49 protein-coding genes (1 of these 49 running past the window's edge) are annotated in these 57,671 nt (G+C 68.8%); 20 read left to right on the forward strand and 29 right to left on the reverse strand.

From position 1 onward, the window contains the following. On the forward strand, positions 1–814 hold an 814-nt coding region (locus VFK57_00935), incomplete at its 5' end, for a hypothetical protein (protein ID HET7694242.1). A 7-nt stretch (positions 815–821) separates the two neighbouring features. Continuing rightward, positions 822–1,790 (forward strand): glycerophosphodiester phosphodiesterase, encoded by a 969-nt coding sequence (locus tag VFK57_00940; protein HET7694243.1) that lies wholly within the window; start codon positions 822–824, stop codon positions 1,788–1,790. A 76-nt stretch (positions 1,791–1,866) separates the two neighbouring features. On the opposite strand, the gene VFK57_00945 is transcribed toward VFK57_00940, so the two are convergent. From VFK57_00945 to VFK57_00965, 5 genes are all read right to left on the reverse strand, one after another. Further along, positions 1,867–2,562, reverse strand: a complete 696-nt coding sequence (locus VFK57_00945; GenBank protein ID HET7694244.1) for a response regulator transcription factor — start codon at positions 2,560–2,562, stop codon at positions 1,867–1,869. A 69-nt stretch (positions 2,563–2,631) separates the two neighbouring features. After that, the gene (gene pstA / locus VFK57_00950) at positions 2,632–3,480 is read right to left on the reverse strand and encodes a phosphate ABC transporter permease PstA (protein ID HET7694245.1); all 849 of its coding nucleotides are present in this window, start codon (positions 3,478–3,480) and stop codon (positions 2,632–2,634) included. Then, positions 3,480–4,409, reverse strand: a complete 930-nt coding sequence (gene pstC, locus VFK57_00955) for a phosphate ABC transporter permease subunit PstC (protein ID HET7694246.1) — start codon at positions 4,407–4,409, stop codon at positions 3,480–3,482. The genes pstA and pstC overlap by 1 nt, the downstream gene beginning before the upstream one ends. After that, the gene (pstS, locus tag VFK57_00960) at positions 4,410–5,432 is read right to left on the reverse strand and encodes a phosphate ABC transporter substrate-binding protein PstS (GenBank protein HET7694247.1); all 1,023 of its coding nucleotides are present in this window, start codon (positions 5,430–5,432) and stop codon (positions 4,410–4,412) included. A 15-nt stretch (positions 5,433–5,447) separates the two neighbouring features. Further along, complete coding sequence (locus VFK57_00965) at positions 5,448–6,560, reverse strand: hypothetical protein (protein HET7694248.1); 1,113 nt, start codon at positions 6,558–6,560, stop codon at positions 5,448–5,450. Between the two features lie 88 nt (positions 6,561–6,648). On the opposite strand from VFK57_00965, the gene VFK57_00970 reads away from it, so the two are divergent. Both VFK57_00970 and VFK57_00975 read left to right on the forward strand, forming a co-directional pair. Beyond that, positions 6,649–7,308 (forward strand): DUF47 family protein, encoded by a 660-nt coding sequence (locus VFK57_00970; protein ID HET7694249.1) that lies wholly within the window; start codon positions 6,649–6,651, stop codon positions 7,306–7,308. Between the two features lie 4 nt (positions 7,309–7,312). Continuing rightward, positions 7,313–8,314 carry an inorganic phosphate transporter gene (locus VFK57_00975; GenBank protein ID HET7694250.1) on the forward strand — a complete coding sequence of 334 codons (1,002 nt, stop codon included), beginning with the start codon at positions 7,313–7,315 and terminating at the stop codon, positions 8,312–8,314. A gap of 12 nt (positions 8,315–8,326) precedes the next feature. Here the strand turns inward: VFK57_00975 and VFK57_00980 are convergent, their stop codons facing one another. Further along, entirely contained in the window at positions 8,327–10,084 is a 1,758-nt protein-coding gene (locus VFK57_00980) for an ATP-binding protein (protein HET7694251.1), read from the reverse strand. Next, entirely contained in the window at positions 10,081–10,764 is a 684-nt protein-coding gene (locus VFK57_00985; GenBank protein ID HET7694252.1) for a response regulator transcription factor, read from the reverse strand. Before VFK57_00985 ends, VFK57_00980 begins: the two co-directional genes overlap by 4 nt. Before the next feature lie 148 nt (positions 10,765–10,912). On the opposite strand from VFK57_00985, the gene VFK57_00990 reads away from it, so the two are divergent. The 3 genes from VFK57_00990 (at position 10,913) to VFK57_01000 (ending at position 15,529) form a co-directional block, all read left to right on the forward strand. Next, entirely contained in the window at positions 10,913–11,503 is a 591-nt protein-coding gene (locus VFK57_00990; GenBank protein HET7694253.1) for a hypothetical protein, read from the forward strand. A gap of 313 nt (positions 11,504–11,816) precedes the next feature. Further along, complete coding sequence (locus tag VFK57_00995) at positions 11,817–14,993, forward strand: TonB-dependent receptor (GenBank protein HET7694254.1); 3,177 nt, start codon at positions 11,817–11,819, stop codon at positions 14,991–14,993. 68 nt (positions 14,994–15,061) lie between these two features. Then, positions 15,062–15,529: a protein-disulfide reductase DsbD domain-containing protein gene (locus tag VFK57_01000; GenBank protein ID HET7694255.1), complete on the forward strand. Its 468-nt coding sequence runs from the start codon at positions 15,062–15,064 to the stop codon at positions 15,527–15,529. 35 nt (positions 15,530–15,564) lie between these two features. Here VFK57_01000 and VFK57_01005 read toward each other — a convergent pair whose 3' ends face one another. Together VFK57_01005 and VFK57_01010 are read right to left on the reverse strand one after the other, a co-directional pair. Beyond that, complete coding sequence (locus tag VFK57_01005) at positions 15,565–16,215, reverse strand: hypothetical protein (protein HET7694256.1); 651 nt, start codon at positions 16,213–16,215, stop codon at positions 15,565–15,567. A 59-nt stretch (positions 16,216–16,274) separates the two neighbouring features. Then, the gene (locus VFK57_01010) at positions 16,275–17,492 is read right to left on the reverse strand and encodes an MFS transporter (GenBank protein HET7694257.1); all 1,218 of its coding nucleotides are present in this window, start codon (positions 17,490–17,492) and stop codon (positions 16,275–16,277) included. Between the two features lie 88 nt (positions 17,493–17,580). Between VFK57_01010 and VFK57_01015 the strand changes: the two genes are divergently transcribed. From VFK57_01015 to VFK57_01040, 6 genes are all read left to right on the forward strand, one after another. Then, the gene (locus VFK57_01015) at positions 17,581–18,264 is read left to right on the forward strand and encodes a hypothetical protein (protein HET7694258.1); all 684 of its coding nucleotides are present in this window, start codon (positions 17,581–17,583) and stop codon (positions 18,262–18,264) included. Next, the gene (locus tag VFK57_01020) at positions 18,261–19,961 is read left to right on the forward strand and encodes a hypothetical protein (protein HET7694259.1); all 1,701 of its coding nucleotides are present in this window, start codon (positions 18,261–18,263) and stop codon (positions 19,959–19,961) included. The genes VFK57_01015 and VFK57_01020 overlap by 4 nt, the downstream gene beginning before the upstream one ends. A 76-nt stretch (positions 19,962–20,037) precedes the next feature. Beyond that, positions 20,038–23,490 carry an error-prone DNA polymerase gene (locus VFK57_01025; protein HET7694260.1) on the forward strand — a complete coding sequence of 1,151 codons (3,453 nt, stop codon included), beginning with the start codon at positions 20,038–20,040 and terminating at the stop codon, positions 23,488–23,490. 127 nt (positions 23,491–23,617) lie between these two features. Beyond that, positions 23,618–24,556 carry a hypothetical protein gene (locus VFK57_01030; GenBank protein HET7694261.1) on the forward strand — a complete coding sequence of 313 codons (939 nt, stop codon included), beginning with the start codon at positions 23,618–23,620 and terminating at the stop codon, positions 24,554–24,556. An 11-nt stretch (positions 24,557–24,567) separates the two neighbouring features. Then, entirely contained in the window at positions 24,568–25,341 is a 774-nt protein-coding gene (locus tag VFK57_01035) for an MgtC/SapB family protein (GenBank protein ID HET7694262.1), read from the forward strand. Next, positions 25,338–26,192: a phospholipase D-like domain-containing protein gene (locus VFK57_01040; GenBank protein HET7694263.1), complete on the forward strand. Its 855-nt coding sequence runs from the start codon at positions 25,338–25,340 to the stop codon at positions 26,190–26,192. Before VFK57_01035 ends, VFK57_01040 begins: the two co-directional genes overlap by 4 nt. Positions 26,193–26,280: 88 nt before the next feature. Here VFK57_01040 and VFK57_01045 read toward each other — a convergent pair whose 3' ends face one another. From VFK57_01045 to VFK57_01065, 5 genes are read right to left on the reverse strand one after another with little or no spacing between them, the layout of a single operon-like run. After that, positions 26,281–27,216 carry a metallophosphoesterase gene (locus tag VFK57_01045; protein HET7694264.1) on the reverse strand — a complete coding sequence of 312 codons (936 nt, stop codon included), beginning with the start codon at positions 27,214–27,216 and terminating at the stop codon, positions 26,281–26,283. 23 nt (positions 27,217–27,239) lie between these two features. Next, complete coding sequence (locus VFK57_01050; GenBank protein HET7694265.1) at positions 27,240–27,815, reverse strand: hypothetical protein; 576 nt, start codon at positions 27,813–27,815, stop codon at positions 27,240–27,242. 30 nt (positions 27,816–27,845) lie between these two features. Beyond that, positions 27,846–28,349: a YajQ family cyclic di-GMP-binding protein gene (locus VFK57_01055; GenBank protein ID HET7694266.1), complete on the reverse strand. Its 504-nt coding sequence runs from the start codon at positions 28,347–28,349 to the stop codon at positions 27,846–27,848. Next, positions 28,349–29,323, reverse strand: coding sequence for a radical SAM protein (locus tag VFK57_01060; GenBank protein HET7694267.1), 975 nt, complete (start codon positions 29,321–29,323; stop codon positions 28,349–28,351). The genes VFK57_01055 and VFK57_01060 overlap by 1 nt, the downstream gene beginning before the upstream one ends. Positions 29,324–29,371: 48 nt before the next feature. Next, complete coding sequence (locus VFK57_01065; GenBank protein ID HET7694268.1) at positions 29,372–30,163, reverse strand: DUF4097 family beta strand repeat-containing protein; 792 nt, start codon at positions 30,161–30,163, stop codon at positions 29,372–29,374. Between the two features lie 110 nt (positions 30,164–30,273). Here VFK57_01065 and VFK57_01070 point away from each other — a divergent pair, with 110 nt between their 5' ends. Together VFK57_01070 and VFK57_01075 are read left to right on the forward strand one after the other, a co-directional pair. Then, positions 30,274–30,666, forward strand: a complete 393-nt coding sequence (locus tag VFK57_01070) for an SET domain-containing protein-lysine N-methyltransferase (GenBank protein HET7694269.1) — start codon at positions 30,274–30,276, stop codon at positions 30,664–30,666. 116 nt (positions 30,667–30,782) lie between these two features. Continuing rightward, positions 30,783–31,418 (forward strand): YqiA/YcfP family alpha/beta fold hydrolase, encoded by a 636-nt coding sequence (locus VFK57_01075; protein HET7694270.1) that lies wholly within the window; start codon positions 30,783–30,785, stop codon positions 31,416–31,418. Here the strand turns inward: VFK57_01075 and VFK57_01080 are convergent. From VFK57_01080 to VFK57_01120, 9 genes are all read right to left on the reverse strand, one after another. Next, positions 31,397–32,713 carry a UDP-glucose/GDP-mannose dehydrogenase family protein gene (locus VFK57_01080; GenBank protein HET7694271.1) on the reverse strand — a complete coding sequence of 439 codons (1,317 nt, stop codon included), beginning with the start codon at positions 32,711–32,713 and terminating at the stop codon, positions 31,397–31,399. The genes VFK57_01075 and VFK57_01080 overlap by 22 nt on opposite strands. Positions 32,714–32,725: 12 nt before the next feature. Further along, on the reverse strand, positions 32,726–33,961 hold the full coding sequence (locus VFK57_01085; protein ID HET7694272.1) for a glycosyltransferase: 1,236 nt from the start codon (positions 33,959–33,961) through the stop codon (positions 32,726–32,728). Next, a complete protein-coding gene (asnB, locus tag VFK57_01090) occupies positions 33,958–35,919 on the reverse strand; it encodes an asparagine synthase (glutamine-hydrolyzing) (protein HET7694273.1) in 1,962 nt (653 codons plus the stop codon). Before asnB (VFK57_01090) ends, VFK57_01085 begins: the two co-directional genes overlap by 4 nt. Beyond that, positions 35,920–37,830, reverse strand: coding sequence for an asparagine synthase (glutamine-hydrolyzing) (gene asnB, locus VFK57_01095; GenBank protein HET7694274.1), 1,911 nt, complete (start codon positions 37,828–37,830; stop codon positions 35,920–35,922). It lies immediately after the preceding gene. A gap of 2 nt (positions 37,831–37,832) precedes the next feature. Next, positions 37,833–38,984 carry a glycosyltransferase gene (locus VFK57_01100; protein ID HET7694275.1) on the reverse strand — a complete coding sequence of 384 codons (1,152 nt, stop codon included), beginning with the start codon at positions 38,982–38,984 and terminating at the stop codon, positions 37,833–37,835. Positions 38,985–39,023: 39 nt separating this feature from the next. Further along, positions 39,024–40,943, reverse strand: coding sequence for an asparagine synthase (glutamine-hydrolyzing) (gene asnB / locus VFK57_01105; protein ID HET7694276.1), 1,920 nt, complete (start codon positions 40,941–40,943; stop codon positions 39,024–39,026). Beyond that, a complete protein-coding gene (locus tag VFK57_01110; GenBank protein HET7694277.1) occupies positions 40,931–43,168 on the reverse strand; it encodes an alginate lyase family protein in 2,238 nt (745 codons plus the stop codon). Before VFK57_01110 ends, asnB (VFK57_01105) begins: the two co-directional genes overlap by 13 nt. After that, on the reverse strand, positions 43,165–44,271 hold the full coding sequence (locus VFK57_01115) for a glycosyltransferase family 4 protein (protein HET7694278.1): 1,107 nt from the start codon (positions 44,269–44,271) through the stop codon (positions 43,165–43,167). The genes VFK57_01110 and VFK57_01115 overlap by 4 nt, the downstream gene beginning before the upstream one ends. Positions 44,272–44,608: 337 nt before the next feature. Then, positions 44,609–44,812: a hypothetical protein gene (locus VFK57_01120; protein HET7694279.1), complete on the reverse strand. Its 204-nt coding sequence runs from the start codon at positions 44,810–44,812 to the stop codon at positions 44,609–44,611. A 4-nt stretch (positions 44,813–44,816) separates the two neighbouring features. On the opposite strand from VFK57_01120, the gene VFK57_01125 reads away from it, so the two are divergent. The 4 genes from VFK57_01125 (at position 44,817) to VFK57_01140 (ending at position 51,196) form a co-directional block, all read left to right on the forward strand. Further along, positions 44,817–47,297: an endonuclease/exonuclease/phosphatase family protein gene (locus tag VFK57_01125; GenBank protein HET7694280.1), complete on the forward strand. Its 2,481-nt coding sequence runs from the start codon at positions 44,817–44,819 to the stop codon at positions 47,295–47,297. Positions 47,298–47,657: 360 nt separating this feature from the next. After that, a complete protein-coding gene (locus VFK57_01130) occupies positions 47,658–48,707 on the forward strand; it encodes a polysaccharide deacetylase family protein (GenBank protein HET7694281.1) in 1,050 nt (349 codons plus the stop codon). Positions 48,708–48,720: 13 nt separating this feature from the next. Continuing rightward, a complete protein-coding gene (locus VFK57_01135) occupies positions 48,721–49,353 on the forward strand; it encodes a class I SAM-dependent methyltransferase (GenBank protein ID HET7694282.1) in 633 nt (210 codons plus the stop codon). A gap of 13 nt (positions 49,354–49,366) precedes the next feature. Next, a complete protein-coding gene (locus VFK57_01140; GenBank protein ID HET7694283.1) occupies positions 49,367–51,196 on the forward strand; it encodes a GNAT family N-acetyltransferase in 1,830 nt (609 codons plus the stop codon). Here the strand turns inward: VFK57_01140 and VFK57_01145 are convergent. From VFK57_01145 to VFK57_01155, 3 genes are read right to left on the reverse strand one after another with little or no spacing between them, the layout of a single operon-like run. After that, positions 51,120–52,652, reverse strand: a complete 1,533-nt coding sequence (locus tag VFK57_01145; GenBank protein ID HET7694284.1) for an oligosaccharide flippase family protein — start codon at positions 52,650–52,652, stop codon at positions 51,120–51,122. The two genes, VFK57_01140 and VFK57_01145, sit on opposite strands and share 77 nt — an antisense overlap. After that, on the reverse strand, positions 52,649–53,635 hold the full coding sequence (locus VFK57_01150; GenBank protein ID HET7694285.1) for a glycosyltransferase: 987 nt from the start codon (positions 53,633–53,635) through the stop codon (positions 52,649–52,651). The genes VFK57_01145 and VFK57_01150 overlap by 4 nt, the downstream gene beginning before the upstream one ends. Next, entirely contained in the window at positions 53,632–54,807 is a 1,176-nt protein-coding gene (locus VFK57_01155) for a CDP-glycerol glycerophosphotransferase family protein (GenBank protein HET7694286.1), read from the reverse strand. The genes VFK57_01150 and VFK57_01155 overlap by 4 nt, the downstream gene beginning before the upstream one ends. Before the next feature lie 97 nt (positions 54,808–54,904). Between VFK57_01155 and VFK57_01160 the strand changes: the two genes are divergently transcribed. Continuing rightward, positions 54,905–55,582 carry a PEP-CTERM sorting domain-containing protein gene (locus tag VFK57_01160; GenBank protein ID HET7694287.1) on the forward strand — a complete coding sequence of 226 codons (678 nt, stop codon included), beginning with the start codon at positions 54,905–54,907 and terminating at the stop codon, positions 55,580–55,582. Here VFK57_01160 and VFK57_01165 read toward each other — a convergent pair. The 3 genes in view from VFK57_01165 to VFK57_01175 are tightly spaced (each overlapping or abutting the next) and all read right to left on the reverse strand, a layout consistent with a single transcriptional unit that may run on beyond the window. Continuing rightward, on the reverse strand, positions 55,579–56,577 hold the full coding sequence (locus VFK57_01165; protein HET7694288.1) for a glycosyltransferase family A protein: 999 nt from the start codon (positions 56,575–56,577) through the stop codon (positions 55,579–55,581). The two genes, VFK57_01160 and VFK57_01165, sit on opposite strands and share 4 nt — an antisense overlap. Beyond that, positions 56,574–57,545 carry a glycosyltransferase gene (locus VFK57_01170; protein HET7694289.1) on the reverse strand — a complete coding sequence of 324 codons (972 nt, stop codon included), beginning with the start codon at positions 57,543–57,545 and terminating at the stop codon, positions 56,574–56,576. Before VFK57_01170 ends, VFK57_01165 begins: the two co-directional genes overlap by 4 nt. After that, on the reverse strand, positions 57,533–57,671 hold the end of the coding sequence (locus VFK57_01175) for a CDP-glycerol glycerophosphotransferase family protein (protein ID HET7694290.1). 1,028 nt of this gene lie beyond the right edge of the window; the window shows 139 of its 1,167 coding nt (coding positions 1,029–1,167); its start codon lies off the right edge, out of view; its stop codon occupies positions 57,533–57,535. The genes VFK57_01170 and VFK57_01175 overlap by 13 nt, the downstream gene beginning before the upstream one ends.

Consider the following 57,671-nt stretch of genomic DNA (forward strand, 5'->3'; position numbering starts at 1 on the left):
GCGTCCGATCAAAGGATTCGCCGACATCACCTACGCGTTCAACGGCGGCAAGTCGCGCTACAAGGCGTTCCAGACGAAGTTCGAATGGCGCCTGAGCCGCGACGTCACGGTCCTCAGCTCGCTGACGCTCTCGGAAACGAAGGACAACGGCGCGCAGTCGCTCGAGAACTCCAACGGGAACTTCCCGGCGCCGCAGGACTTCCGCAACCTGGACGCCGACTTCGGCCTGTCGGAGTACCACCAGCCGTACAACAGCACGACCAGCTTCGTGTGGACGCTGCCGTTCGGCCGGGGGCAGCGCTGGGGCGCCGGCGTGTCGAGCTGGATGGACGCGGTGATTGGCGGATGGCAGATCGCCGGCGTCAACCGGATCAATGCCGGCGAGCGGGTGACCCTGACCTATGCGCCCGGCGCGACCTTCCTGGTGTCCGGCATCACCCAGGACTTCCGCGGCGCGAACAACTACCGCGCCAACGTGACCTGCGATCCCTACGCGCAGGGAAGCGCGCAGACGATCACCAACTGGTTCAACCGCGACTGTGTCAGCGTGCCGGGGGATCCGAGCCAGCCGTTCGGCAACGCCGGGCGCAATACGGTGGCGGGGCCGCGGTTCTGGCAGCTCGACACCGCGCTCTCGAAGCGGTTCGCGCTCGGCGGGCCGGCGCGCTTCGAGTTCCGCTTCGAGGCGTTCAATCTGCTGAACAAGACGAACTTCCGCGCTCCCAACGGCGTGCGGAGTTCGGGCGCCTTCGGCACGATCACCGGCACCCACGACGCGCGGCAGCTCCAGCTCGGGTTCAAGTTCCTGTGGTAGGCCGCGGATGACCCGGATCTCAGTCGCGCTGCTGCTGATGCTCGCCGCTTCGGCGGCAGCCGAGCGCCCCCTGATCATCGGCCACCGCGGCGCCAGCGGCCATCGTCCCGAGCACACGCTCGCGTCGTACCGCCTCGCGGCGGAAATGGGCGCCGATTACATCGAGCCGGATCTCGTCTCCACCAGGGACGGCGTGCTGATCGCCCGCCACGAGAACGAGATCGGCGCGACCACCGACGTCGCCTCGAAGTTCCCGGATCGGCGCCGCACCAGGACCATCGACGGGCAGTCGATCGAGGGCTGGTTCTCCGAGGACTTCACGCTGGCGGAGATCAAGACGCTGCGCGCGCGCGAGCGGCTGGCGTTCCGATCGCACGACTACGACGGCCGGTTCGAGGTGCCGACGCTCGAGGAAGTGATCGCGCTGGCGAAGCAGCTGGCCAAGGAGCTGGGCCGGCCGATCGGCATTTATCCCGAGACCAAGCATCCCTCGTACTTCCGCGGCCTCGGACTGCCCCTCGAAGAACCGCTGCTCCGCACGCTGGATGCGCACGGCTGGAACGCGCGCGAGGCGCCGGTGTTCATCCAGTCGTTCGAGACCGGGAACCTGCGCGCCTTGCGGCAGAAGACGAAGGTCCGCCTGATTCAGCTCGCCGCGACGGCGGCGGTCGTCGAGGGGGATCGTCTGAAGGACATCGCCGGCTATGCGGACGGCATCGGACCGGAGAAGCGGCTGATCATTCCGGTGAAGGCGGATGGCAGCGTCGGTCCGCCGACGGATCTCGTCGCCCGCGCGCACGCGCTCGGCCTGCTGGTGCACGCCTACACGCTGCGCGTCGACACGCAGTTCCTGCCCGCCGGGTACAACGGCAACGCGGACGAGGAGTTCCGCCAGTTTCGCGCCGCGGGCGTGGACGGCCTGTTCACCGACTTTCCCGACGTCGCCGCGCGGGTCTACGGCGTCGCGCGCCGCTGAGCCGCCTCCGAACGCCGGTGCGGGCATCAGCAAGGTCAGCGAGCGGCCGCCGGTCTCGCGATGAGCCCCGGAGCCGCTACTCGTTGAAGCGGTAGCCGAGGCCGATGACCGTCTCGATCTGGGTGCCGGCGGCCCCGAGCTTGGCGCGCAGCCGGCCCACGTGGACGTCGACCGAGCGCGTTTCGATGAAGCGCTCGTAGCCCCACACCCGCTCGAGCAGGCGCTCCCGCGAGAGCACGCGGGTGCGGTTCTCGACGAGAAATCGGAGCAGCTCGAACTCGCGCCGCGTCAGCCGCACCGCCTGGCCGTCGACGCTGATCGCGACCGCGTCGAAGTCCGCCTCGAGGTGCCGGCCGCGGTAGGTCGCCGGTCTCGGCCGTTCGCCGCTGCCGGCCCGGCGGCGCAGCACGGCGCGCACCCGCGCCCCAAGCTCGCGCAGGCTGAACGGCTTGGTGACGTAGTCGTCGGCGCCGAGATCCAGCCCCGCCACGCGCTGCGACTCGGACGTCCGCGCCGTCAGCATGATGATCGGCAGCTGCGTCGTCTCGGGCCGCTGGCGGAGCATGCGGCAGACCTCGTCGCCGCTCAGCACCGGCAGGTTGAGATCCAGGATGACGAGATCGGGCCGGCGGCTGGCGATCGCGCGGATGGCGTCGTCGCCGCGGCCGACGATCTCCACCGAGCCGTCGCCGGCCCGCTCGAGCGTGTGCTTGATCAGGCCGGCGATGTCCTGTTCGTCTTCCACCACGAGGATGCGGGGCGGTATGGCCACGTCAGCGAACCTATCGAATGCCGGTGTCGGGCGTGTGACGCGGCGGTTAATTGCGGGTTACGGTCACAGTCACGTCCCTCGCTGCATGCGCTCCAGACGCGCCGTCGCGACCCGGGCGACGACCGAGGTCGCCAGCACCATCGCGACCAGCACCAGCGCGCCGGCCCACGCCTGCTCGTGCCATTCAGGATAGGGAGACGTGGCGTAGGTATAGACCTGCACGGTCAGCGTGGAGATCGGCTGGCGCGGATCGGTGGAGAAGAACCCGTTGTTCAGCGACGTGAACAGCAGCGGCGCCGTCTCACCCGCCACCCGCGCCAGCGCGAGCAGCACGCCGGTGATGATGCCGGGCAGCGCTGCCGGCAGCACCACGGTGAAGACGGCGCGCGCCCGCGTCGCGCCGAGCGCCAGCGCCCCTTCGCGCAGCGTGGAGGGCACCAGCAGCAGGAGTTCCTCGGTCGTCCGCATGACGAGCGGCAGCATCATCACGCCGAGCGCGAAGCCGCCGGCGGCGGCAGAGAAGTGGTGGAACGGCAGCACCGCCACGCCGTAGGCGAACACGCCGATCACGATCGACGGCACGCCGTTCAAGGTGTCGGCGGCAAAGCGGATCGCGCTCGAGAAGCGGCTGCCGCGGAATTCGGATGCGTAGACGCCGGCCGTGATCCCGATCGGAATCGCGAACACGGCCCCCAGGCCGGTGACGAGCAGCGAGCCGGCGATGGCGTTCGCCATCCCGCCCGGCGGTTCGCCGATGGGCGCCGGCATCCTGGTGAAGAACCCCCAGCTGATCGCCGCGAGGCCCTGCTTCACGACGTAGAACAGGATGAGCGCGAGCGGCACCAGCGCCAGCAGCACGGCGGCGACGCACAGCATCACGATCGCCTGCGACAGCGCCTTGCGGTAATACGTGCGCATCACGGCGCCTGGCGGGCCGGCTCGAGGACCGGGCGCACGCCCCGCGGACGCGACTGCCGGCCCAGCGACCAGATGAGGGCGCGCGACATGACGTTCACCACGAGGGTGATGACGAACAGGACCAGCCCGATCTCCACCAGCGCGTGCAGGTGCAGCTGCTCGGCGGCCTCGGCGAACTCGTTGGCGATCACCGCCGCCATCGTGTACTGCGGCGCGTAGAGCGACAGCGACACCTGCGGCGTGTTCCCGATCACCATGGTCACCGCCATCGTCTCGCCGAGCGCCCGGCCGAAGCCGAGCATGATCGCGCCGATGATGCCGGTGCGCGCGTAGAAGAGCGCCATGCGGATCGCTTCCCAGCGCGTCGCGCCCAGCGCATACGCGCCTTCGCGCTGCGACTGCGGGACGGCGCGCAGGACCTCCCGCGCCACCGAGGAGCTGAAGGGGACGACCATGATGGCGAGCAGCAGCGCCGCCGACAGCATCCCCAGGCCCAGCGGCGGGCCGCTGAACAGCGGCAGCGATTTCATCCACGCCGGTGTGCCCGCCTCGAGCTGCCGCACGAACGGCACGAGCACGAAGATGCCCCACAGGCCGTAGACGATCGAGGGAATGGCGGCGAGCAGCTCGGTGAGAAACACCAGCGGCCGCTGCAGCCACGCCGGGCAGAGCTCGGAGATGAAGATCGCGATGCCCAGCGCGATCGGCGCGGCGATGATCAGCGCCACGGCCGACGAATACAGCGTTCCCCAGATGAACGGCCGCGCGCCGAACTCACCGGCAATCGGATCCCAGACGTCGGTCTGCCAGAACTGCCAGCCGAACTTCGCGATCGCGAGCCAGGCGTCGGTGACGAGCACGTACGCGATCCCGGCGACGACGGCGATCAGGACGGCGCCGGCAAGCGCCGTTCCGATGCGGAAGGCCATCTACTGGACCTTGATGGTGGCGAGCGTCTTCATCTCCATGTCCACCACGTTCCGGGGCAGCGGCGCGTAGCCCATCTCGCCGGCGAACTTCTGCCCGGCGGTGAGCGCCCATTTCATGAACTCGACCATCGCCTTCGACTGCGCCTTGTCCCTGGGATCCTGATAGAGCAGCAGCCAGGTGAACGACGAGATCGGATAGACGGCGTCGCCGGGCGCGTTGGTAATCGACACGCGATAGTCCGCCGGCATCTGCTTGGCCGCGGCGGCTGCCGCCGCGGTCACCGCGTCGATCGACGCCTTGACGAACTTGCCGTTCATGTTCTGCACCGATCCGTAGGGCGTCCTGGTCTGGAGCGCGTAGATCAGCTCGACGTAGCCCAGCGCGCCCGGCGTCTGCTTGACGATCGCCGCGACGCCGTCGTTCTTCGCCGCCGCCACGCCGACCGGCCATTTCGCCGACGTGCCGACGCCGACGGTCTTCTTGAAGTCCGGGGACACCTTCGCCAGGAAGTCCAGCCAGATGTAGGTCGTGCCCGAGCCGTCGGAACGGTGCGCGACGACGATGTCGGTGTCGGGCAGCTTGACGCCCTGATTGAGCGCCGTCAGCGCCGGATCGTTCCACTTCGTGATCTTCCCCAGGAAGATGTTGGCGAGCACCGGCCCGCTGAACTTCAGCTCCTGGCTCACCCCCGGCAGGTTGTAGATCGGAACGACGGCGCCGAGCACGGTCGGCAGGTGCAGGATCCTGCCGGCCGCCGCCTGCAGCTGTTCGTTGGTCATCGGTCCATCCGTCGCGCCGAAGAATACCGTCCGCTCGGTGATCTGGCGGATGCCGGCGCCGGATCCGAGCGGCTGATAATTGATCCGGACGTTGCCGTGCTGCCGGTTGTACTCGGCGAACCACTTCTGATAAATCGGCGCCGGGAACGTCGCCCCCGCTCCGTTGATGGTGATCGTCTGCGCGGCGAGCGTCGCGCCCGCGAGGGTCACGGCGGCGGCCGCGGCATACAGGAACTGCTTCACGTATCCTCCGTTGGGTTAGAAACCGACGTACGCGTGTAGTGCGAAACGGCGCTGCGTCGGCTGCGCCGTCGAGAACCCGTCGAACGTGGCGTTGTCGACATCGAGCATCAGCGCCGTCGCCACGCTTCCCTGGTGCGGAAACCAGTAGGCGACGCCGGCGATGGTGCGCTCGCGCACCTGGCGGTCGAGCGTGGTGTCCGGCACGTTGTGATCGAAGCGGAGCAGCCCTTCCCACCCGCTCGGGTGCCTGGGATTGACGAAGACCGACCAGCCGCGCCCTTTGACGGCGGTGCGCGTCGTCGAGGGCTGGTCCGTGGTGGTCTGGTACTCGAACGCGCCGCTGACGGACGGATGCTCGTAGCTGGCGGCGACCAGCGCGCGGGTGCGGTCCGCGTTCCTGACGTAGGCGTCCTTGTTGAGGAAGCCCGTGAACCGCAGTCCGCGGAGCAGTGCATGCCTCGGCAGCGGCCGGACCGTGCCGCGGATCATGAACGCCTTCTGATCGTTGACCTCGGCGCGGTTGTAGTTCTCGCCGTTGAAGAAGCCGGTCTGGACGTCGCCGTAGCTCCCCGGCAGGCTGTAGCGGAACGCCGCGCCCACATCCGCGGACGACTGGTAGCCTTCGCGCTCCGTGAAGATCGTGCCCTGGAAGCGGTAGCGGTAGACCGACTCGAAGAAGTCGAAGTAGGGGTTCTGCTGCATCCCGAAGCGCGCGAACGAGCCGCGGGTCATGTAGTCGTCGAGGTTCCACTGCGCGTAGGCGTACTTCAGGCGGAAGGTGTAGCTGCCGTTCAGCGAGCTGCCGGCGCCGGTCTCGCGGGCGATGTCGGGCGTGAGGCGGAAGGCGATGCGGTGCGAGATGCTGCCGGTGACGTTGAGATAGCTGCGGCCGATCTGGAACTGGTTCAGCGTGACTCGGTTGCCGTCGGCGTCCGTGATCTGCGGCTGCTGCTGGATCGTGTAGTCGGCGAAGATCGTCGCGCCGACGCGGATCGACGGCGTGTCATCGGGCGGCGTGTAGCCGGCGGCGGGTGTGACCTGCGCCGACCCGGGCGCGGCAGCGGCGGTCACGCACGCGGCGAGCGCCGCGACGCGAAGACGGGAGCGGGTGCGATGGCTGAGGAACATGTTCTCCAGACGTTAGCGGCGGCGCATTTCGCCCGAATGACCGCGATGTTTCACGCGCGTTAAATGACGCGGCGCTGAAGGCAAGGCAATGACCGATCTGATAGGATCCCCGGGATCGGAGGGGGTGCGGGTGGCATTCAGGCTGATACCGAAGGAAGAGCGCTTCTACGACGACTTCACGGCGATGGCCGAGCAGATCCGCGTGGGGGCCGGCCTCCTCGACGAGATGCTCGCCCCCGAGAGACCCATCTGGGACAAGGCCGACGAGATCAAGGAGATCGAGCACAAGTGCGATTTCCTGACGCACGAGATCATCCAGCGCCTCAACCGGACGTTCGTCACCCCGCTCGATCGCGAAGACATTCACACCCTCGCCCGATCGCTGGACGACGTGATGGACGCGATCGACGCGTCGGCGACGATCCTGCGGCTGTATCACATCGACCACGTCCGGCTCGGCGCGCGCGAGCTGGCGCGGCTGGTCCGCGACTCGGCCGAGCAGGTGGTCTGCGCCATGCGCGCGCTGGAGAAGCGGCGCGGCGTCGCCGAGTGCGCCGTCGAGATCAACCGCCTCGAGAACGAAGCGGACCGCGCCCACCAGGCCGCGGTCCAGGCGCTCTTCAAGGACGAGAAGGACGCCATCGCCGTCATCAAGTGGAAGGAGATTCTGGACTTCCTCGAACAGGCCACCGACCGCTGCGAAGACGTGGCCAACGTCCTCGAAGGCGTCGTCGTGAAGCACGCCTGAGCGGATGGATTCGAATCTCCTCGCTGTCATCGCGCTGATCTTCGTCGCGCTCGCGTTCGACTACATCAACGGCTTCCACGACGCGGCGAACTCCATCGCCACCGTCGTGTCGACGCGGGTGCTCAGCCCCGGCAAGGCGGTGATCTGGGCGGCGTTCTTCAACTTCGTCGCCGCGTTCACCTTCGGCACCGCGGTGGCGAAGACCGTCGGCTCGGGACTCGTCGACCTGCGGATCGTCACCTTCTCGGTGATCTTTGCCGGGCTGATGGGGGCGATCATCTGGGATCTGATCACCTGGTATTACGGGCTGCCGACCAGCTCGTCGCACGCGCTGATCGGCGGCTACGCCGGGGCGGCGGTGGCGAAGGCGGGGATCGCCGCGATCCTGCCCGGCGGCTGGACCAAGACGCTGCTGTTCATCGTGCTCGCGCCGATGATCGGGATGGCGCTCGGGTTCCTGCTGATGGTGCTGATCCTGTGGATCTTCCACCGGACCTCGCCGGGGCGCGTCGATCACTGGTTCCGCCGGCTGCAGCTGCTGTCGGCCGCGGCCTACAGCCTCGGCCACGGCGGCAACGACGCCCAGAAGACGATGGGCATCATCGCCGGCGTGCTGTTCGCCGGCGGCTACATCCCGGCGTTCCGCATCGACGTGTGGGTCGTCCTCTCGGCGCACGCGGCCATCGCGCTCGGCACGCTCTCGGGCGGCTGGCGCATCATTCACACGATGGGATCGAAGATCACCAAGCTGCAGCCGGTGGGCGGCTTCGCCGCGGAAACCGCCGGCGCGATCTCGCTGTTCACCGCCACCCACCTCGGCGTGCCGGTCAGCACGACGCACACGATCACCGGCGCGATCATCGGCGTCGGATCGATCCGCCGCCTGTCCGCCGTCCGGTGGGGGGTCGCCGGCCGGATCGTCTGGGCCTGGGTGCTGACGATCCCGATGTCGGCGTTCATCGCCGCGCTGACCTACTACGTCGTGGCGTTCACCATCGCCCCCTGAGCGCGCGCCCGCTCACCCCGGCAGGTCGATCGTGAACACCGCGCCATGGTCGCGGCGATTCGCGGCGTACACGCGGCCGCCGTGCAGCTCGACGAGATGCCGCACGATCGACAGGCCCAGCCCGGTGCCTCCCGGATCCTTGCCGCCGCGGGTGCGCGACTTGTCGACGCGGTAGAAACGTTCGAAGACGCGCTGCAGGTCCGCCGGAGGCATCCCCGGCCCCTCGTCCGACACGCTGATCAGCATGCGGGATTGCTCGCGCCGGCTTTCCAGCACGATCCGCCCGCCTTCCGGTGAATGATTCGCGGCGTTCTCGAGCAGGTTGCGCAGCGCGTCCTGGAGCTTGGCCGGATCCCCCGCCACAGTGGACGCGTCGCCGGCGATGCGCCGCGCGACCGTCACCCGCTTCGCCGCGAGCAGTTCGGCGACATCGGTCTGGACGGCGTTGAACAGGCTGTCCACAGAACAGAGGACACGTTCGAGTCCTTCCTGTCCCGCGTCGAGCCGCGCCAGGCGCAGCAGGTCGCGGACCAGCCGTTCCATGCGCATGGTGTGGCGCGCGACGATCTCCAGAAACCGTCGCGATTCTTCCGGCGTCGAGTCGGCGAGCGCTTCGACGTAGCCGCGGATCGCGGTGAGCGGCGTACGCAGCTCGTGCGAGACGTTGGCGACGAAGTCGCGGCGGATCTGATCGGCGCGCCGCAGGTCGGTGATGTCGTGCAGCACGACGACGGCGCCGCGGCCGGGGGAGATGTCGACCGGCGCGGTGCGCGCCATGAGGATCATGTTGGCGTCGCGCAGCCCCGTCAGCTCGACGCTGTCGGCGGGACGGCCGCCAAGCGCGGCGGCGATCTGCTGCGCGACCGCCGGGTGGCGCACGATTTCCGGGTACTGCCGGCCTTCCGCGGCGGCGTCGATCTGCAGCATCCGTCTGGCGGCATCGTTGGCGAGCTGCAGCCGCCCGTGCTCGTTGACGACGAGGACCCCTTCGACCATCCCGGAGAGAATCGCCGCCATCCGCGCGCGATCGGCCTCGAGGCCGGCCAGCCGCCCGGCGAGATCGCGCGTCAGGGAATCGAGCATGCGCGCGACGGCGCCGATCTCGTCGTGGGCATAGTCTGGGACGGTCGGGGCGAAGTTGCCCGCCGCGTACCGTGTCGCGCGCTCCTCGATCGATCGGATGCGCCGGGCCAGCGGCGCCGAGAACACCCACGTGAGCAGGATCGCGGCGATGATGCCGACGCCGAAGCCGAGCGCGGCGAGCGAGCGCAGCGACGAGAGCTGGCGATCGACGCCGGTCAGCGGAAGCGCCAGGCGCACGAACGCGAGCGCCGGCATGCCCGGGTTCCGCACCGGGATGGCGACGTACATCATGTCGGTGCCGATCGTGGTGCTGTGCCGCTGCGCCGTGCCGAGGCCCCGATCCCGCGCCGTCACGATCTCGGGGCGTTCGGCATGGTTCTCGACCGATCGCAGCTGTTCCGCGGTCAGGTCCGAATCGCCGATGACGCGGCCGTCGCCGGCGATGAACGTCACCCGCGCGTCGAGGATGCGGCTGAGCGCATCGGCCTCGCCGTCCAGCTCGATGTCGGTCGCGGCGGCGTGGTGCGCCAGCATCTCCGCCGCCATCCGCGCCTGGATCGCCAGCTCGCCGGCGATCCGGTGTTCCAGGCTGCGCCGCACCGACCACGAGACGAGCGCCGTCGCGACCAGCACCGCCAGCGCCGCGGCGGCCAATGCGGTGAAGAACAGCTTGGCGCGGAAGGTCACCGGTCGTCGAGCCTGTAGCCGAACTGCTTGACGGTGACGATCGCGTCGGCCAGATACGGCAGCTTCTCGCGCAGCCGCCGGATGTGCACGTCCACCGTTCGCGTGCCGCCGGTGTACTGGTACCCCCAGACGTCGGTCAGCAGCACGTCGCGCGAGAGGACGCGGCCGCGGTGCTCGATCAGGTATTGCAGCAGGAGGAACTCCTTTGCGGTGAGCTTCACCTCCACGCCGTCGACCTGCACCGTGTGCCGGTCGAGGTCGATCGCGATCGGTCCGAACACGAGTCCGCCGGCGGCGGGCGCGGCGGCGCGCTGCACGCGGCGGAGCAGCGCCGCGACGCGCGCCGTCAGCTCGCGCGGGCTGAACGGCTTGGTCACGTAGTCGTCGGCGCCCAGCTCCAGTCCGGCGATCCGCTCCGACTCCTCGCCGCGCGCCGTCAACATGATGATCGGCACCGCCGCGGTGACCGGATCGGCGCGCAGCGCCTGACACACGAGCAGGCCGTCCATGCCCGGCAGCATGAGATCGAGCACGATCAGATCCGGCAGGGCTGTTTTCGCCGAGGCCAGCGCCGTCGACCCGGAAAAGAGCGTGTCGACCGTGTGTCCCGCGCGGGTGAGATACAGCGCGATCAACTCGGCGATGTCCCTTTCGTCCTCGACGACCAGGATCCGGCTCATGCGCGGCTGTTCTCCTCGCGGTGCACCGGTGACCCACCCGGAGGACAGTCGCGGTTCAGCTGAGTGCCCAAAGGCACGAAAACAGGCCGGAAAACGCGGGTCCACGGTGGCATCGAGGTTGATGAAAGGAGGGACAACGGAGGGGATTATGACACTGCAGAACATTCGTCAGAAGGGCGCGGCGGCGGCCGCGGTGGTCGGGCTGGGAGCGCTCCTCGTCGGATGCTCTCGTGACGGGGTCAGCGCCGCGCAGATGGCCGGGGTTTCGGCGGCTGCGCCGCCCATGTCGGTGAGCTGCGAGCCGAACCAGCGCGCCGTCGTCCGGCAGGTTCCGGTGAACGGCGCGTTCCAGTCACAGGTGCAGTGCGAGTCGGTCGTGCCGTCCGCTTTCGCACCCGCAGGGACGGCCGGCACCGTCGGCGCGATGGCGCCCGCGTACCAGCAGGTCGCGTATGCGCCGGTCGCGCCGCTCGACAACACGCAGCTCGTGCGGACCGCGTACCCGCAGCAGACGGTCGTGACGCGTGAGGTCGCCCCGCGGCGCGTCGTGACGCAGCGGGTCGAGCGGGTGTCGCGCCCGACGCGCTCGGTCAAGAAGAGCGCGATCATCATCGGGTCGTCCGCGGGCGTGGGCGCCGGCGTCGGCGCGGCTATCGGCGGCAAGAAGGGAGCCGGCATCGGCGCCCTGATCGGCGGCGGCAGCGCGGCGATCTGGGATCAGATCACCCGCCGGAAGTAGCCGGGAACCAGGGATCGGGGATCGGGAATCGGGGATCAGGGATCAGGGATCAGGGATCAGAGATCAGGGATCGGGGATCGGGGATCGGGGATCGGGGATCGGGGATTCCCGGTCCTCGAACCTCGCTCCTCGAACCTCGCTCCTCGAACCTCGAACCTCGCCCCTCGCCCCTCGAATCCTCCCAATTTCGTCACCCTCAGAAGCGTCTTCGCCCCGTCACATAGGGCTTTGATCCCGCAGCTCAACAAGCATAGAATCCCGTCACTCTTATCAAAAAAAGAGGCTTGTGCATTTCTCTGTGGAGGAGGGACGGATGAAACATTACGCCTGGTTAATAGGCGTTCTTGCGCTATGCCTGTCGGCGACGACAGGCGCCTACGCGCAGGAGCAGTCGGCGTCGATCCAGGGGGTCGTCGCGGACACCTCGGGAGCCGTGTTGCCCGGTGTCACCATCGAAGCGCGCAGTCCATCGGTGGTCGGCGTGAGCACGACGACGTCGGACGAGCGCGGCATCTACCGCTTTCCGGCGCTGCCGCCGGGACGCTACGAACTCACCGCGAGTCTGTCCGGCTTCGCGACCAAGAAGCTGAGTGACGTCGACCTGCTGCTCGGCCAGGCGCTGAAGATCGATCTGCAGCTGGCGCTGGCAAGCGTCAGCGAATCGGTGCAGGTCACGGGCGAGAGCCCGATCATCGACGTCAAGCAGAACGCCGCCACGGCGAGCATCACGCAGGATCTGATGGAACGGATCCCGCGCGGCCGCAACTTCACCACCATCCTCAACACCGCCCCCGGCACCAACGACGAAAGCCGCAACGGCGGGAACCAGATCGACGGGTCCAGCGGCTCCGAGAACCGCTTCGTCGTGGACGGCATGGATACGACGAACCTGCGGACCGGCGTCTCCGGCAAGACCGTGTTCACCGACTTCCTCGCCGAAGTCCAGGTGAAGTCCTCGGGGTACGCCGCGGAGTACGGCGGCTCGACCGGCGGCGTCGTCAATGCCATCTCGAAGAGCGGCAGCAACAGCTTCCGCGGCAGCGGCGGCGCGTACTATCGCAATGAGAAGATGCAGTCGGCGCCGCGCAAGGGCTGGCGCATCAACCCGTTCACCGACTGCACGGCCAACACCTGCAGCGGCACGCCGGAGTTCGTCGCCACGCCTGATGCGCCGTTCACGAACTGGAACCCGATCGGGGATCTCGGCGGTCCGATTTTCCAGAATCGTGCCTGGTTCTACGGCGGCATCAGCTACGACCGCACGGATACCGAACGGAGGACGACGTTCCGTAACTCGCCGGCGCCGTATGTCACGAAGACGCTGTCCACGTGGAGCGACTCGAAGTACTACAACGGCAACATCTCGACGCAGCCCACCAACAACACGCGCCTGCGTTTCAGCACGGCGTTGACGCGCTCGGCGAACCGCGGCACGTTCACGAACTTGAACGTTCAGCCGGACGGCTCGTTCTTCGCCGACGGCACGCCGACGAACGGCTTCAATACCGCGACCTGGGACGCGACCGAGGAACGGTTCAAGGATCGGTGGGAGCGGACCGGCAGCAACAGCCGCAACGATCTCTACGTCGGCGACTTCAACTGGACGATGACCTCGAGGCTGCTCCTCAACGTCAATTCCGGCTATTGGGCGACCGACACCTGGAGTCCTGAAGCGTTTGCCGGCGACCAGATCATCCACTCGTTCAACGGCACCAACTGCGATCCGCTGGGCGGCACCTGTCCGTTCCCGGAGACGCCCGAGTCGCTGCGCCGCATCCAGGGCTTCAGCGACAACAAGTCGACCTCACGGACCGTGCAGGATCTCTACGCGCGCACCCACGTGAACACCAACCTGACGTGGTTCAAGAGCGGCTGGGGCGGCGAGCACCAGTTCAAGCTCGGCGCGCGCGTCGAGCGGCTCCAGAACCGAGTCAACTCGGGGGCGCAGCAGCCGACGATCACCTTGTTCTGGAACCAGGCCTACGCCGCGCTGGACGGCCGCACGGTGCGCGGTCCCTACGGCTACTACCAGGTGAGCCGCGGCGTCGTGACCAACGGCGAGGTCAACTCGAACAACTGGGGCTTCTGGGTGCAGGACAGCTGGACGGTGCGCCGCAACCTCACCATCAACGCCGGTCTCCGCACCGAGAACGAGAACACGCCCTCGTTCCGCAATGAGTTCCCCGGCATCTCGTTCGGGTTCGCCGAGAAGCTCGCGCCGCGCGTCGGCTTCGCCTACGACATCAAGGGCGACAGCCGCTGGAAGGCATACGGCAGCTACGGCCGCTACTTCGACGTGACCAAGCTCGAGATGCCGCGCGGCTCGTTCGGCGCGGAGCACTGGATCCAGTACTTCTGGACCCTCGACACGCTCGACTGGACCGGCATCAACTGCCAGGAGGGACCGACCGGCTGCCCCGGCACCTACATCGAGCAGAACGATCGCCGTCACCCGGCCAACGAACCGGATCCGAAGCTGGCCGCCTACTTCGGCCGCGAGCAGAACACGATCGATCCGGACATCAAGCCGGTGCGCACCGGCGAGATCACGCTGGGCCTCGATCACGAGCTGAACCGGACGATGTCGGTCGGCGTGCGCTACGTGCACAAGTGGCTCGATCGCACGATCGAGGACGTCGGCATCCTCGTGCCCGGCGTCGGCGAGGTCTTCTTCATCGCCAATCCCGGCGAAGGCGTGGCGGAGCAGATCCTGCCCAAGCCCGCGCCGGTGCTCCCGGCCGCGCAGCGCGACTACGACGGCGTCGAGTTCCGTCTCACGCGCCGCCTCGCCAACCGCTGGTCGATGATCGGCAGCTACACCTGGAGCCGGCTGTTCGGCAACTACGGCGGTCTGGCCAGTTCGGACGAGAACGGCCGCACCAGCCCGAACGTCGAGCGCTACTTCGACGGCATGTACCTGCTGTTCGACAAGACCGGCACGCCGGTCTACGGCCTGCTGCCGACCGATCGCCCGCACTATTTCAAGCTGCAGGCGACCTACGATCTGCCGTGGGGCACCAATGTCGGCATGCTGGGCTATCTCGCGTCGGGCGGTCCGCTGTCCACCGCGGTCAACCTGCTCGGCTACAACCCGACCTTCGTCAACGGCCGCGGCGACCTCGGGCGGCTGCCGTGGAACTCGCAGATCGACCTGTTCCTGCAGCACGATTTCCGGTTGATGCGCGGCCACCGCGTCGCGGTCAACCTGAACATCGACAACCTGTTCGATCAGGCTGCCGTGCTGAACCAGAACACGTCGCCGTACCGCGACTCGATGAGCGTCCCCTCGTCCATCGCGTCGTCCACGACGACGCCGGGGGTGCTCTCGGCGCGTGACAACTACCTGCTGAACACGGGCTACGATCCGGCGTTCCTCGCCGCGGCCATGCGGACCGCGGGCAGCCGGATGCGCGACAACTCGCTCTACGGCAAGCCCTCGAGCTTCCAGGGCCGCCGCCAGCTGCGCCTCGGGTTCAAGTACACGTTCTGATCAGTGACCGGTAACCGGTAACCGGTAACCAGTTGCCGGTTACCGGTTACCGCGACCTACAATGTCCCATGGCCGCGTGGCTCTTCGTGGCGTGGGTCGCCGCTCAGGCGACGCTGGCGCCGAAGCCGATCGAGACGAAACACGTGACGGTGAGGACGTCAGCCGGACCGATGGGGTCGGGAAAGCTGCTCCTCCACGTCGACGTCACGCCGCGCGACAAGATGCGCGTCTACGCGCCAGGGCAGCCTGGCTACATCGCCATCGAATTGAAGCTGGATGCGGACGCACCGGTGACCGCGTCAGGAAAGCCGAAGTACCCCGCCGGCGAAAAGCTGTTCATGCCGGCGCTCAACGAAACGCAACTCGTCTACAGCACACCGTTCCGCATCACACAGGAAGTCACGCCGCGGGCCGTCCCGGATCGCGCCCCGGTCATCAGGGGCTCGCTTCGGTATCAGGCGTGCGACGATGCGATCTGCTACAAACCGGCGACGATCGCACTCAGCTGGCCGATCCCGAACTCCGAGCCGCGGTAAGCGCGCGGAGAGCGGACAGCGGCAGGCGCCTCCGCCTACGCCATCGCGAGCCACGCGACGCCGAGCACGATCGACGACACCCCGACGAGCGCGCCGGCGGCGTGGCCCACGCGCTGGAGCGCGCGCGTGGAGAGCAGTCCCGCCAGCGCCACCCCGAACAGCAGCATCGACGCCAGGATGCCGATCGCGAAGACGGCGATCATCGCGAGCAGCTGCGACAGCGGCGCGGCAGCCAGGTTGTCGCCGAACGGCGTCAGCATCGCCAGCGCGCGCAGGCTGCTGATCGCGAACGCCGCGCCAATCAGCGCCGGCACGTGCGAGGGGTGTGCGGCGTGCCCGGGATGCGCCGCGTGCGGCGGATCCGCGCCGGCTTTGCGCCGCCACAGGTGCTGCAGCGTCAGCAGCCCCATCGCAATCAGGAGGCCGCCGCCCAGCATTTCGCCGCCGCGCTCCACGTGCGGCGGAATCGACCAGCCGGCCAGGACGATGACGCCGGCGCCGAGCCCCAGGAGGAGCGCGTGGCCGGCGGCGAACCGCGCGGCGATGCCGAGCGCGGACGCGCGGCGCGCCGCGGCCGATCGATCGCCGGTGCGGCCGTCGACCGACAGCGCCGCGATCGCCATCAAATGATCGCCGCCAAGGCCGTGGAGAAACCCGAGCGCGACCGCGGAGAGCAGCAGGAACACGACGAACGATTATAGTGCGCTCGCTCCTCGATCCTCGCTCCTCGTTCCTCGGTCCTCGATCACAGCTCCCGCACGCCGTGGCTGCGGACCAGGAAGTAGAGCGCGACGCCGACAATGAGCACCCCGTTGACGGCGAGCACCGCCGGCGCCGAGGTCCAGCTCGCGGCGTAGCCCGCGGCGAGGCTGCCAAGCGGCATCCCGCCGCGGAACGCCACCATGTAGATGCTCATCACGCGGCCGCGCAGATGGTCAGGGACGATCAGCTGCACCAGCGACGCCGTCATCGAGAACGTCATCAGCAGCGTGGCGCCGGTGAGGAAGAGCAGCAGGTTGCTCAGCCACGGCACCCGCGACAGCGCGAACGCGGTGACCAGCGCGCCGAACAGCGCGAGAATCGTCAGCAGCGTCCAGCCCATGTGACGGAAGCGTCCGAGCCACGCCGTCACCAGGGCGCCGCAGACCGCGCCGGCGCCTGAATACGCCATCATGTGGCTGAAGCGGTTGATGTCGCCGCCGAACACATCCTTCGCGAACACCGGCAGGAACGTCAGCAGCGGCAGGCCGAGAAACGTCGTCAGGCCGCCGAGCGCGGTGAGCGCCACGATCGCCGGCTCCCCTCTGGCGTAGCGCAGGCCGCCGCGCAGCTCGTCGAGCAGCGGCTTCTGCCCGGCGGGCTTGACGTGCGCGTGCGCGAGGCCGAGCAGCGCGAAAATCACCACCAGAAACGACAGCCCGTTCAGGCCGAAGCAGACGGCGCTGCCCCATGCCGCCAGCGTCGCGCCGGCGAGCAGCGGCCCGATCACCCGCGCCAGGTTGAACTGGATCGAGTTGAGCGCGATCGCGTTGGGCAGATCCTTCTTCTCGACCAGCGAGGGAATCAGCGCCTGATATGCCGGGCCGCCGAACGCCTGCCCGAGACCGGCGACGAACGACAGCGCGAGGATCCAGGCGACGTGCACCGCGTCGAAGAACACCAGCGCCGCGAGCGTGAACGCGGTCGACATCTGCACGATCTGCGATCCGATCAGCACCTGGCGGCGATCGTGGCGATCGGCGACGACGCCGCCGACGAGCGTCAGCAGCAGGATTGGCAGCTGGCCGAGAAAATCGTCGAGCCCGAGGTAGAACGACGACCCGGTCAGGTCGAAGACCAGCCACGCCTGAGCCACCTTCTGCATCCAGTTGCCGACGGTGGAGGTGAAAGCGCCGAGCCAGAGAATCCGGAAGTCGCGATAGCGGAAGGCGGCGAGGGCGCGGCTGACGACGGCGTGCAACAAACCGCACTTATTCTACAACTTAGCGCGATGCTTGATCGGCGTCTGGTCCGGGCATATACTGCGCCTCGGAAGGCGAAGAAAAAGCGAAATGCGAGCCGCCCTCGAATCCCTCCTGCGCGCCCGGAAGCTCGACGTGACGTTGACGCTCCCTGACGAGGCGCCGCCGCCGGACCGGTTCGCGCCGACCGGGGATGCGCCGCTCGACGCCGCGCTCGGGGGGGGATTGCGGCGCGGCCACGTGTCGGAGATCGTCGGCGCGCCGTCGACCGGGCGCACATCGCTGATGGTGCGGGCGCTGGCGGCCGCGGCCGATCGCGGCGAGGCCGTGGCGCTGGCGGATGCCCGCGATACGTTCGATCCGGCGAGCGCGGCGGCGCACGGGCTGGCGCTGGCGCGGCTGCTCTGGGTCCGCCCCTCGCTGTCGACGGCGGCGGCGGCGGATGTCGAGGCCACGCGCGCGCTGAAGGCGTTCTCGCTGATGCTGCAGGCGGGCGGGTTCGGGCTCGTGGTGCTGGACCTGGCCGACGTCCCGCTCGCGGTGCTGCGCCGGTGTCCGTGGTACCGCACGTCCGCCACCTGGATGCGCCTCGCGCGCAGCGTCGAAGGCACCGACACGGTGGCGCTGGTCGTGGGCGGCGAGCACGTCGCGCGCAGTTCGGGCGGGGCGACGATCGCGTGCGACGCGGTGCCCGGCCGCTGGCAGGGGACCGCCGATCGCGCGCGCGTCTTCGCCGGCGTGGATCCATCCCCGCGCGTGGTATCGGCGCGATGACCGTCCCGTCGTACGACGATCTGACACCCGGAATCCCGGATGTCCTCGACGCCGATACCGCGCAGCGGCTGACCTCGGTGCTGCGCGAGCTGCCGGCTGCCGGCGGCCGGCTTCCAGCTTCCGGCGGCCGGCTTCCGGCTGCCGGCGGCCGGCTTCCGGCGGCCGGCTTCTTTGCGTGCTTACGGCTGGCAGACGTGGACGCCGGGAGCCGGCCGCTCGAGACCCTGCTCGCCATCGCGCGCGATTTTTCGCCGCGCGTCCGGCAGGTCGGCGCGCGCGACGTGCTCCTCGACGTGTCCGGGCTCGGGCGGTTGATCGGCGAGCCGGCGGAGATCGCGCGGCAGCTCACGCGCGCGCTCGACGGCGCGGGGGTGCGCGGCGGCGTGGCGCTGGCGCCGACGCAGACCGTCGCGCGGCTGCTGGCGCATGCGGCAACGGCCCACGGGCCGACGCTCCGGCACACCGATCACAACGCCCACGACGATCAACCCCAGGGGCTTTGTGGTCGTCGTGATCTTCGTGGCCTTTGTGCCGGAGCGTGTGGTCGTGGACCCTGGCTGCAACTGCCCGTCGAACTGCTGCGGGAGCTGGAAGTCCTTCCCCCGGCCATCAACCATCGCGATCGCGATCGGCCGTACGAGATCTTCGAGACGTGGGGGATTGCCACGCTCGGCGATCTCGCGGCGCTCCCGGCGGGGGAGCTGTCGTCGCGCCTGGGCCGTCGCGGCGTGGCGCTGCATCGGCTGGCGCGCGGGCTGGATCCGGCGCCGTTCGTGCCGGACGCGGAGACGCCGCGCTGGATCGGGCGGCTCGAGCTCGAATGGCCGATCGACGCGCTCGAGCCGCTGTCGTTCGTGTTCGCGCGGCTGCTCGATCCGCTGACCGCCGCGCTGGAGCGCGCCGATCGCGGCGCCGCGGCGATCCGTCTCGAGCTGCGCCTGACCGATCGCACGACGGAGACGCGGCTGCTGCAGCTCCCCGCCGCGATGCGCGACCCGCGCGTGCTGCGGACGCTGCTGCTGCTCGATCTCGAGTCGCATCCGCTGTTCGCCGCGGCCAGCGAGGTAATGGTCGACGTCGTGACGATCGAGCTCGACCCCGCGCCGGCTCGCGTCACCCAGTTCTCGCTGCTGCAGCGCGCGCTGCCGTCGCCGGAAACGCTGTCGACGCTCACCGCGCGCCTGGCGGCGCTGGTCGGCGACGCGCGCGTCGGATCGCCGGTGCTGCTGGATTCCCATCGGCCGGATGCATTCGCGATGGCCGGCTTCACACCGGACACGCCCGACCTCGAGCCCGGGCGTGCTGGTGCATCACGCCGCCCGCCGGTTCTCCGCCGGCAACGCGGTTCCATCGCGCTGCACGTGAGCGTCGAGCACGGACGTCCGGTTCACATCGCGTCATCACGGCGCGGCATTCCGTACGGCGCGATCACGCAGGCCGCCGGACCGTGGCGCACATCGGGCGGCTGGTGGCTGCCCGGAGCCGAAGTCTCGCCGAAGCCGCGCAGCGGCGCCGGGGACGCAGTCTCGCCAACGCCGCGACGCCACGCGGCGGACGGAGTCTCGCCGAAGCCGCGGAGCGGCGAAGGCGGATGGAACCGCAACGAGTGGGACGTCGCGCTGACCGGCGGCGCCGTCTGCCGCATCTATCAGGACCGCGCAACCGACCGGTGGTTTCTCGAGGGCGTCTATGACTGACGCCCCGCGCACTGACGCACTGCGCACTGACGCACTGCGCACTGCGCACCGCGCACTGCGCACCGCGCACTGATCCGTGTACATCGAACTGCATACCGCTTCGGCCTTTTCCTTTCTCGACGGCGCGTCGCTGCCCGAAGCGCTCGTCGAGCGTGCCGCCGCGCTCGGCTATCCGGCGCTCGCGCTGCTCGATCGCGACGGCGTCTACGGCGCGCCGCGTTTCCACCTTGCCGCCAGGAAAGCGGGGCTGAAAGCCATCATCGGCGCCGAACTGACCGTGGCCGTGTCCGGATCCGGTTGCGGCCGCGATCAGGGACATCTCCTGCGCCTCCCCGTCCTCGTCGAGTCGGCGCAGGGCTACAAGAATCTCTGCCGGCTGCTCACCACCATGAAGCTGCGGGCGCCGAAAGGGGAAGGGGCGCTGACGCTCGACGAGATGGACGGCCGCACGAGCGGCCTCATCGCGCTGGCGGGGCGGACGATGCTGAGCGGACCCCGGTTCGGCGTGGGCGGCCTGTTCGATCGGCTGGTCGGCGTGTTCGGCCGCGCCGGCGCCTGCGTCGAGCTGCAGCGGCACCTGCTCCGCGACGAGGAATCGGACAACCACGCGCTGCGCGATCTCGCCGCCGCGTTCCACCTGCCGATCGTCGCCACCAACGGCGTCCGCTTCGCCGAGCCGGGGGATCGGCCGCTGTACGACGTGCTCACCTGTATCCGGCACAAGACGACGCTGGCGGCGGCGGGGCGGCGGCTGACCTGCAACGCCGAGCGCTACCTGAAGACGCCGCAGCAGATGGCGCAGCTGTTCGCCGATCTGCCGGACGCGCTGCACGGCTCGGGCGAGCTCGCCGATCGGCTGTCCTACACCATGGCGGATCTCGGTTATCGCTTTCCCGAGTATCCGGTGCCGCCGGGGGAGTCGATGGCGTCGTTCCTCCGCAAGATCACGCAGGCGGGCGCGCGCGAGCGCTACCGCCCGATCGAGCCGCGGCACAGCCGCCAGATCGAGCGCGAGCTGGATCTGATCGAGAAGCTCGATCTCGCCGGCTACTTCCTCATCGTCTGGGACATCGTCAACTTCTGCCGGCAGCAGGGCATCCTGGTGCAGGGGCGCGGCTCGGCGGCGAACAGCGCGGTGTGCTACAGCCTCGGGATCACCGCCGTCGATCCGGTCGGCATGGACCTGCTGTTCGAGCGGTTCCTCTCCGAGCAGCGCGGCGAGTGGCCCGACATCGATCTCGATCTGCCGAGCGGCGATCGCCGCGAGCGCGTCATCCAGCACGTCTACGAGAAGTACGGGCAGCTGGGGGCGGCGATGACCGCCAACGTGATCACCTACCGCGGCCGCAGCGCCGCGCGCGAGGTGGGGAAGGCGTTGTCGATCGAGCCGCAGAGGATCGACCGGCTGGCGAAGGTGATGAATCATTTCGAGTTCGTCGATCCCGCGGAGACGCTCGATCGCAATCTGCGCGAGGTGGGGATCGACGGCGCCGCGCCGGACATCCGGCTGTTCGGCGCGCTGTGGCAGCAGATGCAGGATCTGCCGCGCCATCTCGGCCAGCATTCCGGCGGCATGGTGATCTGCCAGGGGCGGCTCGACGAGGTGGCGCCGCTCGAGAACGCCTCGATGCCCGGCCGCGTCGTCATCCAGTGGGACAAGGACGACTGCGCCGACATGGGCATCGTCAAAGTGGATCTGCTGGGGCTCGGGATGATGGCGGTGCTGCAGGATGCGCTGGAGGTGGTGAACGCGTCCGGGGAGCGGGAAGCGAGGAACGGGGATCGTTTCGAGGTCGTGGGCGCGCCGGAACCTCGAGCCTCGAGCCTCGATCCCCGCCCCTCGACGCTCGACCTCGCCCACCTGCCGGCGAACGATCCCGCCGTCTACCGCATGCTGCAGGAGGCCGACACGATCGGCATCTTCCAGGTCGAGTCGCGGGCGCAGATGGCGACGCTGCCGCGGCTGAAGCCGGCGACGTTCTACGACATCGTCGTCGAGGTGGCGATCATCCGGCCGGGGCCGATCGTCGGGCAGATGGTGCATCCGTATTTGAAGCGGCGGCAGGGGCAGGAGCCGGTGGAATACCCGCATCCGTCGCTGCAGCCGATTCTCGAGCGCACGCTGGGCGTGCCGCTGTTCCAGGAGCAGTTGCTGCGGATGGCGATGGTCGCGGCGGGCTTCACCGGCGGCGAAGCCGAGGAGCTGCGGCGGGCCTTCGGGTTCAAGCGCTCCGAACGGCGGATGCAGCAGATCGAGGGGAAGCTGCGCGCCGGGATGGAGCGGCAGGGCATCACCGGCGACGCCGCCGAGCAGATCATCCGATCGATCACGTCGTTCGCGCTCTACGGGTTTCCCGAGTCGCACGCGGCGAGCTTCGCGCTGCTGGTCTACGCGAGCGCCTACCTCAAGGCGCACTTCCCGGCGGCGTTCTATGCGGCGATGTTGAACAACCAGTCGATGGGGTTCTATCACCCGTCGACGCTGGTGAAGGATGCGCAGCGCCACGGCGTGCGCTTTGCGCCGATCGACGTGCAGGTCTCGGACTGGGCCTGCCGCGTCGAGCCGGACGGGCGGGTCAGGCTGGGGCTGATGTATGTGAACGGGTTACGGCGGGAGGCCGGCGATGCAATCGCGGCCGCCGCCGACACGCAAGGGGCGAGGGACGAGGCGCGAGGAGCGAGGGTCGAGGAGCGAGGACCGGGGCGGTGTCCCAAGTGCGGCTGTGATGATCCCTCCATGCTCGAAACGCTGCATACGCATGAGGGGTTCTGCAACGTCTGCTCGCACCTCTGGACCCTCCCAATCGCCAATCCCCAATCCGTCAATCGCCAATCCCCCAATCGGCAACCGTCGATCGCCACTCGCCCATCGCCACTCGCCAATCGTTTCGAGTCGCTCGATCAGTTGATTCGCCGCTGCGGGCTGCGGCGCGACGAAGTGGCGACGCTCGCCCAGATCGGCGCGTTGAACGCGTTCGGCCTCGACCGGCGCACGGCGCTCTGGCAGATCGAACAAGCGGTACGGCCGGCCGGCGAGCTGTTCGCTGCCGCCGGCGGCGATAACGCCGAACCCCGATCCCGGATCCCCGATCCCCGATCCCCATTGCAGCCGATGACCGTTCCCGAGCGGCTGCTCGCCGACTATGCGGGAACGAGCCTGACGATCGGGCCGCATCCGATGTCGTTGCGGCGGCCGGAGCTGGCGCTGCGCGGCGTGCTGCGCGCGAGCGATCTGCCGTCGGGACGGCACGGCCGGCGGGTGCGGGTCGCCGGCGCGGTGATCACGCGGCAGCGTCCGGGAACCGCGAAAGGGTTCGTCTTTCTCACCCTGGAAGACGAGACGGGGATTGCCAATATCATCGTCCGCCCCGACCTGTTCTCGGCGCAGAAGGCCGTCGTCGTGGGCGAGCCGTACCTGCTGGTGGAAGGCACGCTGCAGATTCAGGAAGGAGTGACATCGGTGAAGGCGGAACGATTACACTCTCTCGGTGGCCGAACGCCTGAGGTCGATTCCCACGACTTTCGCTAGCCCGTTCCGACCCCGTCGTTCGATCAGACAGGCGCGCGGCAGCGGCGCCGCCCACCGGACCGGGTCGCTCCACAGCCCCGACGGTCGGTCAGCTCAGCTGGCCCCGCGCTTGCACTCCAGACGGCCGATGAGGTTGTTCCTGCTGCTGCCGGCTGTCACCGTGGCGGCGCTGCTGCCCGGCTGCCACGCCACCATCCGTTCCACGCAGGCCGCGCCACCCACAGCGGACCAGATGGCGGAGCTGTGGGTCGAGCCGGAGCGCACGCGGGATCTCTACTGGGGCGTCGGGGGGCAGCGGCTCGCGCCGGATCCGGCGGCGATCTATAAAGTGCTCGAAGTGAAGCGCACCGGCTTCAGCATGGGCCTCACCGTCGAAGGCCCGGGCAAGCGGAAGTGGAGCGCCAAGATGCCGCCGGAGGCGCCCACCGAAGTGGTGGCGTCCCGGCTCCTCTGGGGCCTCGGATATCACCAGCCGCCCATCTACTACATGGGCAAGTGGAACGCGGAAGGCGCGCCCGATCCCAACCCGCAGCTCCCGTCGCGGTTCCGCGAGTCGAAGCCGGATCTCCACGGACTCGACGACGAGGGCATCTGGTCTTACTATCGCAACCCGTTCGTCGGCACGCGGCAACTGAACGGCCTGCTCATCATGCAGGTGATGCTGGGCAATTCGGATCTCAAGGACGAGCAGAACGCGCTCTATGTGCTCACGGAGAAGTTCGAAGGGGCATCGCGGTGGTACGTGGCGCGCGATCTCGGTCAGTCGTTCGGGCGCACCGGGGTGATCGACGCGCCGCGAGGCGATCCGAAGGTGTTCGAAGAGACGCCGTTCATCAAGGGCATGGCGGGGCAGTACGTCCGGTTCGACTACCGCGGCCGCCACGGGGCGCTGGTGGATCGGATGACCGCGGCGGACGTGCGCTGGATCTGCGAGCGGCTGCAGCGGCTGACCGACAAGCAGTGGACCGACGCCTTCCGCGCCGGCGGCTACGCGCCGCAGGTCGCGGATCGTTTCATCCGCCGGTTCAAACAGAAGGTCCAGGAAGGTCTGGCACTCGGACGATGAGGACGGCGATGGTGCATTCACGGCTCTGGCCGCGGCTGATGCTGTTTCTCCTGCTGGCGCTCGCCGGGGCGGCGCCGTCGGCCGCGCAGCCGCCGGCCGGCGGCGACACGGCGCAGGCGCAGGCGCGCAGCCTGCTCGAGGGAGCGGCCCCCGACCTGCGCAGCGAGCTGAAGGCGGCGATGCTGCGTCTGCCGCTGGCCGCCCTGCTCGGCGCCATGCTGGCGGTGCGGCCGCGGCGCAAGGGCACGCCGGCGCGGCAGCCTGCCGTCATCCAGACGCAGATCATCCTGGCGATCGTCGGCGCGGCGGTGATGCTGGTGGTGGGCTCCAACCTGGCCCGGGCGTTCGGTGTCGTCGGCGCCGCCGGGCTGGTGCGCTACCGCGCCAAGGTCGAAGACAACAAGGACGCCGGGGTGATGCTCTCGGCGCTGGCCGCCGGGCTCGCGTCGGGCGTCGGGCAGTATGCCATGGCGGTGTTCACCGCGGCGTTCATCATGGTCACGCTGTGGGTGATCGAGTCGTTCGAGCCCGAGGGGCGGAAGCTGTTCGATCTCAAGATCAAGATGGGGAAGGACACCGACGCCCGGCGCAAGGAGTACGACGCGATCCTGAACCGATTTCATGTAGACTTCGACCTGCTCTCCTCGTCCGACGAGGAGGTCTGCTACGAGGTGTGGGTGCCGCTGGAGATGCAGAAGGATCGGTTGTCGAACGCGCTGCTGCGGCTCGATCCCGAGGGCCACGGCGGCGTGGAATGGACTGAGAAGAAGCCCAAGAAGAAGTGAAGCTGATCATCCAGCCCGAGGACGGCGCCGGTCCTGTCATCAAGGCCCTCGACAAGGCGAAGAAGACGATCGACGTCGTCATCTTCCGCTTCGACCGCTCGGACATCGAGAGCGCCATTCACGCCGCGATCAAGCGCGGCGTCGTGGTCCGCGCGCTCATCGCCCACACCAACAAGGGCGGGGAGAAGAACCTGCGCAAGCTGGAGCTGCGGCTGCTCGAAGCCGGCGCCACCGTCGCCCGCACCGCGGACGATCTGACGCGCTATCACGGCAAGATGCTGATCGTCGACGGCACCACGCTGCACGTCTACGGGTTCAATTACACCAAGCTCGACATCGACAAGAGCCGCAGCTTCGGCATCGTCACCCGCGATCGGCGGATCGTCAGCGAGGCGATCAAGCTGTTCGACGCCGACGCGCTGCGCCAGACCTACACTCCGGGGCACCGCCGGCTGGTGGTCAGTCCGGAGAACTCGCGCGCCGTGCTCACCGAGTTCATCAAGGGGGCGAAGCAGCAGCTGCTGATCTACGACGCGCAGGTGAGCGACAACGGGATCCAGAAGCTGCTGCAGGAGCGGGCCGACGCCGGGGTCGAGATCCGCATCCTGGGCAAGCTGGAGAAGTCGCTGGACGGGGTGAAGGTGCGGAAGCTGTCGGACCTGCGGCTGCACGTGCGGGCGATCGTGCGCGACGCGCGCGAAGCGTTCATCGGCAGCCAGAGCCTGCGCCGGCTCGAGCTGGACGGGCGGCGCGAGGTCGGCGTCATCATCAAGAACGGCACCATCGTCCGCCGCATCCAGGCGGTGTTCGAAGCCGACTGGCGAAAGAAAAGCCGCAAGAAAGCCGCTTGAGGATTTGGAAATGTGGAAATTTGGGAATTTGGAAATCTAAGGACCTCCGTTCCAGATTTCCACATTTCCAGATTTCCAGATTTCCAAATTATTTGCGCCTCGTGATCGTGCCCGAATCGATCACGTTCCCGGCCATGTCGACGGCATTGAAGGTCAGGTGGTCCCCGTCGATCTCCATGAGCATGAACGTGCGGGTCTGATCGTTGCCGAAGGCGGTGAGCGGCGAGCCCGGGCGGAGGTCGCCGCGCCGCAGCTTGCCGGACGACCCTTCGACGAAGTACTGAATCCCGTTCTGCGGCTTGATTCGTTCGTAGACGTGGTCGTGGCCGTTGAGCACCAGGCTGACGTTGTACTGGATGAAGAGCGGCTCGAGCACGGCGCGCAGCTTCAGCTGCGAGCCGTGCGTCCGCGCCGAGCCGTAGAGGGGATGGTGGAAATAGACGATCTTCCACTTCTCGTTCGACTTCTTCAGCTCGTCTTCGATCCACTTCAGCTGATCCTGATCCATGTAGGTGCTCTCGAGCGCGAAGAAGCGGACGTCCTCCTTCGGCCCCTTGAACGTGTAATAGAGATTGCCGTCCATGTTGAACAGCTTGTAGAACCGCTGCTCGCGCGAATCGTGGTTGCCGAGGCTGGCGTAGAACTTGACCCCGGCGTCGAGCAGCGCCTTGTACGGCGCCTCGAACTTGCGGACGAAGTCCTGCGGCCGGTCGGACCCGTAGATGTTGTCGCCGAGCATCACCACCAGCTCGAACGGGAAGCGGCCGCGCCACGCCGCCATCTGCTTGCCGATCTCGTACTGCTCGCTGTCGCCGTCGCCGTTGTCGCCGATGGCGCCGAACTTCAGCGTGTCCCCCTTGTTGGGCAGCGGCACCTGCGCCTGCCGCGCTCCGGCCGCGGCGACGGCGGGGTTCGGCGCGGCGACGGCGACGGAGCGCGCCGGTTCGGCGCCGGCGCAGCAGAGCACCGCCGCCAGCGCGCAGGCGGCGGCGGCTGGTTGGAGCGTGCGACGTCCGTTCGGCATCTGACCGTCTCTCTCGCTGGCGTTCACTTGAAGGCGCGCGGCACGAAATCCGCGATGATGTGGGCGTGCGGATCGAAGAGGATCATGTTGGTCTGCACGAAGCGGTACTCCAGTTCCTCCGGCAGTTTCGGCAGCTGCGAGAGCACCTGCGGCGGCACGGTGGAAATCGGCACTTCGTCGGGGTACCGCGCGTTGACCGCCACCGCCACCGTTCCCTTGAACTCGTTGTCGAAGATCTCGGCGCGGAGCTGCCGGCCGTCGGCCCCGCGGAACACCGGCACCAGCAGCTGGCGCACCAGCCGCTGCATCGCCGGCGTGAACAGGTCCCCCTGTTTCGCGTTCTTGCGCGCCTCCTGAATCAGCCGCGACAGGGCGCGCTGGTGCTTGTCGATCTCGTACGGGTTGGTCTGCTCCGGCAGCTTCGGCAGCGTCCCTTCGAGCTTCTTGTGGAGGTCGACGTACCCATCCACGCGCTTGGTGAACTCGGCCAGGGTGGCGGCGTGCGCGTTGACGCGCGGGGCGGATTTCTGACCGGCGGCATGGAGGGGCGCGAGCAGGAGCAGCACGCCGGCGGCCCCTGCCTGGAGCATTTGTACCATGCTCCTGAATTATGCAAGAGGTGAGCCCGGCTAACCCCGGTAATTGCCGAATTGCAGGGCGCAGCCGAAGTCGTGCTCGCGGAGTTGCCGCATCGCTTCCTGAAGCTCGTCCTTGGAGGGGGAGGTGACGCGCACCTGGTCGGCCATGATCGCGGCCTGCACCTTTTTGAGCTTCCGTTCCTTCAGGAACTTCACGATCTCCTTGGCCGCCTCGGTCGGGATCCCCTGCTGCAGGGTGATGGTGCGCTTGACGGTGTCGTTCGCCGCCCGCTGCGTCTCGCCCGGCGTCAGGTTCTTCGTCGGCACGCCGCGCCGCACCATGCGCGCCTGCAGGATCTCCCACAGCGCCGTCATCTTGAAGTCGTCGTCGGCGGTGAGGACGATGGTGTTGTCGGCCTTGTTCAGATCGATGGCGGCGCGCGAGCCCTTGAAGTCGTAGCGCTGCGCCACCTCTTTCCGCGCCTGGTTCACGGCATTGTCGACTTCCTGCAGATCGACGGTGGACGTGATGTCGAAGGAGGCCGCCTGTGCCATCAGGCCACCGCCTCGCGCCGGCCGCGCATGACGCGGCCCACCTTGATCGAGGCGTCGAAGATCGCGCCGACGCGCACGCCGCCCGGCAGCCGGTGCGACCCGACGGCGGCCAGCGCCGCCGACGCGATGCAGCCGCACTGCGAGCAGTCGGGATTGCCGCCGAACTGGCAGGGCGTGATGCGGTGCTCGAAATCGGCCGAGACGCACGACGTCGTCTGCGCGAAGATGCACTCGTCGGGGCTCTCGGGCGGCGCCGCGTATTTCTTCAGCAGCCCTTCCGGCATCTTGATCTTGCGGTGCTTGCGCCGCAGCAGCATCAGCGCGGCGATCACCCGCTCGCGATCGTGCGGCGTCAGGATCTCCGGCGAGCGCTCGCCGATCTGCGGCGTGTAGAGACTGAACCACAACTGCCGCACGTGCGGGTTGTCCGACCACGTCTGCGCGAATTCCTCCAGGTAGCCTTCGCGCTGCGCCTGCTGCCGCGTGATGGTGCAGTGGACGGTGATCTGGTGGCCGGCGATGTGCCTGGTGATGCGATCGTAGGTGGCCGGCGTGCGTCGGGCGTCGTGTTCCGGCTGGAGGCCGTCGATCGAGACGACGATCTGGAGCCGCGGGATCGACGCCCACTCGGGCGGAATCGGGCGCACCGCGCTGGTGACGAGCTGGGTGTAGATGCCGCGCGCCGCCAGCGCCGGGAGGATTTCGTTCAGTTCGCGGAAGCGCACCAGCGGTTCGCCGCCGACGATCGAGACGTGAACCGGGTTCTCGTCCTTGACGATCGCCAGGACGCGATCGACCAGCGCCTGGCCTTTGTAGTCCGTGACCTGACGCAGCGTCACCTCGCCGCCGAGGTGCTCGTCGCCGTAGGCGTAGCATCCCGGACAGCGCAGCGGACATTCACGCGTGATTTCGATCGAGAGCGAGGGGCGGTAGCCGCGCAGGATCTTTCCCCACGCGCTGATCAGTCCTTCCATCCTCCGAATATTAGCATTGTCATCCGCGCCGCCGCGCGCCCGCGCGCGCTACTCGCGCTTCAAGGTGATGCTGCCGTTCACCGTCTGGAGCGCGAGCGTGCGGCCGCCGCCGCCGATCGTGCCGTCGAGACGCCGCCGCGAGAGGCGCCCCTGCACGGACATCGGAAAGTCGACGTTGATGTCGCCGTTCACGGTCGAGGCCCGCACCTCGGTGCTGAGCGTCGCCGGCAGCGTCAGCGTGATGCTGCCGTTGACGGTGTTCATCGACAGCGTGTCGGACCAGTCGGCGCGCCCCATGTCGCCGCGAATCGATCCGTTCACCGTGCTGGCCCGACCGCCGCCGGTGGTCGAGAAGGTGACCGATCCGTTCACCGTCGTCACCACCACGTCGCCGTTGAGCCGGGTCGCCTCGACGTCGCCGTTCACCGTTTTGCCGATGAAGGTGACGCCGGCCGGCACGCGGACGGTGAAGCGGACGTTGACGTCGTTGTTCTGGACGTTGTTGCGGCCGCCCTCGCCGGGGGCGCATTCGTTGGGGCGCGCGCCCTCCCGGCTCGGATACACGGCGCAAATCGTGACGCCGCCCTCGTGCGGCACCACCTGGATGCGGACGCTCGCCGGATCGTCGCGTCGCGCCGACTTCACGGCGACGACTTCGACCTGGTTGCTGCCGGACGGCTCGGCCCGGACGTCGCCGTTGACGCCCTTGATTTCGATGGCGCGTCCCTGGGGAATGGCGCCAGCCCACGTGAAGTCCTGCGCCGAGGCAGGGCCGGCGCTGGTGGTCAGGAACAGTGCGGCAGCCGCGGCCGCCGTGAACGCACGTCTGCGATGTGTCATGCCGGCTTAGACGGCCCGGCCGCAGCCCAGGGTTGCACGGGGGAATCTGGAAATCTGGAAAGGTAGAATTTGGTAATCTCACCCGATTTCCAAATTTCCAAATTTCCAAATTGATTGAGAAGCGTCGTTCCGGTATCGCGGGTTGGGGCGTCTACGCCACCCAGCCCATCCCCAAGAACAAGCGGATCATCGACTACGCCGGCGAGAAGATCCCCAACCGCGAGAGCCTGAAGCGCGAGCGCCGTTACCTGAGGAACGGGCACATCTGGTGTTTCAAGCTCAATCGCCTCTACGTGCGGGACGCGGCGGTCGGCGGCAACATCGCGCGCTACATCAACCACGCCTGCAAGCCGAACTGCTACACGCAGGTGATCGGCGATACCATCTGGATCCGCGCCGCCCGCAACATCCGCAAGGGCGAGGAACTCACCTACGACTACTCGACGGACGGCGAGGGCACCATCCAGTGCCGGTGCCGGCCCGGCTGCAAAACCAAGTTCTGAAGGATTTGGAAATGTGGGAATCTGGAAATGTGGAAATCCGGACGCAGGTGTTCCGAATAAGATTCCGAGATTCCAGATTTCCAAATTCCCAAATTTCCAAATTCCCAAATTCCCAAATGCGAGTGGTCTACCTGCACGGTTTTGCATCGTCGCCGCAGTCGGGCAAGGCGAGCTTCCTCGCCGCGCAGTATCGGGCGCTCGGTGTCGGGTTCGACGCGCCCGATCTGAATCTGCCGGATTTCTCGACGTTGACCGTCACACGGATGATCGAGCAGACGCACCAGATCCTGACCGCCGCCGCCTCGCCGGTGACGCTGATCGGCTCGAGCCTGGGGGGATTCGTCGCGGTGCACGCCGCGGCCACGTGGCCGGAGCGGGTCGAGCGTCTGGTGCTGATGGCTCCGGCGCTGGAGTTTTCCAGCGAAGGCCCGGGCGGCCCCGGCGGCGCCGACGTGGCGGAGTGGCGCCGCAACGGCAGCCTGATGGTCTTCCATCATTCGTACGGCCGAATGATGCCGATCCACTACGGGCTGTACGCGGACGCCCGCCGCTACGACGCGGCGGCGGTCACGCTGCCGATGCCGGTGCTGGTGTTTCAGGGGCGGCGCGATGACGCCGTCGATCCCGCGTCAGTGGAGCGCTGGGTGCGCGGGCGTCCGAACGTCACCCTTCACATGCTGGACGACGACCACCAGCTCTCCGGCTCCCGCGACTTCATCTGGTCGGCGCTCTACCAGCAGATTCCGCGATAGTCGCCGGGAATCTGCGAGCGGTCCGTCCTGACGCGCACCAGGTCGAGGATCACCTGATCCGGCCGGGTGCGGGTCAGCGCGTCGCCGAACTCCGGCGCGCCGTTGCCGACGACGATCACGTCCGACTTCTCGAGCACCTCGTCGATCGACTCGGTCAGCAGCGATGACAGGTGCGGAATCTGCTGGTTGATGTAGTCCTTGTTCGCTCCCACCAGCCGCGCGATCGAGACGTTCCTGTCGTAGATGCAGAGCGAGTAGCCCTTGCCGAGCAGCGCCTCCGCCAGGATGACGATCGGGCTCTCGCGCAGATCGTCGGTGCCCGCCTTGAAGCTGAACCCGAGCAGGCCGATGCGCTTCCTGCCGGTCTCGACAATCTCGTCGACGGCGTGCTGGATCTGCAGCTGGTTGCTGCCCAGGATCGAGTTGATCACCGGCACGTCGAGATCGACTTCCTTGGCGCGATACTGCAGCGCGCGGACGTCCTTCGGCAGGCACGATCCGCCGAACGCGAATCCCGGCTTCATGTAGTACGACGAGAGATTCAGCTTCTCGTCCTTGCAGAAGATCGTCATCACCTCGTGGCTGTCGATCCCGACGCGCTTGCAGACGTTGCCGATCTCGTTGGCGAAGGCCACCTTCAGCGCATGCCAGGTGTTGCTCGCGTACTTCATCATCTCCGCGGTGCGGATCGTCGTCGTCTCGATCGGCGCGTCGACCCGCCGGTACAGCGCCCTGGTCGGCTCGGCGTCGGACGCGTAGTTGTGGCCGACGAGCGTCAGCGGCGGATGCCGGAAGTCGTGGATCGCGGTGCCCTCGCGGAGGAACTCCGGATTGACCGTCACCCCGAAGCCGGTGCCGTACTTCTTCCCCGACGTGCGCTCGATCGCCGGAATCACCACCTGGTGCGTCGTGCCGGGCAGCACGGTGCTGCGGACGACGACGACGTGGTAGCCGGCTTTGTCCTTGAGCGCCCCGCCGATCTGCTCGGCGACGCGCTCCAGGTAGGCGAGATCGAGGCTGCCGTTCCTGCGGCTCGGCGTGCCGACGCAGATGAGCGAGATCTCGCTGTCGCGCACCGCGTCGGCGGTGCTGGTCGTCGCGCGCAGCCGGCCGGCGGCAACGTTGTCGCGAATCAGATCGTCGAGCCCTTTCTCGACGATCGGGCTGCGTCCCTCGTTGAGGCTGGCCACCTTGCCGGGATTCACGTCGACGCCCACGACCGTGTGGCCGTCCTCCGCGAAACACGCGGCGGACACGCTGCCGACATAGCCCAAACCGAACACGGAAACGTTCATTCCAGGTACTCCCTATGCGATCGCGCGTTGCCGATCGCTGACATCCGCTGCTCTGCGTAGTGCGTCCTCGAAGTCCTCGGCGACCGCCGACCAGTCGTAGCGCTCGACCACCAGCTGCCGGGCCGCCGACTCGATGGCCCGGCGCGCCGCCCCGTCGCGCATCAAGCCCACGACACGCTCCGCAAACCGGTCCGGCTCGTCAGCAATGACGATGTTGCGGTCGCTGGTGACCGGCAGCCCCTCGGCCCCCACCGTCGTCGAGACCACCGCCTTGGCCATCGACATCGCCTCGAAAATCTTCAGCCGCGTGCCGCCGCCGATCCTGAGCGGGACGACGTAGACCGCGCCCCGGGCGATGTGCGGCCGCACGTCGTCGACGCGCCCGGTCACCTCGACCCCGGGAATCTCCGCGAGCTTCCTGACCGCCGGCGTCGGGGCGCGTCCGATGATGCTGAGCGTGGCGTCCGGTTCCGACTGGCGGATCCGCGGAAGGATCTCGCGGCAGAAATAGGTCATTCCGTCTTCGTTGGGCAGCCAGTCCATCGAGCCGGTGAAGACCATGTGGGTGCGTTCGGCCGCCGTCGCCGCGGGCGTGAAGAAATCGGTCTGCACGCCGGTCTGCACCACGTGCACCGGGTGGCTGAGGCTGCGCGGATACAAACGCTCGAACGTGCGCCGATCCGCGTCAGACACGGCGAGGGTGAGGTCGAACCGCGCCAGCGCCGCCGCCTCGAAGCGGAGCATCCGTCGCCACTGCTGCGTCAGCAGACGCTTCGAGAGCGGGTTGGACGCCTGCTCGGCGTGACGGCGCCAGATCTCCGCCTCGACGTTGTGGGTGAACACGATCGACGGGCACGGCAGCTGCGCCGGCAGGTTGACCACCGGCGGCAGGAAGTCGCAGACCACGGCGTCGAAGCGATCGCGCGCCAGGAGGTCCTCGAGGCGGCGGCGATATGCGGCCGAGCGGTACTTGGCGACGGCGTAGGGCACGGCGTCGACGACGTAGCGTGCGGCGTCGGCGTAGAACCGCCAGGTCCCCTTGGCGGGATCGTGACGCGGCACCGTCTCGAGGCGCGAGCAGACCTCGCGCATGCCGGCGCGATCCGCCGCCGTCTGACCGGCGTCGGCGAACGACAGATAGGTGATGTCGTGGCGCGCGGCGAGATGCCGCATGACGTGCCAGGTGCGGAGCTTGCCCCCCTTGTCGAGCGGCAGGAGCAGCCCCGCGTTGAGCCAGAGAAGCTTCATGCGATCGCCTGTACGGAGGGGGCCTCCGCCCCGAACGAAGGCGGCGGCAGCGTCTGCACGCCGTCGCCGTCGATGAAGGTGCGGTACCAGAGCTCGAGATTGAGCAGGCTCCACAGGGCGTCCCCGCCGTCGTTCTCGCCGCGTTGGTGCGCGGCGAGGAGGTTGGCGACGGCGGGGGCGTTGATGATGCCGCGCTGACGGGTGCGCCGGTCGAGCAGCACTTCGCGCGCGACGTCGCCGGCCCGTCCGCGCATCCAGAGCGAGAACGGGACCGGGAATCCCATCTTCTTCCGGGTCAGAATCGCAGCGGGCAGGATCGATTTCACCGCCTCGCGGAGAATCCACTTGGTGGAGAAGCCGCGCAGTTTCATCCGTGGAGGCAGCGCGGCGGCGAACTCCACGAGGTGGTGATCCAGGAACGGCACGCGGCTCTCGATCGAGGCCGCCATGCTCATCTGGTCCTGCTTCATCAGCAGTTCCACCAGGTACGTCTTGAGGTCGGCGTAGAGCAGCCGATCGAGCGTCGTGCTCCGGCCGTTCGGCGCGTCGAAGTAGGCGCGGGAGGCGGCGTAGGCCTCGGGCGTGGCGAACGCGGCGATCCGCGGATCGAGCAGCGAGGCCTGGCGCCGCAGTCCGATGGCGGCGAAATTGTCGAAGAACATCGCCTCCGGCGTGCGCGGCATCGCCAGGAACGAGCGCCGGGCGTAGCGGGCGGCGCGTGCCGGCAGCCGCGGCACGATCGTGCCGGTGACGAAGTCGCGCAGCGGATCGGGCGCGAGATCCCAGATCGCCCCGGCGCGCCAGTTCGCCAGCGCGCGCGGGTACTTCCCGTACCCGGCGAGCAGTTCGTCGCTCCCCTCGCCCGTGAGCACCACCTTGACGTGCGCGCTGGCGAGCCGGGACACGAAGTAGAGCGGCACGCTCGAGGGATGCGCGATCGGTTCGTCCTCGTGCCAGATCAGGCGGGGGAGCGCGTCGAAGAAGTCATGCTCGTCGATGACGATCTCGTGCGCCTCGGCGTTGATCGCCGTCGCCACCTGCCGGGCGTACTCGAGCTCGCTGAACGCCCGCTGCTTGAACGCGACCGAGAACGTCTGCAGCGGACGATCGATCATCCGCGCCATCAACGCCGCGATGGCGCTGCTGTCGAGGCCGCCGGACAGGAACATCCCGAGCGGCACGTCGGCCATCAGCCGGGTGCGCACCGCGTCTTCGAGCCTGGCGCGGAACCGCTCGACGATCTGCGCCTCGTTCAACCCGTCGAGCGAGGGATCGCGGCGCCCCACCGGCACGTCCCACCATTGCCGCGGCGTCGCCACGCCGCGCTCGAAGACGAGCAGATGGCCGGGCAGCAGACGGTGGATGCCGGTGAAGAGCGTTTCGGCGCCCGACAGGTACCTGGTCCCGAGGAGCTCGGGCAGCGCGCGCTCGTTCGCCCTGGCGCGCACCAGCCCGCTCTCGAGAATCGCCTTGATCTCCGATCCGAAAATCAGCCGGTTGCGGACGACGGTCCAGTAGAGCGGCTTGATGCCGAGGCGATCGCGGGCGAGGAGCAGCCGCTGCCGCTTGGCGTCCCAGATCGCGAAGGCGAACATGCCGCGGAAGCGCTCGACGCAGGCGTCGCCCCATTGCTCGTAGGCGTGCACGATCGTCTCGGTGTCGCAGCGCGTCCGGTAGACGTGCCCGTGCGCCTCGAGCACCGGCCGGATCTCGGCGTGGTTGTAGATTTCGCCGTTGAAGACGATGACCACCGTGCCGTCTTCGTTGCCGAGCGGCTGGTGTCCGGACGCGAGGTCGACGATGCTGAGCCGGCGATGGGCCAGGCCGGCGCGATCGTCGACGAACAATCCGGCGTCGTCCGGCCCGCGATGGGTGATGACGTCGCGCATGAACGGCAGCCGCGCCCGTTCATCCGGGGTCAGGTGATCGCCAGCGACGATGCCGGCAATGCCGCACATCTAGATCGCCTCCGCGTACTCGGCGCGCGAGGCCGGCGCCTGGTCGATGAACTGGCGGAACCACAGTTCGAGCATCAGCAGCTGCCAGAGCCGGTGCCGGTGATCGGCGCGGCCGGCGCGGTGCTCGCTCCACAGCCGGCTCACTTCCCGATGCTCGAAGATGCCGCGCTCGCGCAGCCGGCCGTCGGCGAGCAGTGCGTCGGCCATCGGCGCGAGCGGGCCGCGCAGCCACTCGCCGATCGGCGCTTCGAAACCCTGCTTGCCCCGCTCGAGGATCTCGCGCGGCACCTTGCGCTCGAGGGCGCGCCGCAGCAGGTGCTTGCCGCGCCCCTCTTTCAGCTTCAGCGACGTCGGCACGCGCGCCGCGAACTCGAGCAGCCGGTGATCGAGGAGCGGCTCGCGCGCCTCGAGCGACACCGCCATGCTCATCCGGTCGACCTTGGTCAGGATGTCGTCGACCATGTAGGTGTGCACGTCGACGTAGAGCCCGCGATCCAGCGGATCGAGCGATCGGCAGCGGCGGTAGGCGGCGCGGAAGGTGTCGAAGGGGTCGGCGTGCCGCACGCGGGCGGCGAAATCGCCGGAGTAGAGGCGCGCCTTGGCCTGCGGCTCGAACATCCCGTAGGCATGTTTCAGGGCGTAGGCCTGCGCCGGATCCGCCGCGAGATGGCGCAGCGATCGGGCGCCCTTTACCGACAGCGGCAGGGCCTGCGCCAGCCGGCCGGCAAGCGGCGCGGCGGCGCCGAGCGTGGCGCGCGCCGTCTGCTCCCAGCGCTCGACGCGATGTCTGGCGTAGCCGGCCCACAGCTCGTCGCCGCCGTCGCCGGACAGCGCCACGGTGACCAGCTCGCGCGCCGCCTTCGACACGTAGTACGTCGGCACTGCCGATGAATCGGCGAACGGCTCGTCGAAGTGCCAGGCGAGCTTCGGCAGCAGCGACACGATGTCCGGCGTCACCGTCCGCGGATGGAATTCGCAGCCGAGATGCTCCGCCACGCGGCGGGCGTGAGACAGCTCGTCGTACGCGGCGTGTTCGAAGCCGACCGAGATCGTCACCGGCGGCCGCGGGCTGGTTTCGACCATGTAGGCCGCCACGGCGCTCGAGTCGATGCCGCCGGAGAGGAAGGCGCCGAGCGGCACGTCGGCGATCTGCCGCAGCGCCACCGACTCGCGCAGCAGCGCGTCCAGCTCCTCGAGATAGTCCGCCTCGCGCCGCGCGTCGCCGTCGCCGGTGAACGTCAGGTCCCAATACCGCGACGTGCGGACCGTCCCCTTCTCCGCGATGAGCACGTGGCCCGGCTCGAGCTTGTGAATGCCGGCGTAGATCGTCGCCGGCGCCGGGATGTAGAGCAGCGTCAGGAACGCGTCAATCGCGTCCGGGCGCCATTCGCGGGGAACCTCCGGATCCTCGAGCAGCGACTTCAGCTCCGATCCGAACACCAGCCCGCGCCCGGGCAGTTCGGCGTAGTAGAGCGGCTTGACGCCGACGCGATCGCGCGCCAGCATCAGCCGCCGCGCCTTGGCGTCCCACACCGCGAACGCGAACATGCCGCGGAAGCGCTCGACGCAGCGCTCGCCCCACTGCTCGTAGCCGTGCACGATGATCTCGGTGTCCGAGCCGGTGCGGAAGCGATGGCCCAGGGCGGTCAGCTCGGCGCGCACCTCGGCGAAGTTGTAGATCTCGCCGTTGAACACCGTCCACACGGTGCCGTCTTCGTTGGCCAGCGGCTGATCGCCGGTCGAGAGATCGATGATGCTGAGGCGGCGATGTCCGAGGCCGATGCCCGGCGCCAGGTGATAGCCCGAGGCGTCGGGGCCACGATGCGCGACGACGTCGGTCATCGCCTGCAGCACCCCGCGATCGAGTGGCCGCAAGGGGTCGAAGTTGAAGCGTCCGGCGATACCGCACATGATCAGGCCGCCCGCGACGAGACGCCGCGCGGCATCCCGAGATGAGACAGATAGAGGTCCTCGAACGCCCGCACCATGCGGTCGAACGAGTAGCGCCGCGTCACCGCGTCGCGCGCGTTGGCGCCGATCGCGGCGGCGCGCTCGGGCGACAGCACCAGCGCCTCGATGGCGTCCGCCAGCGCGACCGGATCGTCGGGCCGCACCAGCACGCCGGTCTCGCCGTCGTCGATCAGATCGAGCAGGCCGCCGACCGCGCTCGCGACCACCGGCAGCCCCGCGGCCATCGCCTCGATCGCGCCATTGGGGAACGCCTCCGATCGCGACGGCAGGACGAACGCGTCCGCGTCCGCCAGCAGCGCCGGCACGTCTTCGCAGTGCCCGAGAAAGGTGACGTTCGCCGCGATGTGCAGCGACGCGGCGAGCGCGCGCAGCTCGCTCATCCGCTGACCGTCGCCGGCGATCACGAAGCGCAGCTGGGGCTGATGCAGCAGCAGCCGGGCGGCGGCCGCGAGCAGGACCTCGTGGGCCTTCTCCTTTCGCAGGTTCGCGACCGTGGCGATGGTGCGGACCGGCCGCACGCCGGTGCGCGGCGCGAAGCGGTCGACCTCGATGCCGTTGGCGATGACCTCGATCCGCCCCGGCGCGACTCCCTCGGCGACGAGCTGCCGCCGGGCGGCACTCGAGTTCGCGACCACCGCGTGGGCGCAGCGATACGCCTGGCGCTGGAGGACGATCTGCCCGGCGGTCTTGTCGGGGTTGATCTCCCGCCGGCTGCCGACGCGGACCGGCACGCCGGCCACCGCCGCCGCCGGCAGCGCGAACGTGTTCGCGTAGAGGTCGCAGCACTGCACCACCGCGATGCGATGGGCGCGGCACCAGCGCGCGAACGCCGCCGCCTGGGCCAGCGTCGCCGGCCTGGCGAAGCCGCGAATGGGAAAGCTGGTGACCGGGGCGCACCCGGCGACCCGCGGCAGCCACGCGCCTTCGGCGTGGAAGCAGGCGACGCGCACCGCGAAGCGCTCGCGGTCGAGCCTGCGGATCAGCTCGGTCATCTGCCGCTCGGTGCCACCGGGATGAAAGCTCGTGATGAACACAGCGACCGGAATTTGTGGTCCGGACTTCACAGGCTGCCACCTGAGCAAGGCAGGTGCCACGGGACTTTAGGGGCAGGGAGAGGAATTGTAGGTACGCCGCTACACGACGTGGGCAGCGGTTGACCCGACCACTGCGGTATCGAGGTACTGCCGGTGCCACAACTCGAACACGGTCAGCTGCCAGAGCCGCAGGGTGTGATCGCGCTGCCCGCTCAGATGCTCCCTCAGCAGCCGCGAGACGAATGCGGGCTCGAAGTAGCCGCGCTGCCGCGCTCGCGGCGATTCGAGCACATCCGAAAAGAGATCCGTCAGGCCGCCGCGGAACCAGGTGCCGAGCGGGATGCCGAACCCCTGCTTCCGCCGATCGAGGATGCCGGTCGGGAGCAGCGGCTTCAGCGCTTCCTTCAGCACGTGCTTGCGCCGCCCCGATCGGATCTTGAAGCGCGACGGCAGCGTCGCCGCAAAATCGATGACGAGGTTGTCGAGCAGCGGCACCCGCGACTCGATCGAATGCGCCATGCTCATCCGATCGACTTTGGTGAGCACGTCCTCGGGCAGATACGTCTCGAAGTCGAACCGCATCATGCGGCTGTCGTGCGGCAGGTCCTGGAACCGCTCGAAGTGCCGCCACAGCGCCGCTTCGGCGTTCGACGCGAGCGCCGCACGGGCGCCCCCGGCGTACAACGCCGCGCGCTCGTCCGCCGGGAAGAAGGTGATCGAATCCAGATACCGCCCGGCGTCGTCTTTCGCCACATGGCGGAGGAAATTCTTCCCCTTCGTGCCGTGCGGCAGCAGCGGCCACGCCAGCGCCGCCGCGCTGCGCAGCCCCGGCAGCGGCACGCGATCGAACGCGGCCACGCGCGGATGCGGCAGGTAGCGGTCGTAGCCGCCGAACAGCTCGTCGCCGCCGTCGCCGGACAGCACCACGGTGACGTGGCGGCGCGCGATTTCCGAGACATACCACGTCGGGATCGCGGACGAATCGGCGAAGGGCTCGTCGAAGTGCGAGATCAGGTCGTCGAGGATCGACAGGCCGTCCGGCTTGACGACGAATTCGTGGTGTTCGGTGCCGAAGTGCCGGGCCACGGTGCGCGCGTGCTCCAGCTCGTCGTAGGCCGGATCGTCGAACCCGATCGAGAACGTCTTCACCGGGCGCGGCGACGCCTGGGCCATCATGCCGACGACGGCGGAGGAATCGACGCCGCCCGAGAGGAACGCGCCGAGCGGCACGTCGCTGACCATGTGCGACGACACGGCCTCGGCGAGCACCTGCCGCAGTTGCGCGACGGCGTCCGCTTCGGACCCGGCGAACGTCTCATCCGCGGCGACCTGCCAGTAGCGCACCACGTCGGCGCGTCCGTCCCGCCAGCGCAGGAAGTGTCCGGGCGGCAGCTTCTTCACGCCCCGGAAGATGGATCGGTCGCGCGGCGTGTAGAGGAACGCCAGGTAGTGATCGAGCGCCGCGAGGTCGAGCGCCGGCTCGACCGCGCCGGCGGCGAGCAGGGACTTGATCTCGCTGGCGAAATACAGGCGTCCGCCGCGCTCGGCGTAGTGCAGCGGCTTCTGCCCGGCGCGATCGCGCGCCAGCAGCAGCGTCCGATTGGGCTGATCCCACAGCGCGATGGCGAACATGCCGCGGAGGCGCCGGAAGGCGTCCTCACCCCACTCCTCGTAGGCGTGGACGATCGACTCGGTGTCGCTCGAGGTCGAGAACGCGTGCCCGAGCGCTTCCAGCTCGGCGCGCAGCTCGCGATAGTTGTAGATCTCGCCGTTGAACACGACCCGGATCGTCGAGGTCTCGTTGTGAATCGGCTGCCGGCCGCCGGCCAGATCGATGATGCTCAGCCGCCGCATGCCCAGCCCGAGACCCGGCTGCACGTGAATCCCCTCGTCGTCCGGCCCGCGGTGCCGGATGACTTCGCACATCCGGTGGACGAGGTTGAACTCCGCATCCAGCCGCACCGGCGCCACCGAGAGCCGCGGCGCGGCGCTGTCGGCGAATCCCGCTATTCCACACATGACGTCACCAGCTGTTCGATGCACGGCTGAGGCCAGGTTCCGCCTGGTTCAGCTTCGCCGCCGGACGGGAACCACAGGCGGACCTGGTGCCGGGTGTCGCCGGTCTGAAGCTGAAACCGGGTTTCCACCCAGCCGCGCTCCGGCGCCGGCGCCGCCAGGCGCGAGACTGCGACGGCCGCCGTGCCCGTCAGCACCGGGACGAACAGGGCGAGCACGCATTCGTCCCGGGCGGAGCGGCTGGCGCGGACCGCGACACCGCGCTCGATGCGTCCGTACGCCGGAGCGAACCCCCCCGGGTGTTCGACGACCCGCAGCTCGGCAGCGGTCGAGGCGAACGCGAAACGCCGTCCGCCGGTCCCGCGAAGATCGACGCGATCCCCCGTCACGGTCGGATGCCAGAGCGGATGCAGATGCCACCAGGCGTCTGCCGCGATCTCCCCCGGACCCGTGACGCGATCCACGATCAGCCAGCCGGTGCCGGCGATCGCCAGCACGGCGCGGACGTGGCGGAACGGCGCGTAGCCGTCGTGCGTGCCCGCGGCGAAATCGATCGCCGGTCCGCATCGCGCCACCAGCATTCGCGCATCGGCGCGCGTCTGCCAGTGAAACGGACCGCGCGGCACCGCCGGATCGCGCCCGCCGATCACCAGCGTGTTGTGCATGTGCGACGAACGGAACCGATCGCGCGCCGCGGGATCCATCGTGTAGGTGCCGGTGCCGGGATCGACGAACAGCGGCTCTCCGCCGACCGAGAGCACGATCGACAGCGCGTCGGCGTGCGCGTGGCCGCCGTTCAGGAATCCGTGCGGGCCGGCGTCGAACACCAGGTGACTGCCATCGGCCGCGCGCGACACGAAGTAGCCGCTGTCCGCCAGCAGGCGCGACGGCCAGGCGTCCGGAGCGAAGCGGCTCGCCACGCGGTCGGGCCGGCGTCCCAGGATCCAGTACTCCGCTTCACGCGGGCGGGTGACGGCCAGGGAGGAATCGTCGAGCAGCGCCGCCGCAACCCCCAGAGTGACCGCCGCGTTCGACGCCGGCTCGTCGCCGAACCGGAACAGCTGCCCTCCGTCGTCGTCGCCGAACCCGGGCAGGTTGCCGCGATCGTCGGCGATGGTCCGCAGAAAGATCGCCTGCCGCCGCGCCGCGGACTCGAACGCGGCCGCCGCCTGGTCGCCGGAGCCGCGCGCGACCGCCAGCGCGAGCAGATAGAAATCGGTGGAGTAGCGGTGGTAATGCGATGAGAGCTCGGCGTGCCCGCCGTCGGCCCGAATCTGCCGCGCGGCCTCGGTGCGCAGGATCTCTCGTCCCTGCGCGGCGCGCGCTTCGCTGCGCCCGAGTTCCGGCAGCGCCCGCGACACCGCGTAGAGCGCGAGCCCCTCGCCCGAGATGTGCGTGTTCGGACTGAAGTACGTGGACAGGTTCTGCTGCACGTGCGTCAGCTGCCGATCGAGCGACAGCAGCAGGTCGACGAGCCACGGCGTGCGGTCCGCCTCGGCGTCGTGACAGAAGAACTCGATCGCCCACGTCCAGGACATGGCGCGGAACGCGAGCTCCAGCATGCTCGCCCAGTTGACGCCGGCGAGCGGAGGATTCCCCCCGATCCAGCTCTCGATGTGCGCGATCGCGGCCTCGCGATATCGCCGTTCGCCGGTCAGCCAGTACGCTTCGCCGAGCGTCAGCAGGTACTGCTGGCGATTCAGCTCCCAGATGATCTTGTGGTCGCCGATCGCCGGGTCGAGGTACGGGACGCGAGTCCAATGCGCGAGCGGCGCGCGGCGGCCGTGGACGACGTCCGCGTGCCAGTCGGGCGGATTGCCCGCGGCGACGTCCTGGAACCCGAGGAGGTCATATCGCCCCGCGAGGATCCGGTCGGCGCGGCGCTGCGCCTCGGGAGCAGCGTGGGGAAAGTCCCGCTCGAGATCGTCGACGAGGTGCCGGCGCGCCGGGGCCTGGAGGGGCCAGCACGACACCCGTGACGCGAAATGCTGCGCCAGCGCCAGGTGCGCGCGAGTGAAGTCGCCGCGTCTGGCCGCGTCGACCGCTCGCTGGACGAGCGGACCGGCGCTTCGATCGAGGACCGCCGTGATCCGCGACCGGCTGAGGCGCGGGGGACTGACGGCGAACCGCAGCCGCCCGGCCGCCTTGCGCGCCTCGCAGGCGAGGCGGAAGCGCAACTCGCGGCCATCCATCGCTCGGAGCCGGGTGACCGCACCGAGCCGCGTCATGCGGTTGTGGCGGCGGGCAGCGCTTCGTGGCGCACCAACCGCCGATACAAGGCGAGCCACTGGCTGCGCACGGAGGACCACTGATACCTGGCGCAGGACGCGAACGCCGCGTCGGCCAGGCCTCGCGCCAGCGATGCATCGTCGAGGAGACGCACCATCGCGTCACCCGCCGCCTGGTAATCGCCGCACGGCACCATCAAGCCGTGGACGCCGTCGGTGAGGATCGCGGGCACGCCGCCGGCGCGCGTCGCCACCACGGCGCAGCCGCTGGCGAACGCTTCGAGCACGGACGTCGGCATGTTGTCGATGTTCGGCGTCTGCAGGTAGATGTCCGCCTCCGCGTAATGCCGCCAGATCTCGTCGGGCGGCACCCGTCCGGCAAACGTCACGTTGGCGAGCCGCAGCTCGTCGGCGAGCCGCCGGATGCGCGCCTCCTCGGAGCCGCCGCCCACCAGCGTCAGCGATGCGTCGGGATGGCGGTCCTGCAGGATCCGGAACGCCCGCAGCGTGCACGGCAGGTTGTACAGCGGTTCGAAGTTGCGCGTCGACAGCACGCGCGGGTGCAGCCGCTCGCGGCGGCGGAACCGGAAGCGCTCGACGTCCACGATGTTCGGGATGATCTCGGAACGGATGCCGAACCCGGCGAAGACGTCGTGCAGGAAGCGCGACGGGACGGCGTTCTGTTCGACGCTGCGCAGCGTCGCCCGCGCGATCGCCGATCGGCGCAGGTGATCGGGAGCCTCCCCGCTGCGATAGTTCATCACCACGGGCTTCCCGAGCAGGCGGGCCACGACCACGGCCGGCAGCGGCGCGAGCAGGAACGAGAAGTACGACGCCGAGAAGACGTGGACGACGTCGGCATGGCGCAGCTCTCTGACGAGCGAGGGCCAGTAGCAGAGCTGGGTTGCCGCGGTCCGCGCGTATCTGACCTTTGCGGTCCACCGGAGGCCGTACGGCGGCACCGGGTTGATCGGCACGAGCCAGGCGTGCACGTCGGGATCGTCACGCCACGCGCGCAGCAGCCGCGCGGCCTGCACCGCCTGGCCTCCCAGGATCCCCATCGACGGCGCGACGATCGCGATATTCAGGCGGGCGGCTGGCATCACCGGCCCTGCCGCAGTGCAAACCACACGCCCGGCGGGAAATTCTGTAGTGCGGCCCTACAGTGGGTAAGCGGTGCGCATGAGCCGGAAAGGCTCTGCCATAAAAAGTGTCATCGACTGCAACTCAGCAGTATTTGTAGTTTCGCAAAATGCCCAGTGTTTTGCTGTTGAGCTATGTAATTGCTGCAAACGGATGAGTTGTCATCGACTTTCCGGCTCAGTCAGGAAATCGTGCGCTGAACCATATCTCCTTTAAATTCAGCCATTTTCGAAGTTGGACACCCCTTTGCCTGTTGGTGCGGCGGCGGGAACGGCTCCGCCGCCATCCAACTAGGGATCAGCAATCCACGACGTCGTCGCGTTCCCCCACCGGGGCACGGGCGATGACCGTGTGCCGGCACACGCCGGGTGGAGGGAGATTCGTGTACTGCAAGGATCGCATGCGCGCCGCGGCGCGTTTTCCACTGTTCACGCCTGCCGGCTCCCCTCCGGCGCTGAATCTTTTTGTCGTCCAGTAGGTCGCCATCAGCCACCGAATCATCAGGATGTCTTTCACGATGATGCACTCGCGATCCGTACGCGCCGTCTTGTTCGGCGCCCTTCTCACCGCCGCGGCTGCGGTCCCCGCCGCCGCCCAGACGAACGCCGCCGGCGACATCGTCCTTCACGCGCAGCGCGCGACTGTCATGTCAGGGGCCTGGAGCCTGGTGAGCGACGGCAGCGCTGCCGGCGGATTCCGCCTGGCCAACCCCGACGCCGGACTCGGCAAGCTGACCACGCCGCTCGCGTCGCCGGTCAGCTACTTCGAGGTGAAGTTCACGCCGGAGGCCGGCCGCGCGTACCGGTTGTGGATCCGCAGCAAGGCGCAGAACGACACCTACACCAACGATTCCGTGTTCGTGCAGTTCAGCAGCAGCACGAACGCGTCGGGCAGCGCCGTGTACCGCATCGGCACCACGTCTGCGACGATGTACAGCCTCGAGGAAGGGCCCGGCAACGGCGTCCTCGGGTGGGGATGGCAGGACAACGGCTACGGCTACGGCGTGCTGGGCGAGGCGCTGTACTTCAGCGGCGCCCCCGAGACCATTCGCGTGCAGGCGCGCGAGGATGGCATCTCGATCGACCAGATCGTGCTCTCCCCGGTGACCTACGCGTCGAGCGCGCCCGGCGCGGGGAAGGCCGACACCACGATCCTCGCGGAGACGTCGTCGGGCTCCACCACCTCCACGGGCTCGACGTCGTACTCGTCGAGCGGCAGCGGCAGCTGGTCGTCGCTCGTGAACGCGACCGCCTCCGGGCTGACGCTGCGCAAGTCCGGCGGATGCGGCGAGTGCGCCGATGCCGGCGGCGTGATTCCGGTGCAGCAGGTCTCGGGGTCGTCGGTGTCGTTCTCCGTCGGTGCCGGCCAGCGGCTCGTGGTCGGGCTCAATCCTGACAGCAGCTCGAATACCAGCTACGCGCTGCGCTACGCCTTCAGCTTCAACGGCAGCAGCACCTACGAGATTCGCGAGGGCGGCACCTACCGCAGCGAAGGCAGCTTCAGCTCCTCGGACGTCTTCCGGCTGTCGATCGAAGGGACCGCGCTCAAGTACTACCGGAACAACGCGCTGGTCTATACCAGCCCCACGGCGGTGACCACGGCGCTGTTCGTCGACGCCTCGCTCATCAGCTCCGGCGCAACCGTGACGGTCACCTCGCTGGGGGGATCCGGCAGCACCACCACGAGCCCGACGCCGACCACCTCGTCGTCGATGACGTGGACCGCCGCGGTCAACGCGACGGCATCCGGCGGCACGCTCCGCAAGTCGGGCGGCTGCGGCGAGTGCAGCGACGCGGGCGCGATCGGCGCGCAGCAGTTCACCGCCGGCTCGGTGTCCTTCACCGTCGGCTACGGCCAGCGCATGGTGGTCGGACTCGGCACCGATACGAGCGCCAGCACCTACTACGGCATCGGCTACGCCTTCAGCTTCAACGGGACGAGCACGTGGGAGATCCGTGAGAGCGGCGCCTACCGCACGGAAGGCGCGTTCAGTTCGTCGGACGTCTTCTCCGTGTCGCTCGAGAGCGGACGGGTGAAGTACTACCGCAACGGGTCTCTGGTCTATACGAGCGGCGCGACCGTCTCGTCCGCGGTCGTCGTCGACGCGACGCTGATCACGTCGGGCGCGACGGTCAACGTGACGGCACTCTCGACGTCGGGCGCGACGACCACGCCAACCCCGGCTCCCGCTCCCGCTCCCGCTCCCGCGCCGGCGCCTGCCCCGACCGGGAAGACGCTGCGCGTGCTGCAGTGGAACCTGCACCACGGCGGCTACGGGACCGACGGCGTCTACGACACCAACCGCGTCGCGACCTGGATCGCTTACATGCAGCCGGACGTCGTGCTGCTCAACGAGATCGAAAAGTACACCGGGTGGGGGAACCAGGATCAGCCGGAGATCTACAAGAACCTGCTCCAGCAGAAGACCGGCAAGACCTGGTACTACATGTTCGCGCAGGAGTACGGCGACTGGAACTCGAACGGCAAGGGCAACATGATCCTGTCGACCTATCCAATCTCGTATACCGCGCGCTACGAGCTGGTTCGCAACTACGACCGCAGCATCGGCCTGGCGCAGATCTACGTCAACAACCGGCCGATCACGCTGATGAGCACCCACCTGGATCCGTACGATGCCTCGCTGCGCCTGGCGCAGGCCCAGGAGATCACGACCTGGGCGGCGCCGCAGCCGGAGAACCGGATTCTCGCCGGCGACATGAATGCGTGGCCCGATCAGGCGTCGATCCAGTACTTCAACACCTACTACTACGATTCATGGGCGGTTGCGGCCCAGAACGGCACGGCGACGGCGTTCTCGGGCAACAACGGCGAGACGAAGAACGGGCGTATCGACTACATCTTCTTCTCGAAGGGGTCGACCAGCACGCTGGTGGTGCAGTCGTCGCGCGTCTACGACACCCGTGACGCGAATGGCGTCATGCCGAGCGACCACCGGCCGGTGCTCACGCAGTTCGAGGTCCGGTAGGCCGGCGGCAGACGCCGCTCGACGAGCGGCAATTCGACGGAAACGAAAGGGGCAGGCTCTCGAGCCTGCCCTTTTTATTTTCCGCCGCGCGCTCGCCGCCCCGGATACTGCAGAAGTTGGAATGCGCTTTGCGGATAGTCGGCGCGTGCAGGGGACTGCGACTCCTGACATGAGGAGACGTCGGAACGGCTGGGCTGGCGGCGTGTGGATGCTGCCGAGGCCTAAACAGAGGAGTTTCAACGCCTTACGCGAAGGCTGCGGCATCGATCCGCCGTTGCGTTCGCGTGGGTTCCGCCGCGCCCCTGCCGGAAGACCGCTACCCCTGTAGGAAATCGAATCGCCACAGTACCCGAAATCCATATGTTCCGAGGACTCAAGCGACAGACGCTCCGGATTCTGCGGTGGACGGGGGCCGAGCAGCGGCTGCTCAACAGCAGGTGGCGCAATCAGCGGCTGCTCATCCTGGGGTATCACGGCATCGCCCGCCACGACGAGCACGAGTGGAATCCGGATCTCTACATGCCCATCGCGATGCTGGACGAGCGGCTGGAGGCACTGCGGCGCGCGCGCTGCAACGTGCTGCCGCTGGGGCAGGCCGTCGAGCGCCTGTACCGGAACGACCTGCCGGAGCGGAGCGTCGCGATCACGTTCGACGACGGGTTCTACGACTTCATGGTCGGGGCCTATCCGGTGCTGAAGAAGCACAACATGCCCGCCACGGTGTATCTGACCACGCTGCGCTGCACCCACGACGGCCCGGTGTTTCCGCCGACGACCTCGTACTTTCTGTGGAAGGCGCGCGGGCGCGTCGTCGAGGCGCCTGGCCTGATCGATCGTCCGCTGACGCTCGATCTGCGGACGCCGGAAGGGCGGGCCCGGGGCGTCACCGAGATCGTGAGCTACGCCGAGCGGCGGCACATGACCCCCGAACAGATGAACGAAGTGCTGCAGGATCTCGCGCGGCTGCTCGGCGTGAACTGGGCCGAGGTCCGCGCGCGGCGAACGCTGCACCTGATGAACCCCAACGAAGTCCGGGAGATGGCGGAGCTCGGGGTCGACTTCCAGCTGCACACGCACACCCACGCCTCGCCGACCACGAAGGGGGACTTCGTCCAGGAGATTGCGGTCAACCGCGAGATCATCACGAAGCTCACCGAGTCGGCGGCGGCCGTGCCGGTGCATTTCTGCTACCCGATGGGGATTTATCGCCAGCCGTACGTCCACTGGCTGGCCGAATCGAGGGTCTGCTCGGCGACCACCTGCGATCCGGGGCTGGCGACGCCCCGATCGAATCCGCTGCTGCTGCCGCGCTTCATCGATTCGACCAGCCAGACGCCGCTCGAGTTCGAGGGCTGGATCTCCGGGGCCGCGGCGTGGATGGCCCGGCCGCGCGGCTACACCACGGCATGACGGCGCACGGCTCATGAACACGTCTTCGATCGCCTATCACCAGGGGGAACTGCAGGTCGCGCTCGACCGGACGAATGCGCAGCGGCTGCTGCCCGACCCTGGAGAGGCCGCGCGAATGCTCGATATCGGCTGCGGCGCCGGCCAGACGATCGTCGGGTTACGTGCGGGGAGCCGCGCGGTCGGCGTCGACATCGACCTCGACGCGCTGCGCGTCGCGGCCCGCGGCCCGGTCGGCGAACCGCTGCGCGTCGCCGCCGCGCGAGGGGAACGGCTCCCGTTCGCCGGCGGGTCGTTCGACTATGTCTACTCGCGCGTGGCGCTGCCGTACATGGACATCCCGTGCGCGATCGCGGAGATGCACCGCGTGCTCCGTCCAGGCGGACGGCTGTGGCTCGCCCTGCATCCCGTCGACATCCCGGCGGAGCAGTTCCGCCGGGGCAATCTGAAAGGGAAAGTGTACGCCCTCTACACGATGTTGAACGGGGCCTGGTTCCACCTGACCGGGCGGACGATGACGCTCCCCGGCGGGATCTGCGAGTCGATTCAGACGCGCCGGGGGATGACGCTCGCGCTGACCCGCGCGGGATTCCACGGCATCGCCTTTCACCGCACGCGCGTGCACTTCACCGTCACGGCGGAGCGTTGAGATGGAGGCCGTCATGACGCGCCGCACGGCAGCGCGCGCCGAGGCCAGTCCGGCTGCCGTCACCTCGACGTCGTGCCTCAGCGATCTGGCGTCGCTCGAACGCGCGCTCGCCGATGGTCTGCTCGACGACTGGCGGCGCGTCGTCCAGGCGGATCCGCTCGCCAGCCTGTATCAGTCCCCCGGCTGGTGCATGGCGTGGTACCGCGCGTATCGCGACGACTACGCGCCCTTCGTCGTTGTCGTGCGGGTTGGCGGATCCCTCGTCGGCATCGTGCCGTTCGCGACGGATCGCAGGACCCGCGAGTTGATCTGGGCGAGCAATACGATGGCGGATTACCGCGACATCGTCGCGCTGCCCGGCCATCGTGCGACGGTCGTCGCCGAAGTGGTGCGCTGCTATCTGGAGGGGCACTTCGCGAATCCGCTGCAGCTCGGGTGGTGCGATCCGGCATCCGACACGCCGGCGCTCGCCGCCGCCGTGTGCCGGTCGCTGGGCCTGTCCTGTACGGTGCGCACGCACCCGTGCTGGCGCTGGTTTCCACCCGCGCCCGCGAAACCCAGCGCCCAGAAGTTCCTCAACTGGTACAAGCGCAACGGAACCGTCTCGTTCGACGTGATCGAGAGCGAGACCGGGTGGCAGCGCTTCCGCGAGGCCTACTACCGGCAGCACTCGCTGCGGCAGATCCAGGCCGGGCGGCAGACCTCGTTCGACGATGCGCGCAAGGCGGCGCTGTACGAGGCGCTGTTTCACTCGCCGGACGTGCAGTGTCACGTCACGGCGTTCTCGCTCGACGGCGAGATGCTCGCCGGCCACTTCGGCTACGTCTGGCGCGGGGTGCTGCTCCTCGGCCCGCCGTCGATCCGCCTCGAAGACGAACAGCGATCGCCGGCGGTGATCCTGCTGTCGTGGATCATCCAGAACGCCGAGCGTCTCGGGCTCGCCGGGTTCGACCTGACGATCGGCGACAGCGATTTCAAGAAGCGGCTCGGCAACCAGTGCGTCGAGCTGACGATGATCGAGATCCACCGCACCAGACGCGCCTACTACGCCCAGGCGGCGCGCGACGGCGCCGTCGCGCTCGCCAAGACCGCCTTCGAGCGGGTGGCCGGTCCTGGAACGTGGAAGACCAAGGTGAAGCCGGCGGCCGCGTATCTGTCGTACAAGCGCGAACGCATTGCCGAAATGGGCGTCCTCGCAGCGCTGCGGGTCGCGGCGCGGGCGCTGCGGTCGCGCGTGTACGACCGGCGCGACGGCCTCGTCTACGCCATGACGGCCGAGCAGCTTCGTCCGGTGCAGCCGCGGCTCTCCGAGGGGGAGACCTTCGAGGTGCACGACAACCGGGTCGGCGACCTCCTGCTGTGGAACGGCGAATCGCCCAGCACCGCAAGCCTGCTGACGCACTGCGCGAGGATCTATTCCCGCGGCTTGAACGCCGGCCGGACGTTCCACACCATCGTCGTGAGCGGCAGGCTCGCCGGCTGGGGCTACTCGTACATGCCGTCCGAGCCGGCGCAACTCACCGAAACGCCGGGCGCGACGCTGGAGTTCGAGCCCGGCGCCGCCTCGCTGTACGATTTCCACGTGCTGCCGGACTTCCGCGGCCGCCGACTTTACCAGGCGCTGCTCACCGACATCCTGCGCAAGCGCTTCGCCGCGGGCGCGACCCGCGCCTACATCACGGTGCTCGAGTCCAACGCGGCGTCGCGAGCGGCGATCGAGCGGGTCGGGTTTCAGGCGATCCGCCGCAACTGCTACCGCCGCCTCTTCAGACGGCAATCACTCTCGACGCGCCCGGCATCCGTGCCAGCAGCTGCCGCCGCGACGGCGAGTCCAGCACGGTGAAGAACGCGACCGCGAAATAGACGAGCGCGACGATCGCGGCGGCGGCGATCAATTCCGTCCACGATCGTCCCGGCAGCAGCCCGAATCGCAGGACTGCGGCGGCGGCGGCCGCAGGCACCGCGGCGGCCAGCGGCCGCAGGTAGATCGATTCCAGGTAACGGCGGATCGACAGGCCGTTCACGCGGCACATGAGAACGGCGAGATACACGCCGCGGTTCAGCAGCAATGCCGCCGCGACCACGCAGGCGGCGCCGAACGCGCCGAAGCGCGGCACCACCACGCACAGCGCGGCGATCGACGCGGTCACTTCCACCACGAACGCCCGCGCATAGGGGCCGTGCCGGGCCTGCCCGATCAGCACCGCGCCGGAGTTGAACTGCGCCGCAATCGCGAACAGGAACGGCACGACCAGCACCGGCATCAGCGCGCTGCTGCCGGCGGCGACCTCCGGCCCGGCCCAGGCGGTCAGCAGCGGCGCGGCGTAGAAGAGAAGAAAGATGGCCGCCGGCATGAACAACGCCAGGCAGTTGCGGTTGGTGACGATCGCCATCCTCCAGACGTTCTGCGCGTCGTGCCTGGCGTCGAGCTCCGCCGTGACCGACGCGGTGATCTGGCCCACCTTGGCGACCGCCTCCGTGGTGTACATCAACAACCGCCAGGGGAACGCAAAGAACGCGACGTCGCTCGGCCCGCGCAGGTAGCCGAGAACGGTCGTCGGCGACTGGATCGACAACAGGTTCGCCGCCGCCATCACCGACGAGTGCTTCCCGTAGCTGATCATCCCGCCGAACGCCTCCCGCCGGACGAGCGCGGGGGACATCCGGAATCCGGGGAACACGCGTTTGAGGCTGGCGAGATTCCACAGATCCTCGGCCGTCTGCACCACCAGCACCAGGTAGCCGAGCGCGACGAGGCCGTAGCCCGCCAGAAGGAGCGCGATCGATCCGCCGGCGCGTGCGGCGAGGGCGGCGATATAGGCGTGGTTGATCGCGTCGAACCGCTGATACGCTTCGAGGGCGGCGGTCACCGGCGAGAAGATCAGCCGCATCGAGATCGACAAGGCGATGATCACCATCAGCGTGCGGGCGTCGGCCTGCAGCGCCGCGTCGATGTTGAAGACGTGCATTGCCGCGTCCCGTCCCGCGAACGCAGCCGCGCAGCACGCCGCAGACATCAGCAGGAAGTAGACGATGGCGGTCGAGACGGTTTCGTTGACCTTCGCCGTGTCGCCCGTCGCCTGGTGCCGCGCGACGCGGTTGATGACCGCCGACCTCAGCCCGAAGTCCAGCAGCCGGAGATAGTCCATCGTCGAGAAGAGCAGCACCCAGACGCCATACCGCGCGACGCCCAGCTTCTGAACGAGGATCGCCGACAGGAAGAGCCCGAGGACGACGTTGACGAGCACGCCCGCCCAGCTCCAGATGACGTTGGCGATGAACCGGCGCGTGCCCGTCATCGTCCGCCCGCGCGCCTGCGTGACAGGAAGTAGCCGGCGAAGTAGGCGAGCATCATCTCGTGCCGGAAGGCGTCGGCCTGGCGGCCGCGGACGGCGTGACGCAGCCAGGCGAGCGCGTCCCGCAGCGCCGAGCCGTACATGTAGCGCGGCACGCGCAGCAGGTGCGGCGTGTGCGCGAGATCGACGCCCAGTTCGGTGACCGGCCGAGAGCGCTCCAGCGCCGACCGCGACACCCCCTTGCCGAACCACCAGCGGCGGAAGTAGGCGCGCTCGAGCCGCCGCGCCGGGATATGGTGGCGCACGTGCATTGCCGGGACGTAGACGCCGCGCAATCCCGCGGCGCGGGCGCGCATCAGCAGCTCCGGCACTTCCTGGCCCATCACCAGCCGTCCGCTGCTGCGTCCGAGATCGGCGCGAAACGCGCCGATGCGATCGAACAGCGACCGGCGCGCCGCCATGTTGGCGCCGAGCGGCACCCTTCGCCGGTCGTCGTAGACGAACGGCTCGCCGCCGTGATCCTGAATGGCGATCGTGCCCCACAGATCGCCGCGCGTCAGATCGAGCCACGGCGGCGGGTCCGCCTCCCAGATCGGGCTGACCGGGCCGCCGGCGTATGCAATCGATGGATCTCCGGCGTCGAGCAGCGCCGCGCACGCAGCCTCCAGCCATCCCTCGTCGACCCGGACGTCGTCGTCGGTCATGGCGACGATGGTGCCGTCGGCCGAGGCCAGCCCGGCGTTGAGCGCACTGGACCGTCCCTGCTGTGCTTCGAAGACGTAGCGCAGCGGGACCGGGAAGCCGCGCGCGTGGCGCTCCACGACCGTGCGCGTGTCGTCGGACGAGTTGTTGTCGACGACGATCGCATTCCACGTCCGATCGGCACGGACGCGGAGGCCGCGCAGCGACAGCAGCGTCTCGTCGAGAAGCCGCGCCCGGTTGTACGTCGGGATCAGAACGGTCGCATCGACCGCGCCGGCGATCATGTCAGCTCCCGCTCCAGCGTGGATTCCGCCGGCAACGGCACCGGCGCCCGATCGAGCAGCGCGCGCAGCAGGTTCACGGCGCGCAGGGTTGCCCGCCCGGGATCGTGGAACAGCTCGCGCGCGACCGCGCGCCGCTGCGCCGAGAGCGCCTCCGGGTGCGCCAGCGCCGCGGTCGCGAGTTCAGCGGCCTGCGCCGGGCTGGCGGCGACGCTCGCCACGCTGCGGAGCATGGCGACCTTCTCGGGATTGATCCGCGCGGCCCGCGCCAGGTCCGGCGCGTCGTAGACGACGACCGGACGGTCGAGCACCAGGAACTCGAAGCCGATCGAGCTGTGGTCGGTTACCATCACGTCGGCGGCCGCGAGCAGCGGAGAGGCGTCAGCGACATCGGCGAACGCCACGCGCCCTGCCTCTGCCGCCGTGAGTGCGGCGAACCGCCCGCGCCAATCGATTCCGCCGCTGTAGCGGGGATCGCCGTCGAGCGAGCGGTCGTGCAGCTTGACGATCACGCTGAAGCCGGCGCGCGCCAGCGCGCGGACGATCGCTTCTCCGGCCAGATGCAGCGACGAGGCGGGCGAGTAGGTCGGCGCGTACAGCACCGCCGGCCTGGCCGGATCCAGGTCGAGGCTGGCGCGCACCCGCGCGCCGTCGTAGCCGCCAGCCGCGAGGCGATCCAGCTTGGGATACCCGATCAGGACGGCCTGCTCCGGCGTCACGACGCCGGCGTCGAGATACCGCGTCATGCGATCGCGGTTGATGAACGCCACGCGGTCGTACGATTCGAATCCCATCGGCAGTCCCGCGGGGTTGTCGAGGTCGTACTTGCCGGCCACCCCGTGGAAGAAGTTGACGCGCCTCGCGCAGCGGCGGAGCCGCGCCGCCGCCCACGGATCCCCATTGATGTACAACGCGAAGCGCCGCCACTCCACGGCGCGGTGACTCAGGAAACGGCCGGCGGGGACCAATGGCGCGATACGGTCCGGGTATTCACTGGTGAACCACACGCGGAGATCGGGGTCGGCGCTCAACAGGTCCGCGATCGGTCCGAGAACGGCGCGGTACACCGGCGTCCGCAGTTCCACCAGCACGTCGCGATCGCGCTGAAGCCGCCCGACCGCATGGTCGAGCTTGTGGACGAACGGCGTCATGCGACGGAGAACGCTGCGCGGCATCTACAGTCCAGCTCGGATGCAAGGGTGCCGCCGTTGGGGACGGCTGCCGGCGAACGGGCGGCCCGCTTGCAACCGGCGTCCCGGGGAGGGCACTCCAATGAGAAAGTGGGCAGCCTTCTGGGTCACCTTCTGCATCGCTCTGTCCACAGCCGGCGCCGCGGTTGCCGATCCAATCACCATTACCGGCGGCACCATCAGCATCGGGTACGGCCGCGGATCGTTCCGCGAATACGTCTTCTCGCTGCAGGGGGACGGCGTCGCCATCACGGGAAGCCAGCCGGACGGTCCGGTACAGCCGGCGTTCTTTCCGGCCTGCCATGAGTTCTCGCCGTGCGGCGAGGGGGCGGTGACGAACCCGAGCGGCGCCATCACGGTGCTGGCGATCGGGTCGGCCACGCTGGACGGAGTGGAGTACCCGCTCACCCAGTACTTCGGCGGGCCGTCCAACCAGTTCACGTTCACCGCCGGCGACGTGGTGATTCCGGGCGGCATGGCGGACGTCCTGATGCTGCAGACGCCGTTCACGTTCACCGGGCTGCTCGACATCTTCCGCTTCAGCGACACCGGCGGGTGGGAGCCGCTCCGCAGCGTCAGCCTGACGGGGCAGGGCACCGCGACCGTCAACCTGCAGCGCCTCCAGAACGGGTTCCGCGTCCACAGCGTCGACTACGAGTTCGCGGCGACGCCCGAACCCGGGACGCTGTTGCTGCTCGGCAGCGGCGCCGTCATGGTCGTGCGCCGGGCCAGAGGGCGCGGCCGTCGCGCCGGCTGCTAGGCGGGACGGGACAGCGGAGCAGCGGCGGCGCGCGCCGCACGAACGTCGCGCCACCGCTGCCGTACGATCCCGGCGAAAAACCAGATCCACAACTCGTCGTCGAACGCTCCGGCGGTGTCGCCGCGGAGCGTTCGTCTCAGCCCGCTCCAGACGCTCGCCAGCGCCTTCCGATACAGGTAGCGCGGCACGCCGAACACGTGCGGCACCGTGCGGAAGTCCAATGACGTCCGCTCCGGCGCTTCCATGTCGAGCCCCGACCGCGCGTACAACAACGCGCGGCTGACGCCGCGCCAGTAGAACCAGCGCCGGAAGTACCGCTTGTTCAGGCGCGAGGCCGGAATGATGTGGCGCAGCGACAGCTCGGGCGCATAGACGCCTCGCACGCCGGCGGCTCGGGCGCGGATGCACCATTCGCGCACTTCCTGGCCGAGCAGCGTGCCCGCCTTCCGCCCGGTGTGCGGATCGAACAGGCCGGCGCGATCGAAGGCGCGGCGGTGAAACGCCATGTTCACGCCGAGCGGAACCCTGGCGCCGAATTCGATCGGCGCGGGGCCGTAGTCGAGCAGCGCGATCACCGCCCAGTGCTTCCCCCCGTGGTCGGGCAGCCACACCGGACGCGGCGCGCCCCAGATCGGCAGCACGCGTCCGCCGACGTAGTCGCAGTCGAGACGCCTGAGCGCCTCGCCCGCGCGCGTCAGCCAGTCCGGCTCGACGCGCACGTCGTCATCCGTGGTGGCGACGACCGCCCCGCGCGCGGCGCGGATGCCGGCATTGAGGGCGGGGCTGCGTCCCTGTTCGGGCTCGAAGATGTAGCGGAGGGAGACGGGGAAGCGGCGCGCGGCCGCTTCGACGACGGCCCGTGTGTCGTCGGTCGAATTGTTGTCGACCACGATCGCTTCCCAGTCGCCGTCGGGCCGCAGCGCCGCCAGGCTCTCGAGGGTGCCGCGCAGGTCCTCAGCGCGGTTGTAGGTGGCGATCACGACCGAGTAGGTCATGGCGTGAGCGGCTTGATCGGCGCCGGCTGTACCGTGGCGCGCGGCTTCTTGAAACGGAGCACCCGCTTCAGCGTGCCAGGCGCCCAGCGCGCCATGAAGTGCGCCAGGCCGAGCGCGGCGCCGCCGCGGCGCGCGTGAAGCGCGCCGAGGTGCTCGCGGGCTGCTTCGAAGTCCGCGATCTCGATCGCCAGGCGGGCTTCCGCCGCCAGCAGCTCCGTCTCGAAGCGGCTGACCTGCTGCTCGAGGATGGCGAGCTCGGCCGGCCGGTGGGCAATCACCGGCCCGAGCTTGCGATACACGTGCAGGATGCCGCGCAGCATGCGGACGTTGCTCGCCGAGAGGCTGTCGCTGCGCACGCGGTAGTAGCCGAGCGGCCGATCGTTGCGCGCGAAGGTGAATCCGGCGATGGCGGCGCGCAGCCAGAAGTCGTAGTCCTCGTTGCTGCGCATTTCCTCGTCGAACGGGCCGATCGCCGTGTAGACGCGGCGGCGCATCACCGACATGATGAACACCGACCACTCGTCGCCGATGATCGAGGCGAGCACCGGATCGGGGCGCGGGTCGGGATACGGACGCGCCAGCTGTCCGTGGCGCGGTCCTTCCAGGTACCACCCGTTGCCGGTCACGATGTCGACCTCCGGCCGGGCGTCGAGGATCGCGATCTGCGCGCCGAGGAATTCCGGCTCCCACATGTCGTCGCTGTCGAGCAGCGCCAGCATCTCGCCGCGCGCCGCCCGCAGCGCGGTGTTGCGCGCACCGGCCAGGCCGCGGTTGGCCTGCTGCACGAGGCGGATCCGGCCGTCCTCGCGCATCAGCGACTTGACGATTTCCGCGGTGTTGTCCTTCGACCCGTCGTCCACGACGATCAGCTCGAAGTCGGTGTAGGTCTGGACCAGCGCCGAGCGGATCGCGGACGCGATATAGGGAGCGACGTTGTACGCCGGCATGATGATGCTTACGGCCGGCATGGCAGTTCCTGCGCGATGGAGGCGGGCGCGGGGTCCAGATCGATCGCCTCGTAGAGGTGACGGATCGATCGCGCCGTCGCCCCGCCGGGGCGGTAGAAGATGTCGGCCGCCACGGCGCGGCGGGTG

The organism is Vicinamibacterales bacterium, assembly GCA_035699745.1.
Taxonomy (GTDB): domain Bacteria; phylum Acidobacteriota; class Vicinamibacteria; order Vicinamibacterales; family 2-12-FULL-66-21; genus JAICSD01.

Coding starts and splice junctions, on each gene's coding strand:
- VFK57_01000 (HET7694255.1), top strand. CDS start 15,062: ATGGCCGCGTGGCTCTTCGTGGCGTGGGTCGCCGCTCAGGCGACGCTG.
- pstC (HET7694246.1), bottom strand. CDS start 4,409: ATGGCCTTCCGCATCGGAACGGCGCTTGCCGGCGCCGTCCTGATCGCC.
- VFK57_01155 (HET7694286.1), bottom strand. CDS start 54,807: ATGCCGCGCAGCGTTCTCCGTCGCATGACGCCGTTCGTCCACAAGCTC.
- VFK57_00975 (HET7694250.1), top strand. CDS start 7,313: ATGGATTCGAATCTCCTCGCTGTCATCGCGCTGATCTTCGTCGCGCTC.
- VFK57_01075 (HET7694270.1), top strand. CDS start 30,783: ATGCGAGTGGTCTACCTGCACGGTTTTGCATCGTCGCCGCAGTCGGGC.
- VFK57_01135 (HET7694282.1), top strand. CDS start 48,721: ATGAACACGTCTTCGATCGCCTATCACCAGGGGGAACTGCAGGTCGCG.
- VFK57_00970 (HET7694249.1), top strand. CDS start 6,649: ATGACCGATCTGATAGGATCCCCGGGATCGGAGGGGGTGCGGGTGGCA.
- asnB (HET7694276.1), bottom strand. CDS start 40,943: ATGTGTGGAATAGCGGGATTCGCCGACAGCGCCGCGCCGCGGCTCTCG.
- VFK57_01110 (HET7694277.1), bottom strand. CDS start 43,168: ATGACGCGGCTCGGTGCGGTCACCCGGCTCCGAGCGATGGATGGCCGC.
- VFK57_01120 (HET7694279.1), bottom strand. CDS start 44,812: ATGATTCGGTGGCTGATGGCGACCTACTGGACGACAAAAAGATTCAGC.
- VFK57_01080 (HET7694271.1), bottom strand. CDS start 32,713: ATGAACGTTTCCGTGTTCGGTTTGGGCTATGTCGGCAGCGTGTCCGCC.
- pstA (HET7694245.1), bottom strand. CDS start 3,480: ATGCGCACGTATTACCGCAAGGCGCTGTCGCAGGCGATCGTGATGCTG.
- VFK57_01065 (HET7694268.1), bottom strand. CDS start 30,163: ATGACACATCGCAGACGTGCGTTCACGGCGGCCGCGGCTGCCGCACTG.
- asnB (HET7694273.1), bottom strand. CDS start 35,919: ATGTGCGGCATTGCCGGCATCGTCGCTGGCGATCACCTGACCCCGGAT.
- VFK57_01150 (HET7694285.1), bottom strand. CDS start 53,635: ATGATCGCCGGCGCGGTCGATGCGACCGTTCTGATCCCGACGTACAAC.
- VFK57_01145 (HET7694284.1), bottom strand. CDS start 52,652: ATGACGGGCACGCGCCGGTTCATCGCCAACGTCATCTGGAGCTGGGCG.
- VFK57_01160 (HET7694287.1), top strand. CDS start 54,905: ATGAGAAAGTGGGCAGCCTTCTGGGTCACCTTCTGCATCGCTCTGTCC.
- VFK57_01030 (HET7694261.1), top strand. CDS start 23,618: ATGAGGTTGTTCCTGCTGCTGCCGGCTGTCACCGTGGCGGCGCTGCTG.
- VFK57_01020 (HET7694259.1), top strand. CDS start 18,261: ATGACCGTCCCGTCGTACGACGATCTGACACCCGGAATCCCGGATGTC.
- VFK57_00940 (HET7694243.1), top strand. CDS start 822: ATGACCCGGATCTCAGTCGCGCTGCTGCTGATGCTCGCCGCTTCGGCG.
- VFK57_01055 (HET7694266.1), bottom strand. CDS start 28,349: ATGGCACAGGCGGCCTCCTTCGACATCACGTCCACCGTCGATCTGCAG.
- asnB (HET7694274.1), bottom strand. CDS start 37,830: ATGTGCGGTATCGCCGGACGCTTCAACTTCGACCCCTTGCGGCCACTC.
- VFK57_01015 (HET7694258.1), top strand. CDS start 17,581: ATGCGAGCCGCCCTCGAATCCCTCCTGCGCGCCCGGAAGCTCGACGTG.
- VFK57_01050 (HET7694265.1), bottom strand. CDS start 27,815: ATGGTACAAATGCTCCAGGCAGGGGCCGCCGGCGTGCTGCTCCTGCTC.
- VFK57_00990 (HET7694253.1), top strand. CDS start 10,913: ATGACACTGCAGAACATTCGTCAGAAGGGCGCGGCGGCGGCCGCGGTG.
- VFK57_00965 (HET7694248.1), bottom strand. CDS start 6,560: ATGTTCCTCAGCCATCGCACCCGCTCCCGTCTTCGCGTCGCGGCGCTC.
- VFK57_00985 (HET7694252.1), bottom strand. CDS start 10,764: ATGAGCCGGATCCTGGTCGTCGAGGACGAAAGGGACATCGCCGAGTTG.
- VFK57_01170 (HET7694289.1), bottom strand. CDS start 57,545: ATGCCGGCCGTAAGCATCATCATGCCGGCGTACAACGTCGCTCCCTAT.
- VFK57_01115 (HET7694278.1), bottom strand. CDS start 44,271: ATGCCAGCCGCCCGCCTGAATATCGCGATCGTCGCGCCGTCGATGGGG.
- VFK57_01165 (HET7694288.1), bottom strand. CDS start 56,577: ATGACCTACTCGGTCGTGATCGCCACCTACAACCGCGCTGAGGACCTG.
- VFK57_01045 (HET7694264.1), bottom strand. CDS start 27,216: ATGCCGAACGGACGTCGCACGCTCCAACCAGCCGCCGCCGCCTGCGCG.
- VFK57_01085 (HET7694272.1), bottom strand. CDS start 33,961: ATGAAGCTTCTCTGGCTCAACGCGGGGCTGCTCCTGCCGCTCGACAAG.
- VFK57_01060 (HET7694267.1), bottom strand. CDS start 29,323: ATGGAAGGACTGATCAGCGCGTGGGGAAAGATCCTGCGCGGCTACCGC.
- VFK57_01130 (HET7694281.1), top strand. CDS start 47,658: ATGTTCCGAGGACTCAAGCGACAGACGCTCCGGATTCTGCGGTGGACG.
- VFK57_01125 (HET7694280.1), top strand. CDS start 44,817: ATGTCTTTCACGATGATGCACTCGCGATCCGTACGCGCCGTCTTGTTC.
- VFK57_00995 (HET7694254.1), top strand. CDS start 11,817: ATGAAACATTACGCCTGGTTAATAGGCGTTCTTGCGCTATGCCTGTCG.
- VFK57_01140 (HET7694283.1), top strand. CDS start 49,367: ATGACGCGCCGCACGGCAGCGCGCGCCGAGGCCAGTCCGGCTGCCGTC.